This window comes from Pseudomonas sp. G5(2012), assembly GCF_000408945.1.
Lineage (GTDB): Bacteria > Pseudomonadota > Gammaproteobacteria > Pseudomonadales > Pseudomonadaceae > Aquipseudomonas > Aquipseudomonas umsongensis.
In genome coordinates this window covers 111,737-167,337 of the sequence record NZ_APIO01000034.1, presented here as the reverse complement: position 1 = coordinate 167,337, position 55,601 = coordinate 111,737, and the positions used below count along the sequence as shown (strand labels likewise).

Below are 55,601 nucleotides of genomic sequence, written 5' to 3'. Positions count from 1 at the left end.
TTCGTTGGGCAACACGCGGACAATCCCATCAATGGTGTTCAGTGGAATGGCGTATTGATCCTCCCCGCATTGCACCATCAGCGCCCGGTTGACCGACACAGTGAATGGCAGGCGAATGCGAAAATGCACACCCTGCCCTGGCACTGAGTCGATACTCATGGTGCCGCCCAGTTGCCGCACCTCTTCGTGCACAACGTCCATGCCGACCCCGCGCCCGGAGATCTGGGTGATTTTCTCGGCGGTGGAAAACCCCGGCTGCAGGATGAATTGCAACACGTCGTGGTCGCTGATGACACTGTTCGGGTCGAGCAGGCCGCGTTTGATCGCCTTGCGCCGAACCGCCTCCAGTGGCACGCCGGCACCGTCATCGCGAATATCGAAAATGATGTCGCCACCTTCGCGCAACAGATCCAGGGTGATCCGCCCTTGCGCCGGCTTGCCCGCCGCTAACCGCACAGTGGCTGATTCCAGGCCGTGGTCGACGGCATTGCGCAGCATATGCTCCAGTGGCGCCGCCATGCGTTCGAGCACATTGCGATCCATCTCGCCTTCGGCGTTGCCGACGATGAACTCGACGTCCTTGCCCAACTCACTGGCAACCTGGCGAACAATGCGCTTCAAGCGCGGCAGCATCCGCTCGAACGGCACCATGCGCGTGCGCATCAGGCCTTCCTGCAATTCGGTGTTGATGCGGCCCTGCTGTTGCAACAGGTTTTGCGCATCCTGGTTGCGGCGGTCGAGGGTTTCCTTGAGATCAAGCAAGTCGGAGGCGGATTCGAACAGCGCTCGCGACAGTTGTTGAAGTTGCGAGTGGCGATCCATTTCCAGCGGGTCGAACTCTTCGTAGCCCAGGCGCTCGGCATCGACTTGCTGACGACTGAGAATCCTGCCCTGGGTTTCGGTATCGAGCCTGCGCAACTGGTCGCGCATGCGCTCGATGGTGGTTTCCATCTCGTTCAGGGCGACCTGCGCGTCGTTGACCTGCTGTTCGATGCGACCGCGAAAGATCGAGGTTTCAGCGGCCAGGTTGACCAGGTCGTCGAGCAGTTCCGCCGAGACCTTGACCATATCCGCCCCGGCATCGGACTGCAGCGGAGGTGCCTCGGTTTTTGCCGGAACGGTGAGTGGCGCCGGGGCTTCAGGCAGCACCGGGTGACTGAAGTTCTGGATGGCATCGATCAGCCGGTCGGCCGGCGGCAATGGCTCACCGGCGCGCGCCGCGTCGAGCATCTGCGCCAGCCGGTCATGGCTGCGCTGCAGCAGCTCGAACAAAGCCGACGTGGGTTGCAGCATGCCGGTGGATAAACCTTCGTAGAGAAACTCCAGCTCGTGGGCCAAATCGCCAATGGGAGCGATTTCCACCATGCGCGCACCGCCCTTGAGGGTATGCAGGTCGCGCAGCAGGGTTTCCATTTCCTGCCGGTTCGACGGCTCGGCCTGCCAGCGCAGCAGTGCCGCCCCGGAGCTTTCGATGATGTCGAAGCCTTCTTCAAGAAAGATGTCCAGCAACTCGCTGTCATGGTGGGCCGAGTCGACGCCAGCGGCAGCTTCGATTACATCGGCATTGTTTGCGTGGCTTTGCCTGAACGCGCGAATCGCTTCGATCAGTTCCCCGGGATCGCCCAGGGCCTGATGGTCTTGCAACTGCTCAAGCAACTGCGCCAGATGGTCATGGCTCAGTTGCAGCAATTGCGTCAACACTTCGCTGTGGCTGTAACGGCGGTCCGCCAGGCCCTCATAGAGGTTTTCCAGTTCCTGTGCCAGGTCTGCGACCGGTTCGACCTCGGCCATCCGCGCGCCACCCTTGAGGGTGTGCAAGTCGCGCTGCAACGAGGACAGCGGCGCGGGGTTATGCGGGTCACTGACCCAGCGTTGCAAGGAATGGTTGGCGCTTTCGAGGATATCCTCGGCTTCCTCAAGGAAGATCGAAACGATGTCGTCGTCCAGTTCGGCTGCGCGGTCTCCTGTAGGAGCGAGCCTGCTCGCGATGGGCTCATAGGCGCCGCGTTTATCCAATGAAAGCGCGTCATCGTTAGCGTCCATCGCGAGCGTGCTCGCTCCTACAGGGGGGAGCGTGCGCTCGAGTTCGGCGGTGGCGGCGCCCAGCTCGCGGATGCTCAAGGTGCGACTGCCGTCACTGCGGATCAGGCCCATGGCCGAAGGGTCCAGGCTCTGATCGAGCAAGCCGTGCAAGGCCCGAATCCTTTCCGGGCGCGGGCTGACTTCCTGGCCGGCAGCCAGCTCATCAAGCATGTTGATCAGCGCTTCGTGGGCACTTTGTGCTTCATGGAAAAATTCCTCGCTAACCGCCAGGCTGCTCTCTTCCACAGCACCGTAGAGGTCGAGCAAGGCTTCGCAGAGCTCATCCACCGGATGCAGGTCGGCCAGGTGCGCGCCTTCGCCGAGGGTGGTCAATTCGTCCAGCAGTGCACTGAGCTCCTGGCGTTCGCCTGGATGCTGCTGCCAGCGCCGCAACAGGCTTTCGGCGTCGAGCAGGATGTCCATGCCCTGGGCCAGGAAGTTGTTGATCAACTGCGGGTCGCGCTTGATCCTCAGGCCGGCACTGGGCGTGCTCAAGTGACTTTGCAGGCGTTCGGCGAGCAGCGCCCTGGCGCGTTCGATCAGGGTCCCGGAGCCGGGGATTTCAGCCAACGGGTCGGTCTTGAGCTGACGCAAGCCAAGACGGAACAGACCTTCGGCCTCCAGCAGCACCTCGACTTCGTCCAGGTCGAGCGCGATCAGATGAGCCTTGTACTCCCGGGCCAGTTGGTCGAGCGTCGTCGCCAGCTCGGCAATCGGCACCACCCCGGCCATCGACGCACTGCCCTTGAGGGTGTGCAAAGCACGCTGCAGCTCATCGCTGGCCTGCAGCGGCAGGCGTTCGGCGGCCTGGTCGAGAAAGCGGTTGAGGCTGCTCAAATGGGTTTCGGCTTCCTTGCGGAAGATTTCCAGCAATAGCGGGTCGAGGGCCGCGACGTCCTGGGTATCCTCGTCCGCTGCCAGGGTATCGCCCTTGGCCAGGGCGTGGGCACGGGCCGCCAACTGGTCGACATCATTGCGCTGACGCTGGGCATCGGTGGCATATTCGGCCACCAGCTCCGGCAGCAGATCGAGCACATCGTCGAGCAGTTGCTGCACGCTGGCGCCAGGCTCCACGCTGTGTTCCAGCACGCGGTTAAGCAGGTTTTCCACCGCCCAGGCCAATTCGCCAAGCACCAGGGCTCGCACCATCCGGCCACTGCCCTTGAGGGTATGAAAGGCACGGCGCAATTCACTCAGGGCCAAGCGGTTGGTGGGATCCGCCGACCAGCGTGGCAAATGCTCGCGAAGGATCTCCAGCACTTCATCCGTTTCTTCGAGGAATACTTCGCGCAACTCCTCATCCACCGGCTCTTCGCCTGAAGGTGGCGGCAGCAGGCTATCCGGGGTGTCGAGCGCGGGCGGGTTGAGGGCCGAAACCGGGCTGGCCAGCACATCAGCCAGGGCCTGGGCGATGGCCGGGGCATCCCGCTCCTGCTGTTGCCGCAGGGACTGCGCTTCGCCGGGGCTCAGGACATCCGCAAGCACTGGCACCTGTCGTTCGCTGGGGAAAAACCCGAGTGAGGCCAGGCTACTTTGCGCCACGTCGAGCAGACCCTCACCGGGTGCTTCGGGGTCGTCGTTGAGGCGTTCAAGGTAATACTCGATGCTGGTGATCACGTCGGCCAGGCTGTCCAGCGCCTGCCAGCCGGGCTGATCCGGCTCTAGCAGCAGGTGTTCATGAATGTAGTGATTGCAGGTTTCGATCAGGCCCGCCGCCCGGGTCAACGGGATCATCGCCAGCGCACCCCGAACCTGGGTCAGCAGGTCCGGCAGCTCCTGCAGGTGCTGTCGGTCCCAATCGGCATCGATGTAGTCGACGATCATGTCCTTGGCTTGCTGCAGACAGATGCGCGCTTCCTTGATGACGATCTGGTGGATCTGCGTCAGGTCGGTGGTGGGCAGCCGACTGTCTTCCTGGCTTTCAGGCTCTACGGTGCCGACCATGCCAGCCAGCGTCGCTTCGACGTAAAGCAAGGCCCCGGCCACGTCCATGAGGATCGCATCATCGGGTACGCGCTGGCCTTGGGCCAGGCTCAGCACCACGGCCAGTTGATCGATGATGACCTTGCGGGGTTGGCCGAAACCCAGCACCGCCAGGGTGTCAGCGATTTGCCGCAGGGGTGCCAGCAGGCTGTCGAGGTCCGAAGTGTGTTGCCGGTCGCTGCGCACGAACAGGTCCAGGCGCTCCTTGACCCGCACCAGCTCTTCGCACAATGCCGCCAATACCGAGCGCATGGCATCACGATCAGGACCGGCCAGGCGGGCGCGTTCTTCGTCGACCATCGCGCTGTCAGGCAATGCATCGTCCAGTGCGTAGCGATCTTTCATGGTCAGCATCTGCCCGGTGGGATGTTCGGCCTTGGCAATGTAGAACAGCAAACTCTTCAGCAACTCGGGTGGCGGCGGCTGATTGATGCCCTGCATGCCCTGTTCGAGCAGACGCTTGAGCTCTTTGTCGGCCTCCTTGAACAGGCTGCGCAAGGCCGGACTGTTGGTAATGACGCCGGCGCGCATGCCTTCGACCAGCGCTGAAGCGACCTGCCACAGTGGGCTCAGGGGCGCTGAATCGCACAAGCCTTCCAGACGCGTAAAGACCTTGGCCAGGTACTCCAGGTGCGTGTCGTCATCCTGCTCGCGCAGCAACCCGACCAGGGCCATCTGCAACATTTGCCGCAACTTGCGCAGTACATTCGGCAGGTCCGCCGGCTCCAGCCGCGCCAGGGACGCTTGATCCAGGGCAGGCAGGTCTGGCAACTGCGGGCTGAACAGGCTGGTTTCCGACAACAGGCTTTCGCCGCGGGCGCTGCGCAGGTCGTTGATCAGCGGCAACACGACCAAAGGCAGATCGCGGCGGGCACCTTGCACGCGATCCAGATAGATCGGCAACTGCCCCAGCGCTTGCAGCATTAGGTGCAGCGCCTCGTCACGATGATGGACGCGATTGTGTTGCAAGGCGGTGACCAGTTGCTCCATTTCTTCGGCGAGCAAGGCCGCGCCGTAGAATTCGACCATCTGCAGACTGCCGTGAACCTGATGGATGCACGCCAGGCATTCGCTCAGGGCGTGCGTCGCCTGCGGGTCATCAAGCTGGGTTTCGATCGCGTGATGAGCCTGCTTCAGCGTTTCGGCAATTTCGCCTTTGACCCATTCGAGGGCCACATAGTCGTGCCGATCACCCATAACCACTCCAATCCCCACTTCTATCAAGATAGCCATGCCCGGGGGCGGTTCAAGCTTTGTCCGCGACCTGCGCCTGGGTGGCCGGCAAGGTGAAGCCAGACACCGAACGCCGCAACTGGCTGGCCATTTTTGCCAGGTTGCCGATGCTCTCGGCGGTGGCGGTAGAGCCGGACGAGGTCTGCGAAGTGATCTGCTGGATCACGTTCATCGTCAGGGAAATCTGACCGGCAGACGACGTTTGTTGTTGCGCCGCGTTGGAAATACTCTGGATCAGCGCCGCCAGGGTCTTGGACACCCCTTCGATTTCTTCCAGGGCCACACCGGCATCCTGCGCCAGACGCGCGCCGCGCACCACTTCGGTGGTGGTCTGCTCCATGGAAATGACCGCTTCGTTGGTGTCGGCCTGGATCGCCCGCACCAGGGTCTCTATCTGCCGCGTTGCGGCCGAAGAACGCTCCGCCAGGCGCTGCACCTCGTCGGCGACCACTGCGAAACCACGCCCGGCATCACCGGCCATGGACGCCTGGATCGCCGCGTTGAGGGCGAGGATGTTGGTCTGGTCGGCAATGTCATCGATCAAGCTGACGATATCGCCGATTTCCTGGGAGGACTCGCCAAGGCGCTTGATTCGCTTGGCGGTGTCCTGAATCTGTTCGCGGATATTGTCCATGCCATGGATGGTGTTGTGCACCACTTCGTTGCCCTTGTTGGCGATTTCCACCGAACGCTCGGCCACCGCCGAGGATTCCGCGGCGTTGGCCGACACCTGATCGATGGACTCAGCCATGTCGTTGATCGCGGTGGAGGCTTCGGAAATCTGTTGGGCCTGATGTTCCGAGGCCTGCGCCAGGTGCATTGCGGTAGCCTGGGTTTCCTGCACGGCGGCTGCAACCTGGCCCGCCGTCAGGTTGATCGTTGCCACCAGATCGCGCAGTTGGTCCACGGAATAGTTGATCGAGTCGGCGATGGTCCCGGTGAAGTCTTCGGTTACCGTGGCGGTCACGGTCAGGTCGCCGTCGGCCAAGTCTTCGATTTCGTCGAGCAGGCGCATGATCGCGTTCTGGTTGCGCTCGTTTTTTTCAGCGGTCTCGCGCAGCTGGCGATTGGTTTCGCGCACCATCACCAGGCCGATGAGGATGATCGACATCAGCGCCCCCAGGCCCAGGACATAACCGCCGATGGTGTCGGTGTCACGCCCTCCGGCGAGGTTTTCAAAGCCGCTGGCCAAATGGGAAGCTTCGTCGAGCAGGGTTTGCGAAAGGCTGAAAATATTGGTGGCCGACTCACGAACCTTGAACAGCTCCGGTGAGGTTTCGAGGATTTCGTCCACTGAGCCTGAGACGAATTCGAACAGCTCTGATATCTCGATCAGCCGCGCGCGCGCGTCACGGTCCTCGACCTGGCTGACCCGCAGAGATGCGTTGCCCTGGAGCATGCCGTTGAGCACCTGGCCGAACCGCGCCGCATCACGGCCGAACGCATCGGCGGCCTGCTGTGAGTTTTCGTCGCCGGACAACACGGTATTGACCGCCCCTAAAATACGCTCGGCCAACAGTGATTGACGCTGCGCCATCGCCACCTGAGCCGCCGGGGCGCCACGTTGCAGCAGGGTTTCCACCACCTTTTCGTATTCAACCTGCAACTGCGGCACGGTTTCGGCCAGGGTCGCGGCGACTTGATGCAGCGACAGCACCGTCTGTTCACTGGACAGGATCGCATCGGTGTTTTTCAGCAGGCGCTCCCAGTCCAGTTGCACGGCGCGCATTTCCGGGCGCACGCTGGGCGGTGCCGGTGGCAGGCCGGTGGCGGGGTCGCCTTTCTTCAGATAGCTCCAGCGCCGGGCGAAATCGTTGCGCGCATCGCTGAGCAACTTGAATGCCGCAGCCTTGCCGGCCGCGGCTTCGGTAGCATTCTTGGCGATGCGCTGGGACAACACGCGCAGCTCACCGGCGTGACCGATGTACTGTTTGTCGTAGGTGGCCTGGGTGTTGAGGTACGCGAAGTTGGCGAACAACAACATGATGAAGATGATCAGGGCGATGAACAGCGCGATGATCTGCGATCGACTGCGCGACGCCTCCATTGGCTTGCCTGTTTTTGCTTTTATCATCGGTCTTCGCCTGTTAACCCACTTCTGGGCCTGACAGAATCCCCTGTGGGAGCGGGCTTGCTCGCGAAAGCGCCAGTCCATTCAACATTGATATTGACTGATCTACCGCTTTCGCGAGCAAGCCCGCTCCCACATTTAGAACTGTGTCGTTCCATTTAAATGGCAACATTCATGAACCCCTGCGACCGCGCCAGCGTAAAGAGGCTCAACACCTGCCAGCTCTGCTCGCGCTGAAACCGGCCGGTGATGAACGGTGCGATCGGGCCGCCCGGTGCGTCTATTGGCTGCAGACTGTCGCGGGCAAAGTGCTGCAAGCCGAAGACTTCATCGACCAGCAACCCGGCAAACACCTCGTCATGTTCCACCACCAATACGCGCCGCTGCTTGCGCGTCGCCGAGATTTCCAGGCCAAAAAAACCGCACAAATCAATGATCGGCAACAAACGCCCGCGCAGATTGGCCACGCCCTTTACCCAGGACTTGACCCCCGGCACCAGCGTAAAACGCGGTTCGTGCAACACTTCACCGATTTCGCCCATGGGCGCGACGTACCACTGTTCGCCCAAGCGAAAACCGATGCCGCTCCAGCTGTCCTGGCGGGCGGGCTGGGACGGCAAGTCCGCCGCCAGCAAGCGACAACGCCGGTCGATCTGCAATAGCAGTTCGAAGGCGGTCAGTGATTCGCTCATGGCCCTGTGATCAACCGGCCAGCACGTTGTTCAAGGTCTTGATCAGGGTATCTTCGTCAACCGGCTTGGTCAGGTAGTCCTTGGCCCCTTGGCGCGTACCCCAGACCTTGTCGGTTTCCTGATCCTTGGTGGTGATGATAATCACCGGGATGTGCCCGGTTTCCGGGTCTTTGGTCAACTGGCGAGTCGCCTGGAAGCCATTGAGTCCGGGCATGACGATGTCCATCAGCACTGCGTCGGGTTTTTCCTGGCGGGCCAGCGCCACGCCGTCTGCGCCGTTTTCGGCTTTCAATACTTCATGACCGTGCTTCTCCAGCATGCCGGTCAATTTGTACATTTCGGTCGGCGAATCATCGACGATCAGGATACGTGCCATGGTCTTCCCCATTCTTGTCGGCGCAGGGCCCAATGGCCGAGCGTCACTGTAGGTGTCTTACTGCGGCAAAACAGCGGCAAAGCCCGGAACATGGGCCTGGATCGCGCTCAGCAGCTCTTCCTTGCTGAAAGGCTTGGTCAAAAACTGGTCGGAGCCGACAATGCGCCCCTTGGCCTTGTCGAACAGCCCGTCCTTGGACGACAGCATAATCACTGGCGTGCACTTGAATGCACTGTTGTTCTTGATTAACGCGCAGGTCTGATAGCCATCCAGGCGCGGCATCATGATGTCGACAAAGATGATGCCGGGGTGGTGATCGACGATCTTGGCCAACGCATCGAACCCGTCGATGGCCGTGATGACCTCACAACCCACATTCTTGAGCAGTGTTTCGGCGGTGCGGCGAATCGTCTTCGAATCGTCGATCACCATGACCTTCAAGGCGCTGGGTTGCTGTTCCATAGTTGCTCTACCGTCGCCTTTAGGAATCTATTTGTCCATCTGCGGGGCGTCGAGGACTCGAAACCCTTGATGTTCAAGGGCCGGCACGACATGGCAGCCTTTTTAGCACAGTCTCCAAATCCAATCTATCGGCCGGCCCCGGCAGTGGTTTTTCCTTGACCGGGAACACACTCAGCGCCACTCTGACGCCACTTTTATACGGTCCTTTGTAGGAGCGAGCATGCCCGCGATGGTCGTCAACGATGACGCGTACTGGCTGGATGAGCGCGGCGTTCTGAAGTCCATCGCGAGCATGCTCGCTCCTACAAGGTCGCCATAGCCCCCCAATTTCGAGGAATAACCCATGAGCGTTCGTGTCGGGATTGTCATGGATCCTATCGCCAGCATCTCCTATAAAAAGGATAGCTCGCTGGCCATGCTGCTGGCCGCACAGAAACGCGGCTGGGAACTGTTCTACATGGAGCAGCGCGACCTGTACCAGGCCGAAGGCCAGGCACGGGCGCGGATGCGCCCGCTGAAAGTGTTCGCCAACCCGGAAAAATGGTTCGAGCTGGAAGCCGAGCAGGACAACCTGCTGAGCGACCTGGACGTGATCCTGATGCGCAAGGATCCGCCTTTCGACATGGAATTCGTCTATACCACCTATTTGCTGGAACAGGCCGAGAATGCTGGCGTACTGGTGGTCAACAAGCCGCAAAGCCTGCGTGACTGCAACGAAAAACTGTTCGCCACGCTGTTTCCGCAGTGCACGCCTCCGACCATCGTCAGCCGTCGCCCTGACGTATTGCGTGAATTCGCCGACCATCATGGCGATGTGATTCTCAAGCCACTCGACGGCATGGGCGGGTCCTCGATCTTCCGTCACACCGCCGGCCACCCGAACCTGTCGGTGATCCTCGAAACCCTGACCCTGCACGGCCAGCAGCAAATCATGATCCAGGGCTACCTGCCGGCCATCGTCGATGGCGACAAACGCATCCTGATGATCGACGGCGAGCCGGTGGACTACTGCCTGGCGCGCATTCCTGCTGCCGGCGAAACCCGTGGCAACCTTGCAGCCGGTGGCCGCGGCGAAGCCCGTCCATTGACCGAGAAGGATCGCTGGATTGCGGCGCAAGTCGGTCCGACCCTGCGCGAAAAAGGCCTGCTGTTCGTCGGCCTCGATGTGATCGGCGAGCACCTGACCGAAATCAACGTCACCAGCCCGACCTGCATTCGCGAAATCGACAATGCCTTCGGCACCGATATTGGCGGCATGTTAATGGATGCCATCGATCAGAAGCTCAAGGCCCGTTGATAAGCCAAACCAACATTGCGTTATCATGCGCGGCCTGTGAAAACGCGATGTTGGTTTCCTTGTCATGACCCTCCCGTCCGATCTGCCCCCCGAACTCGCCCACCACGGCGTGCGCCCGGCCGATCGCCTCGGTTTTACCCTGTTCCTGGCGGCGCTGATCCACCTGGCATTACTGCTGGGTGTCGGTTTCACAATGGTCGAGCCCAAGCAGATCAGCAAAACCCTGGAAATCACCCTCGCCACCTTCAAAAGCGAAAAGAAACCGGAAAAGGCTGACTTCCTCGCCCAGGAAAACCAGCAAGGCAGCGGCACCCTGGACAAGAAGGCCATCCCCAAGACCACCGAGATCGCGCCTTTCCAGGACAACAAGGTACAAAAAGTCACGCCACCGCCCGCCGCCAAGCCAGAACAGAAGGATGCCCCGCCCAAGGCAGCCGTGACCACCGTCGCACCCAAGCCAAAGAAAGCCCCGACAAAAACGGAGGAGCCCAAGCCCGTCACCAAACCTGTGGTGGCGGCACCGACATTCGACAGCGAACAGCTGTCCAGCGACATCGCCAGCCTCGAAGCCGAACTGGCCCAAGAACAACAGTTGTACGCCAAGCGCCCGCGCATCCACCGCCTGAGCGCCGCCTCGACCATGCGCGACAAGGGCGCCTGGTATAAAGACGAGTGGCGTAAAAAAGTCGAGCGCATCGGCAACCTCAATTACCCTGACGAAGCCCGGCGCAAGCAGATCTACGGCAACTTGCGCCTGATGGTCTCGATCAACCGCGATGGCTCGCTGTATGAGGTGCTGGTACTGGAGTCGTCCGGACAACCGCTGCTGGACCAGGCGGCCCAGCGCATCGTGCGCCTGGCAGCGCCGTTCGCCCCCTTTACCGGGGACCTGTCGGACATCGATCGCCTGGAAATCATCCGCACGTGGAAATTTGCACGCGGCGACCGCCTCTCCAGTAACTGACCAGCACCCCTTGTAGGAGCGAGCATGTCGAATCGTCGCACCGTCGCGATGGTCGTCAACGATAACGCGGGAAACCTGATACCCCGAGGGGTTTTCAGGTTTTTCGCGAGCATGCTCGCTCCTACAGGGAATCGTGTCAGATTTGCATCCCCAGCTTGTCAGTTCGTCCCTCCAACGCCACACTAGCGTTCATGAAAAACGTCAGCCCCAGCTACCTCAAGCATCACTTCCTGATCGCCATGCCTCACATGGTCGACCCGAACTTTGCGCACACCTTGACCTACATCGTCGAGCACACGGCCAATGGTGCCATGGGGCTGGTGGTCAACCGTCCGCAGGACCTCAACCTGGCCGATATCCTCGAGCAATTGCGTCCGGACATCGAGCCGCCCGCGCTCTGCCAGCACGTGCCGATCTTCATCGGCGGTCCGGTACAGACCGATCGTGGTTTTGTCCTGCACCCCAAGGGCCAGAGTTTTCAAGCGACCGTTGATCTGGAAGGCGAGCTGTCCCTGTCCACCTCCCAGGACGTGCTGTTCGCCATTGCCGATGGCGTCGGCCCGGCGAAAAGCGTTATCACGCTGGGTTATGCCGGATGGGAAGCCGGGCAACTGGAGGCCGAACTGGCCCAGAACGCCTGGCTGACTTGCCCGTACGACGCCGACATCCTGTTCAACACCAGCAGCGAGCTGCGCCTGGAAGCGGCAGCCAAGCACCTGGGCGTCAATCTCAGCCTGCTCACCAGCCAGGCGGGGCACGCCTGATGGCCCTGCGGTTGATTCTGGGATTCGACTACGGCACCAAGCAGATCGGCGTTGCGGTTGGCCAGGTCATTACCGGCCAGGCCCGCGAGCTGTGCACCTTGAAGGCACAAAATGGTATTCCCGACTGGGATCAGGTAGAAGCGCTGATCAAGGAGTGGAAACCCGACGCCGTGGTGGTCGGCCTGCCGCTGAACATGGACGGCACACCCAGCGACATGTGCGCCCGCGCGGAAAAATTCGCCCGACGCCTGAACGGTCGCTTCAACCTGCCCTTCTATACCCACGATGAACGCCTGACCACCTTCGAAGCCAAGGGCGAACGCCTGGCCCGGGGCGGACAGAAAGGCAGCTACCGCGATAACCCGGTGGATGCCATCGCCGCCGCCCTGCTGCTGCAAGGCTGGCTCGACGAGAACAGCGCATTGTTCCAATCCTAATCCTGAAGAGCCGTCACCCGTCTCTTTTAGCTACAACCCGAGCCACCTCCCGCAACGATCCGGCTCGGGCCCAAGAAGGAGCAACCATGAGCCTGCCCAATCCCGCCGAACTGATCAGCCAGATGGCGACTGATCTCAAGGCACACCTGGAACACCGTGGCATCAGCGAACCGCGCTACATCGGCATTCGTACCGGTGGCGTGTGGGTTGCCCAGGCCCTGCTCAAGGAGCTGGGCAGCGCCGAACCGCTTGGCACACTGGACGTGTCCTTCTACCGCGACGACTTCAGCCAGAACGGCCTGCACCCGCAAGTGCGGCCGTCGGCCCTGCCGTTTGAGATCGAAGGCCAACACCTGGTGCTGATCGACGACGTGTTGATGAGCGGGCGGACCATCCGCGCCGCCCTGAACGAACTGTTTGACTACGGCCGCCCGGCCAGCGTGACCCTGGTATGCCTGCTGGACCTGGATGCCGGTGAACTGCCGATCCGCCCCAACGTACTGGGCGCGACCTTGTCCCTGGCAGCCCACGAGCGGGTGAAACTGTCGGGGCCGGAACTCAAGCTCGAACTGCAAGACCTCGCCCTTTAATTCGCCCTATTGAGAGTCCCCCTCGCGATGACGCCTCTAGATACCAAGCGCCCGCTGCAGCTCAATGATCAGGGCCAGCTGCGCCACTTCCTCTCGCTCGACGGTTTGCGCCGCGAGCTGCTGACGGAAATCCTCGACACCGCCGACTCGTTCCTCGAAGTTGGCGCCCGGGCAGTGAAGAAAGTCCCGTTGCTGCGCGGCAAGACCGTGTGCAACGTATTCTTCGAAAACTCCACCCGCACCCGCACCACCTTCGAACTGGCGGCCCAGCGGCTGTCGGCGGACGTGATCACCCTGAACGTGTCGACATCGTCGGCAAGCAAGGGCGAAACCCTGCTCGACACGCTGCGCAACCTGGAGGCCATGGCCGCCGACATGTTCGTCGTGCGCCACGGTGATTCCGGCGCTGCACACTTCATCGCCGAACATGTTTGCCCACAGGTGGCGATCATCAACGGCGGCGACGGCCGTCACGCTCACCCGACCCAGGGCATGCTCGACATGCTCACCATCCGCCGGCACAAGGGCGGCTTCGAAAACCTTTCGGTGGCCATCGTCGGCGACATCCTGCACTCGCGGGTTGCACGCTCGAACATGCTGGCCCTGAAAACCCTGGGTTGCCCGGACATCCGCGTGATTGCGCCGAAGACCCTGCTGCCGATCGGCATCGAGCAATACGGCGTGAAGGTCTACACCGACATGACCGAAGGCCTCAAAGACGTCGACGTGGTGATCATGCTGCGCCTGCAGCGTGAGCGTATGACCGGCGGCCTGCTGCCGAGCGAGGGCGAGTTCTACCGCCTGTTCGGCCTGACCACCGCGCGCCTGGCTGGCGCCAAACCCGATGCCATCGTCATGCACCCGGGGCCGATCAACCGAGGGGTGGAAATCGAATCGGCGGTAGCCGACGGTCCACACTCGGTGATCCTCAACCAAGTGACCTACGGCATCGCGATTCGCATGGCCGTCCTGTCCATGGCCATGAGCGGTCAGACTGCGCAACGCCAATTCGAGCAGGAGAACGTTCAGTGAAGCTCAGCATTCTCGGGGCCCGCGTCATCGATCCGGCCAGCGGCCTGGATCAAGTCACCGATATCCACATTGAAGCCTGCAAGATCGTCGCCATTGGCGCCGCCCCAGCCGGTTTTGTCGCTGTCGACACCCTCGATGCCAAAGGCCTGGTGGCCGCCCCTGGCCTGGTCGACCTCAATGTCGCCCTGCGTGAACCGGGCTACAGCCGCAAAGGTTCGATTACCAGCGAAACCCGCGCCGCCGCTGCCGGTGGCGTGACCAGCCTGTGCTGCCCGCCAAAGACCAAACCGGTGCTGGACACCTCGGCCGTGGCCGAGCTGATCCTCGACCGCGCCCGCGAAGCCGGTAACGCTAAAGTGTTCCCGATCGGCGCACTGAGCAAAGGCCTGGACGGCGAACAGCTTGCAGAGCTGGTTGCCTTGCGCGATGCCGGCTGCGTGGCCTTCGGCAACGGCCTGGAGAGCTTCCGCAACACCCGCACCTTGTGCCGGGCACTGGATTACGCGGCCACCTTCGATCTCACGGTGATCTTCAACTCCCAGGACCACGACCTGGCGGAAGGCGGCCTGGCTCATGAAGGACCGACCGCGAGCTTCCTCGGCCTGCCGGGCATTCCGGAAACCGCTGAAACCGTGGCCCTCGCCAGGGACTTGCTGCTGGTCGAACAGACGGGCGTGCGTGCGCATTTCAGCCAGCTGACCAGCGCACGTGGTGTAGCGCTGATCGCCCAAGCCCAGCAACGCGGCCTGAAGGTCACGGCGGATGTCGCCCTGTACCAGTTGATACTGACCGACGAAGCGCTGATCGATTTCAGCAGCCTCTATCACGTGCAGCCGCCGCTGCGCACCCGCGCCGACCGTGAGGGTTTGCGCGCAGCCGTGAAGTCCGGCGTGGTCTCGGCCATTTCCAGCCATCACCAACCCCACGAACGGGACGCCAAACTGGCACCGTTCGGGGCTACCGAGCCCGGCATCAGCAGTGTTGAACTGCTGCTGCCGCTGGCGATGACACTGGTGGAAGACGGCTTGCTCGACCTGCCGACGCTGCTGGCGCGACTCAGTGCCGGCCCTGCGGAGGCCTTGCGCCTGCCAGCGGGCAAGCTGGCGGTGGGCGGCGCAGCGGATATCGTGCTATTCGACCCTGCAGCCTCGACCGTGGCCGGGGAGACCTGGCTGTCCAAAGGCGAGAACTGCCCATTCATTGGCCACAGCCTCCCGGGTGTGGTGCGCTACACCCTGGTGGATGGCCGGATCAGCCACCAGGCTTAAAACCGCGTCGCCTGCATTCGCGAGCAGGCTCGCTCCCACAAGGACCGCATCAATCCTGTGGGAGCGAGCCTGCTCGCGAAGACTTACTGGAAGGCGCCTCTGTTCTGCGCGTTGCGAATGGACACCTGGTCATTCAGCGTCCAGAAGTCATACAACACCCCCAGAAAGAACAACCCACCCGTCACCAGGTACAGCAACCCGCTGATCCACTTCCCCTGATACATCCGGTGCACGCCGAACACCCCAAGAAACGTCAGCAGAATCCACGCCACGTTGTATTCAATCGGTCCAGCAGTAAATCGCAGGTCTGCTTCACGGTCCATGGCCGGAATCAGGAACAGGTCGATCAACCAGCCAATCCCCAGCAAACCGAAGGTGAAGAACCAGATCGTCCCGGTCACCGGCTTGCCGTAATAAAAGCGATGGGCACCGGTAAATCCAAAAATCCACAGCAGGTAACCAATCACCTTGCTGTGCGTGTCCTGATGCGGGACGGGGGGTTGATAGGTGTTCATGGATGACCTCGATTCACGCGATAGATAAATATTCTTTAAATCTTTGTGACTTTTTTACGAGCAGCCGACGTATGGCAAATGCTACCGTCACTCTCGCCAAACCCTTATAGCACCTGACTTCTGTCGGACAATCGCGTCAATTTACCGCTTATTTGGTTCCGTTAGACCCCGATGGAATCGACCAACGGCCTCAGAATGCCAAAAAAAGCTGTTATAAAGTTGCGCGCTAACACATACGAGCCCTGCCTAATGCGTCCATTTTTCAAGACATGGCTAACCATTTGCCTATTATTGCCACTGGCCGCCCACGCCACCAATCGTGAGCAACGTCTTCCGAACGTTAATGGTTACACCCCAAAATCCCATGCGGCTGCTCCTTCGAGCAAAAGCAAGAAATCGGTAAAGCTGGCTCCACAGCTGGCCAGCAAGAGCAGCCTGGTGCCGCCAATGGCGACCCGGGAAAGCAGCAACGTGCTGAGCCGCGCCGTTAACGTCCTGGGTACACCGTACCGTTGGGGCGGCAGCAGCCCGAGCAAAGGCTTCGACTGCAGCGGCCTGGTGAAATACGCGTTCAACGACGCCACGTTTGACCTGCCACGCACCTCCAATGCCATGGCCAGCGGCCACGGCGAGAAAGTCGATCGCAACGACTTGAAGCCCGGCGACCTGATTTTCTTCAACATCAAGAGTCGTCGAGTCAATCACGTTGCCATCTATTTGGGCAACGACCGCTTCATCCACGCGCCACGCCGTGGCAAGTCGGTGAGCATCGACACCCTGAAGAAACCGTACTGGGAAAAACACTACGTCGTGGCCAAGCGGGTTCTGCCGAAAGACCAGAAAGCGTTGCAGGTTGTTCAGCGCTAACCTGAAGCAAGATCAAAAGATCGCAGCCTGCGGCAGCTCCTACACAGGGACTCGCGTTTCCCTGTAGGAGCTGCCGCAGGCTGCGATCTTTTGCTTTAAACGCCATCAGAAATTATCCGGCGACCGCGCCTTCTCCCGCGCCTGCTCGCGACTGACCAAGCCCTTGGTCACCAGGTCCCTCAGGCCCATATCCAGCGTCTGCATCCCCAGCGACCCGCCCGCCTGAATCGACGAATACATCTGTGCCACCTTGTCTTCACGGATCAGGTTACGGATTGCCGATGTCCCGAGCATGATCTCGTGGGCTGCGACCCGCCCTCCCCCGATCTTCTTGACCAGGGTCTGGGACACCACCGCCAGCAATGACTCGGAAAGCATCGAACGCACCATCGACTTCTCGTCCCCGGGGAACACGTCGATGATCCGGTCGATGGTTTTCGCCGCCGAGGTCGTGTGCAGCGTGCCGAACACCAAATGGCCAGTCTCGGCGGCGGTCAATGCCAGGCGGATGGTTTCCAGGTCACGCATTTCCCCCACCAGGATCACGTCCGGGTCTTCGCGCAGGGCCGAACGCAAGGCGGTGGCGAAACTGCGGGTATCACGATGAACTTCACGCTGATTGATCAGGCATTTGCGCGATTCGTGAACGAACTCGATAGGGTCTTCGATAGTGAGGATGTGGTGATGGCGGTGGTTGTTCAGATAATCGATCATCGCTGCCAAGGTGGTGGACTTGCCGGACCCCGTCGGGCCTGTCACCAGGACCAGGCCACGCGGCGCGTCGGTCATCTTGCGGAACACCTCGCCCATGCCCAGCTCTTCCATACTCTGGACCCTGGACGGGATCGTGCGGAAAACCGCTCCAGCGCCTCGACTCTGATTGAAGGCATTGACCCGGAATCGCGCGACGCCGGGCACCTCAAAGGAAAAGTCGGTTTCCAGGTGCTTCTCAAAGGCCACCCGCTGGGTGTCGTTCATGATGTCGTAGATCAGTGCCTGCACCTCCTTGTGCTCCAGGGCCGGCAAGTTGATGCGCCGCACATCGCCATCGACACGGATCATTGGCGGCAGGCCTGCCGACAAATGCAGGTCGGATGCGCCTTGTTTGGCGCTGAACGCCAGCAACTCAGTGATATCCATAGCACCCCTCAATTCCAGTAGAATGCCGCCAACCTCAGACCGCTGGCGCCTCTTGAATGTCCACGATAGCAGACAACATTGAACGGGTTGGTTCACGTATTCGTGCCGCCGCCCTCGCCGCCCACCGCGATGAAAACAGCGTCCAGTTGCTGGCCGTCAGCAAGACCAAACCCGCCCAGGCGCTGCGTGAAGCCTATGCCGCGGGCCTGCGCGATTTTGGCGAGAACTACCTGCAGGAGGCATTGGGCAAGCAGGCGGAACTGACCGACCTGCCCTTGATCTGGCACTTCATCGGCCCCATTCAATCGAACAAGACTCGCGCAATCGCCGAGCACTTCGCCTGGGTGCATTCCGTGGATCGCCTGAAAATTGCGCAACGCCTGTCCGAACAACGCCCCGCCGATCTGCCGCCCTTGAACATCTGCATCCAGGTCAACGTCAGCGGTGAAGCCAGCAAGTCCGGCTGCACACCGGAGGACCTGCCGGCCTTGGCCAATGCCATCAGCGCCTTGCCGCGCCTGAAGTTGCGCGGGCTGATGGCAATTCCCGAACCGACCGAAGATCGTGCTGCCCAGGATGCCGCTTTTGCTGCCGTGCAAAGCTTGCAGGCCAGCCTGAACTTGCCACTCGACACACTTTCCATGGGGATGAGCCACGACCTTGAGTCAGCTATCGCCCAAGGTGCCACTTGGGTCCGTGTCGGTACGGCCCTGTTTGGCGCCAGAGATTACGGTCAACCTTGACCCCCTTCATAAGGACCTGACATGAGCAAGACACGTATTGCCTTTATCGGTGCCGGCAACATGGCCGCCAGCCTGATCGGCGGCCTGCGGGCCAAAGGCCTGGAAGCGGCGCAGATCCGCGCCAGCGATCCGGGAGAAGAAACCCGAGCCCGCGTGAGCGCCGAACACGGCATCGAAGTATTCGCCGACAATGCCCAGGCCATCGAGGGCGCCGATGTGGTCGTGCTGGCGGTCAAGCCCCAGGCGATGAAGGCTGTCTGTGAAGCCCTTCGCCCAAGCCTGAAACCCGGGCAACTGGTGGTATCGATTGCCGCCGGCATCACCTGCGCCAGCATGAACAACTGGCTCGGCGCCCAGCCGATCGTGCGCTGCATGCCCAACACGCCGGCGCTGCTGCGTCAGGGCGTGAGCGGCCTGTTCGCCACCAATCAGGTGACCGCCGAACAGCGCCAGCAAGCTCAAGAGCTGCTATCGGCGGTTGGTGTTGCCCTGTGGCTGGACGAGGAACAACAGCTGGATGCGGTCACCGCCGTTTCCGGCTCGGGCCCTGCGTACTTTTTCCTGCTGATCGAAGCCATGACCGCCGCCGGCGTGAAACTCGGCCTGCCGGCAGACATCGCCGCGCAACTGACCCTGCAAACCGCCTTGGGCGCCGCCCACATGGCGGTGTCCAGCGACGTAGACGCCGCCGAGCTGCGTCGCCGCGTCACTTCGCCTGCCGGCACGACCGAAGCCGCGATCAAATCGTTCCAGGCCAATGGCTTCGAAGCACTGGTCGAAAAAGCCCTGGGCGCCGCCGCGCATCGTTCGGCCGAGATGGCTGAGCAACTCGGTCGCTAATCAGCACTTAATAAGGAATCAACAATGCTCGGACTCAATGACGCTGCCATTTTTGTGATCCAGACCTTGGGCAGCCTGTATCTTTTGATCGTGTTGCTGCGTTTCATCCTGCAATTGGTGCGGGCGAACTTCTACAACCCGCTCTGCCAATTCGCCGTCAAGGCCACGCAACCCCTGCTAAAGCCGCTGCGCCGGGTTATCCCGAGCATGTTCGGGCTGGACATGTCCTCGCTGGTGCTGGCCCTGATCGTGCAAATGGTGCTGTTCGCGGTCATCCTGCTGCTCAGTGGTTACTCGGTCGATGTACTGTTCCTGGCCCCCTGGGCGCTGATCGGCATCTTCGCGCTGTTTTTGAAGATCCTGTTCTGGGCAATGATCATCAGCGTGATTCTGTCCTGGGTCGCTCCGGGAAGCCACAATCCAGGCGCAGAACTGGTCCAGCAGATCACTGAACCGGTGCTCGCGCCGTTCCGCCGGATCATTCCGAACCTGGGCGGCCTCGACATCTCGCCGATCTTCGCCTTCATCGCACTGCAGTTGCTGCAGAGCTGGCTGATTCCGCGCCTGGCTTACTACGCGCTGATGCCAAAAGAACTGTTTGGCCTGATCTGATCCTGCTGCACGACGGTGATCGTTCCCACGCTCTGCGTGGGAATGCCTCAACGGACGCTCCGCGTCCGGCTCTGGATGTGACGCGGAGCGTCACGGGCTGCATTCCCACGCAGAGCGTGGGAACGATCATCTCGGCTAGTCGCTTGCTGCTATGGGCAGCGGTCTTTAGACTTACGCCTCATTTCAACGAGAGCAGGGTCGATGCCAGCTGCCTTTCCCCCCGATTCTGTTGGTCTGGTGACGCCGCAAGTGGCGCACTTCAGCGAACCCCTGGCGTTGGCCTGCGGCCGTTCGCTCGCGGCCTATGACCTGGTCTACGAGACCTACGGCACCCTGAACGCCACGGCGAGCAACGCCGTGCTGATCTGCCACGCCTTGTCCGGCCACCACCATGCCGCCGGCTATCACAGCCCCGACGACCGTAAACCCGGTTGGTGGGACAGCTGCATCGGCCCCGGCAAGCCCATCGACACCAACAAGTTCTTCGTGGTCAGCCTGAACAACCTCGGCGGCTGCAATGGCTCCACCGGCCCGAGCAGCATCAACCCGGAGACAGGCAAGCCGTTCGGTGCCGATTTCCCGGTGCTAACCGTTGAAGATTGGGTGCACAGCCAGGCACGCCTGGCGGACCGGCTGGGCATCGCGCAATTCGCCGCTGTGATCGGCGGCAGCCTCGGCGGCATGCAGGCGATGCAATGGAGCATCACCTACCCTGATCGCATCCGCCACTGCCTGGCCATCGCCTCGGCACCCAAGCTGTCGGCGCAAAATATCGCCTTCAACGAAGTAGCACGCCAGGCAATCCTCACCGATCCGGAGTTCCACGGCGGTTCGTTCCAGGAACGAGGCGTGATCCCCAAGCGCGGGCTGATGCTGGCGCGCATGGTTGGGCACATCACCTACCTGTCCGACGACTCCATGGGCGAGAAATTCGGGCGCGGCCTGAAAAGCGAGAAGCTCAACTACGATTTCCACAGCGTCGAGTTCCAGGTGGAAAGCTACCTGCGCTATCAGGGTGAGGAGTTTTCCGGGCGTTTCGACGCCAACACCTACCTGTTGATGACCAAGGCCCTGGACTACTTCGATCCGGCGGCCAACTTCGACGATGACCTGGCGAAAACCTTCGCCAACGCCACCGCCAAGTTTTGCGTGATGTCGTTCACCACCGACTGGCGTTTTTCCCCTGCCCGCTCGCGGGAACTGGTGGACGCACTGATGGCCGCACGCAAGGATGTCTGCTACCTGGAAATCGACGCGCCGCAAGGTCACGACGCCTTCCTGATTCCGATTCCGCGCTACTTGCAGGCGTTCGGCAATTACATGAACCGCATTACGTTGTGAGATAGCCATGAGAGCTGATCTGGAAATCATCCAGGAATGGATCCCCGCGGGCAGCCGCGTGCTCGACCTCGGTTGCGGCAACGGCGAACTGCTGACCTGGCTGCGCGACAACAAACAGGTCACCGGCTATGGCCTGGAAAACGACGCGGATAACATTGCCGAGTGCGTGGCCAAGGGCATCAACGTTATCGAGCAGGACCTGGACAAGGGCCTGGGCAACTTCGCCAGCAACAGCTTCGACATCGTGGTCATGACCCAGGCGCTGCAAGCGGTGCACTACCCGGACAAGATCCTCGACGAAATGCTGCGCGTCGGTCGCCAGTGCATCATCACGTTCCCGAATTTTGGTCACTGGCGCTGCCGCTGGTACTTGGCGAGCAAGGGCCGGATGCCGGTTTCCGAGTTCCTGCCCTACACCTGGTACAACACGCCGAACATCCACTTCTGCACCTTCGCCGACTTTGAAGCCTTGTGTCTCGAACGTGAAGCCAAGGTCATTGATCGGCTGGCAGTGGATCAACAGCATCGGCACGGGTGGGCCAGTAAGCTTTGGCCTAATCTGTTAGGTGAGATCGGTATATACCGCGTCAGCAGCCCGGGGCTTGCAGACCACAAGGTTGCAGTCTGAATCACCACATTTCGAGGAGAACGATCATGGGTCGTCTAGCGCTGCTTCTTCTTACTGCTTGCCTGAGCTTCACGGCCATGGCCGCCGATGCGATCAAAGGTGATCGTCAGGAAAAATTCGGCGACGTGACAGTGCACTACAACACCTTCAACTCCACGTTCCTGACGCCGGACATCGCCAAGGCCGCGGAGCTAACCCGTAGCAAGAATCAGGGCGTGATCAACATTTCCGTGCTCAAGGACGGCAAGCCGCAGATGGCCCAAGTCAGCGGCACGGTCAAGGATCTGACCAGCCAAAGCGTGCCACTGAATTTCAGGCAGATTACCGAGCAAGGCGCGATCTACTACATCGCCCAATACCCGGTCCCGCAGCAGGAAACCCGCACCTTTGAGATCAAGGTGCAGACCGGTGACAAAATCAACACCATCAATTTCAACCAAGAGCTCTTCCCCGGCGAATGATCAACTTCACGCAACTCGTACTGGCCAGCCATAACGCCGGCAAACTCAAGGAACTCCAGGCCATGCTCGGCGAATCGGTGCAGCTGCGCTCGATCGGCGAGTTCAGCAGCGTGGAGCCTGAAGAAACCGGTCTGTCGTTCGTTGAGAACGCCATCCTCAAGGCCCGCAATGCCGCGCGCATTTCCGGCCTGCCGGCCCTGGCGGACGATTCCGGGCTGGCGGTGGATTTCCTTGGCGGTGCGCCAGGCATCTACTCGGCGCGTTATGCCGATGGCAAGGGCGATGCGGCGAACAACGCCAAGCTGCTCGATGTGTTGAAAGACGTGCCTGAAGCTGAACGTGGCGCGCAATTCGTCTGCGTGCTGGCGCTGGTACGGCATGCCGACGATCCGCTGCCGATTCTCTGCGAAGGCCTGTGGCACGGACGCATCCTGACCCAGGCCAGCGGCGAGCACGGTTTCGGCTACGACCCTTTGTTCTGGGTGCCGGAGCGTGATTGCTCCAGCGCCGAGCTCAATCCGGGCGACAAGAACCAGATCAGCCACCGCGCCCGTGCAATGGATCTGCTGCGCCAGCGACTGGGCTTGAAATGACCCGTGAATCCTCCGCGTCGTCGCTAATCTTCGGCGGCGCCGCGCAATCGCCTCGGGCCGTCCTGCCTGTGCTGCCGCCCCTGGCGCTGTACATCCACATCCCGTGGTGCGTACGTAAGTGCCCTTATTGCGACTTCAACTCCCACACCGCCAGCCCCGTGCTCCCGGAAGAAGAGTATGTCGACGCATTACTGGCTGACCTCGATCAGGACCTGCACGCTGTCTACGGCCGTGAGCTGAGCTCGATCTTTTTCGGTGGCGGCACGCCCAGCCTGTTCAGTGCCCAGGCCTTAGGTCGCCTGCTCAAAGGCGTGGAACAACGCATTGCCTTTGCCAGCGACATCGAGATCACTCTGGAAGCCAATCCAGGGACCTTCGAACAAGAGAAGTTCATCGCCTACCGAGCGCTGGGCATCAATCGGCTGTCGATTGGCATCCAGAGTTTCCAGCAAGAAAAACTCAATGCCTTGGGTCGTATCCACAACGGTGATGAGGCCGTACGCGCCGCCGGCATGGCTCGTCAAGCGGGGTTCGATAACTTCAACCTTGACTTGATGCATGGCTTGCCCGATCAATCGCTGGAAGACGCCCTGAGCGACTTGCGCCAAGCCATCGCCCTGAAGCCGACCCACCTCTCCTGGTATCAGCTGACCCTGGAGCCGAACACCGTATTCTGGAACCAGCCCCCGACGCTGCCGGAAGACGACACCCTATGGGATATCCAGGAAGCCGGGCAGGCGCTGTTGGCTGAACACGGTTACGCGCAGTATGAAGTCTCGGCTTATGCCCAGCCGGGTCGCCCGGCTCGGCATAACCTCAATTACTGGAGCTTTGGCGACTTCATCGGCATCGGTGCCGGTGCCCACGGCAAGCTCAGCCATCCGGACGGACGCATTATCCGCACCTGGAAGACCCGCCTGCCGAAGGACTACCTGAACCCGAAAAAGCGCTTCCAGGCTGGCGAAAAAGCGTTGAGCAATGAAGAAATGCCGTTTGAGTTCCTGATGAACGCCCTGCGCCTGACCGCAGGTGTCGAGGCGCGGCTTTATCCGGAACGCACTGGAATGACCCTGGAAAGCCTCACCGAAAGCCGTCGCGAAGCCGAACAAAGCGGCCTGTTGCAGGTCGAACCGTCACGTCTGGCGGCTACCGAGCGCGGACAACTCTTCCTCAACGACTTGCTGCAGAAATTTCTGACATAAGGAAATCGAATGGATTTGGTACTCGACCTGCTCGCCACCGCGTCTCGCTGGAGCCGCAGCAATCTCTCGGAAATCGCCCTCGCCCTGGTAGGTTGCCTGCTGGTGCTGTTCGGTGCGGATTTCAAAGGCTGGGTCGAGCAACGCCTGGGCAGCATCGCCGGCGCCTTGCGCGTACCACTGATGTCGTTGCTATGCATGGTGGGTAGCGGTGCGGCGCTGATCTACGCCACGCCGTGGATCGTCAAGGGCTTGAGCCAATTCAACAATTACAGCCTGGCGCCGGTGTTGCTGGTGGTGCTGGTGCTTATCGGCGTAGTCGCCGACCGCCGCTGACTCCCTGGTCATTGATCGTTCCCACGCTCTGCGTGGGAATGCCTCAACGGACGCTCCGCGTTCGGCTTTAGAGGGGACGCAGAGCGTCCCGGGCTGCATTCCCACGCAGAGCGTGGGAACGATCAGTACAGACTCAGTCGATCAGGACTGCTTTTCGAACTTCAGATCCCACACGCCATGCCCAAGACGTTCGCCACGGCGTTCGAACTTGGTGATTGGGCGCTCGGCCGGGCGTGGCACGCACTTGCCGTCTTCGGCGAGGTTGCGGTAACCCGGTGCGACGTTCATCACTTCCAGCATGTACTCGGCGTACGGTTCCCAGTCGGTGGCCATGTGCAGGATACCGCCGACCTTCAACTTGCTACGCACCAGTTCGGCGAAGGACGCCTGGACGATACGACGCTTGTGGTGACGGCTCTTGTGCCATGGGTCCGGGAAAAACAGCATCAGGCGATCAAGGCTGTTATCGGCCACGCAGCGGTTGAGCACTTCGATGGCATCGCAATCGTAGACCCGCAGGTTGGTCAAACCCTGGGTCAATACGCCATTGAGTAGCGCGCCAACACCTGGACGGTGAACCTCGACGCCGATGAAATCCTGCTCCGGCGAAGCCGCGGCCATTTCCAGCAGCGAATGTCCCATGCCGAAGCCGATCTCCAGCGAACGCGGTGCCGAGCGACCGAACACCTGGTCGAAGTCCACCGGCGCGTCGGCCAGGGGCAGCACGAACAGCGGCGCACCCTGCTCCAGGCCACGTTGCTGGCCTTCGGTCATGCGCCCGGCGCGCATCACGAAACTCTTGATGCGGCGGTGTTGGCGCTCGTCGCCTTCTTCCGTCTGGATTGGCGTGTCGTTCGATTCAGTCATCAAAGGCTCTTACTTGATCAGACCATCCAGCGGCGAAGAGGCGCTGGCATAGAGTTTTTTCGGCATGCGGCCGGCGAGGTAGGCCAGGCGGCCTGCGACGATCGCGTGTTTCATGGCTTCCGCCATCATGATCGGCTGCTGGGCGTGAGCGATGGCCGAGTTCATCAGCACCGCATCGCAGCCCAGTTCCATGGCGATAGTGGCGTCGGAAGCGGTACCGACACCGGCATCCACCAGCACCGGGATTTTTGCTTCTTCGAGGATGATCTGCAGGTTGTACGGGTTGCAGATCCCCAGGCCAGAACCGATCAGGCCGGCAAGCGGCATCACCGCGATGCAGCCGATTTCCGCCAGTTGACGGGCGATGATCGGGTCGTCGCTGGTGTAGACCATCACGTCGAAGCCTTCCTTGACCAGCGTTTCGGCGGCCTTGAGGGTTTCGATCACGTTGGGGAACAGGGTTTTCTGGTCGGCCAGCACTTCCAGCTTGACCAGATTGTGGCCGTCGAGCAGCTCACGGGCCAGACGGCAGGTGCGCACGGCTTCGATGGCGTCGTAGCAACCGGCGGTGTTTGGCAGGAAGGTATAGCGATCCGGCGACAGCACTTCGAGCAGGTTCGGCTCGCCTTCAATCTGGCCCAGGTTGGTGCGGCGCACGGCGAAGGTGACGATCTCGGCACCCGAGGCCTCGATGGCCTGACGGGTTTCTTCCATGTCACGGTACTTGCCGGTACCCACCAGCAAACGCGACTGGTAAGTACGACCGGCCAGAACAAAAGGCTTGTCGCTGCGAACGATGCTCATGGGGAATCCTCTTTAAGGGTGAGGGTCTTGCAGAATTCTGTGCCCTTGCAGGCCGGGCGACTAGCCGCCGCCGATGGCGTGCACGACTTCGACATTGTCACCGTCGTTGAGCGTGGTATCGGCATGCTGGCTGCGCGGGACGATATCCAGATTGAGTTCGACCGCCACCCGGCGTCCGGTCAGGTCCAGACGGGTCAGCAGGGCCGCAACGGTTTCACCGTCGGGCAGTTCAAAGGATTCGCCGTTCAACTGAATGCGCATGTCGAATGCCGCCATCATTTTTTGGGGCTGGCATTCTAGCCCGATCATGACCTAAAGGTCAGCAACAAGCGTCAAGCGGTCAACGGCAAGCGCCAGGCGGCAAGGCCCAGGCAAAGCCAGCCGATCAGGAACGCCAGGCCACCGAACGGGGTGATGATGCCCAGCTTGCTGACTCCCGTCAGCGTCAGCACGTACAGGCTGCCGGAGAACAGCACAATGCCGATGGCAAAGGATGCGCCGGCCCAGGTAACGAGGCGACCCGGGATCTGCGTAGCCAGCAACGCCACGCCCAGCAATGCCAGGGTGTGCACCAGTTGATAGGTGACGCCGGTATGGAAAATTGCCAGGTATTCGGCGCTCAGGCGGTTTTTCAGGCCGTGGGCGGCAAACGCCCCGAGACCGACACCGGTGAAGCCGAAAAAAGCGGCCAGCATCAAAAAGCCACGCAGCATGAAGAACTCCAGTCAGTCTCGATCCACAGGGTCTGTATAATGGCCCGCTCAACGGGTTCGGCCAAGCCATCTCTATGCTGCGTATCTATTTCCGTCGTTTCGCCAAGGCCGTGCTCTGGTTCATGGGTGCCAGTGTAGTGTTGGTGCTGATTTTCCGCGTGGTGCCGCCGCCCGGGACAATGCTGATGGTCGAGCGCAAGATCGAATCCTGGTTCGATGGCGAGCCCATCGACCTGCAACGTACCTGGAAACCTTGGGATGAAATCTCCGACGACCTTAAAGTCGCGGTGATTGCCGGTGAGGACCAGAAATTTCCCGAGCATTGGGGCTTTGACTTCGGCGCGATCCAGAAAGCACTGGCCCACAACGAGCTCGGCGGCACCATCCGGGGTGCCAGCACCCTGAGCCAGCAGGTGTCGAAAAACCTGTTCCTGTGGTCCGGCCGCAGTTGGCTGCGCAAAGGCCTGGAAGCCTGGTTTACCGGGTTGATCGAAGTGTTCTGGCCCAAGCAGCGGATTCTTGAGGTGTACCTCAACAGCGTCGAGTGGGATGACGGGGTGTTTGGGGCAGAGGCGGCGGCCAGGCACCACTTTGGCATCAGCGCAAAAGGTCTCAGTCGCCAGCAATCGAGCTTGCTGGCGGCCGTATTACCGAATCCGCGAGTATGGAGTGCCAGCCATCCAACCGCTTACGTGGCACGGCGTGCGGGCTGGATTCGGCGGCAGATGAGTCAGTTGGGTGGAGACAGCTACCTGGTGGGGCTCAATGATTCGCGTCGGGCACCTTGGGAACAATAGACGATCACGATTTTTTCGGACACTGATGCCCCCCACTGTGGGAGCGAGCCTGCTCGCGAAAGCGATTGATCATTCAAATTTGTGCTGGCTGACTTGACGCTTTCGCGAGCAGGCTCGCTCCCACATTGGTTTGGCAGTGCGGTAGATTCATTGGCAGCACCAACAAAAACGCCCCGATCAATGACCGGGGCGTTTTTTATTGCCTTTCGCGCGGGTTACGCGGCGATGGACAGTTTGAGCTTGTTCATCGCGCTCTTCTCGAGCTGGCGAATACGCTCGGCCGACACGTTGTACTTCTGTGCCAGGTCGTGCAGCGTGGACTTTTCTTCTGCCAGCCAGCGCTGGTAGAGGATGTCGCGGCTGCGGTCGTCCAGCACTTCGAGCGCTTCGTGCAGGTTGTGGTTGGAATTGTCGCTCCAGTCGGCATCTTCCAGCTGACGGGCCGGGTCGTACCGGTGGTCTTCCAGATAGTTGGCCGGTGACTGGAAGGCACTGTCGTCATCGGCTTCGGCCGCCGGGTCGAAGGCCATGTCGTGACCGGTCAGGCGACTTTCCATCTCGCGCACTTCCCGCGGCTCCACCCCGAGGCTTTCCGCCACACGGTGGACTTCCTCGTTGTTCAGCCACGCCAGGCGTTTTTTCTGGCTGCGCAGGTTGAAGAACAGCTTGCGCTGGGCCTTGGTGGTCGCGACTTTCACGATCCGCCAGTTACGCAGGATGAATTCGTGGATCTCCGCCTTGATCCAGTGCACGGCAAAGGACACCAGGCGCACACCCATTTCCGGGTTGAAGCGCTTCACGGCCTTCATCAGGCCGACGTTACCTTCCTGAATCAGGTCAGCCTGGGCCAGGCCGTAGCCGGAATAGCTACGGGCGATATGTACGACAAAACGCAGGTGGGCGAGCACCATCTGCCGAGCCGCCTCAAGATCCTGCTCATAATAGAGACTCTCGGCCAGTTCACGCTCCTGCTCCGGCGTCAGCAATGGAATGCTGTTGACGGTGTGCACATAGGCCTCCAGGTTCGCACCCGGGACCAGAGCATATGCAGGCTGCAAAGAATTGGTCATACGAAAAAACCTCCCACTTACATACTCGTGCCATTGGCACTGCGAAAATTGACCGGAAACCGAAAGACAAGTTCCCTTAAAAACTGCAAGGTCAATACGCGCAAAAAAGATTCTACTTCGGCGCCAGCTCCCTGAGATGACGTGCGACTGCAATCCATGCACCGATATAACCCAACAGCACCGCGCCAAGCAAGAGAGACAGACCGTCGGCAACCGGTACGCCGGCCAGTGCGAAATCACTGCCGTACAACCCGGCCAAGCCGACCACCGCATCGTTCAGCCAGTTCAGGCCGAACGCCAATACGCCCCAGGAAAGAATCCCCGCACCGAAACCATACAGCGCTCCCATGTATAGAAAGGGTCTGCGCACATAGCTGTCAGTGCCGCCTACGAGTTTAATCACTTCTATCTCTGTGCGGCGGTTTTCAATATGAAGACGAATGGTATTGCCTATCACCAAAAGTAATGCAGAAACCAGAAGCACGGTCAGACCGAAGACAAATCGGTCGCCCAGCTTGAGGATGGCTGCTAGACGCTCGACCCAGACTAGATCAAGCTGCGCCTGTTGTACCTTCGGCAGTTCGGAAAGTTTTTGTCTTAATGCTTCAAGAGCTGGCTTGTCGACCTCGGTCGGCGTTACCAATACCACGCCAGGCAGCGGGTTTTCTGGCAGTTCCTTGAGCGCCTCGCCCAGTCCCGACTGCTGCTGGAACTCTTCCAGCGCCTGGTCCCGACCAACGTATTCGGCATCGGCCACCCCAGGGATACCCTTGATCTGTTCGCGCAGCGCCTCGCCATCCGTCGCGCTGGCCTCGAGTTGCAGGTACAGGGAGATCTGCGCCGCGCGTTGCCAGGAACCACCAAGGCGCTCAACGTTACTTAGCAAAAGTGACAGGCCCATGGGCAAACTCAAGGCAACCGCCATCACCATGCAGGTGAAAAAGCTGCCGATGGGCTGCTTGCCCAGGCGACGCAAGCTGTCGAGCAGGCTGGCGCGATGACTTTCGATCCAGGCGCGCAACAGCGTGGCGAAATCCGGGCCATCATCGTCGTCGTGTTTTTTCTTCTGCGGTTGCGGGTCGGCGGCCTTGGGGGCCACGCGCTCGGAAACCTTTGGACTGCGAGTAGCGCTCATTCGCCGGCCTCCCCATCGCCGATCAATCGGCCGCGTTGCAGCGTCAGCATGCGATGGCGCATGCGCGCAATCAGGGCCAGGTCGTGGCTGGCGATCAGCACGCTGGTGCCCAGGCGGTTGATGTCTTCGAACACACCCATGATTTCCGCCGCCAGACGCGGGTCGAGGTTGCCGGTCGGTTCGTCCGCCAGCAGCAGGGCCGGGCGATGGACGATCGCACGGGCGATGCCGACGCGCTGTTGCTGACCGGTGGACAAGTCGCCGGGATACAGGTCGGTCTTGTCCGACAGCGCCACGCGTTCCAGGGCCGAGTCCACGCGCTTGGCGATTTCGGCCTTGGACAAACCGAGGATCTGCAACGGCAGCGCGACGTTATTGAACACCGTGCGATCGAATAGCAGTTGGTGGTTCTGGAACACCACGCCGATCTGCCGACGCAGGAATGGAATCTGTGCGTTGCTGATGGTGCTCAGGTCTTGCCCAGCCAGCAGCAGCTTGCCGCTGGTCGGACGCTCCATGGCCAGCAACAGTCGCAGCAAGGTGCTCTTGCCGGCACCGGAATGGCCCGTTACAAACAAAAATTCGCCCCGACGGACTCGAAAGCTCAGCTCATGCAAGCCGACGTGACCGTTCGGGTAGCGTTTACCGACCTGTTCGAAACGAATCATGAACGCTCCCGTTCGGCAAACAGTGCCTGGACAAAGGGTTCAGCTTCAAAAGTGCGCAAATCGTCGATGCCCTCACCGACGCCGATGTAGCGGATCGGCAGGCCAAACTGCTTGGCCAGGGCGAAAATCACCCCGCCCTTGGCGGTCCCGTCGAGCTTGGTCAGCGCCAGGCCGGTCAGTTCGACGGTCTGGTTGAATTGCTTGGCCTGGTTGATGGCGTTCTGCCCCGTGCCGGCATCGAGCACCAGCAACACCTCGTGCGGCGCGTCGGCATCGAGCTTGCCGATCACCCGGCGAACCTTTTTCAGCTCTTCCATCAGGTTGTCTTTGGTGTGCAGGCGACCGGCGGTGTCGGCGATCAGCACATCGATGCCACGGGCCTTGGCGGCCTGGACGGCGTCGAAGATCACCGAAGCCGAATCGGCCCCGGTGTGCTGGGCGATGACTGGAATCTTGTTGCGCTCGCCCCAGACCTGCAATTGCTCGACCGCGGCAGCGCGGAAGGTGTCGCCGGCGGCCAGCATGACTTTCTTGCCTTCCAGCTGCAGTTTCTTCGCCAGCTTGCCGATCGTGGTGGTCTTACCGGCGCCGTTGACGCCCACCACCAGGATCACGAAAGGCTTGTTCTGCGAGGTGATTTTCAGCGGTTGCTCGACGGGCTTGAGCATGGCCGCCAGCTCGGCTTGCAGGGATTTGTACAGCGCATCGGCATCGGCCAGTTCCTTGCGCGCGACCTTCTGGGTCAGGCGCTGGATGATCACTGACGTAGCCTCGACACCAACGTCGGCGGTCAGCAGGCGGGTTTCGAGGTCATCGAGCAGTTCGTCATCGATGGCTTTCCTGCCCAGGAACAGGCTGGCCATGCCTTCGCCGATGCTGGCACTGGTCTTGGACAGGCCTTGCTTGAGGCGGGCGAAGAAACCGGCTTTGGTTTCTTCGGTGCGTACCGGCTCGACTGGAACTTCGATAGGGGCAGCGACAACAGGAGCAATAACAGGTGCAGGTGCAGGTGCAGGTGCAGGTGCAGGTGCAGGTGCAGGTGCAGGTGCAGGTGCAGGTGCAGGCTCTGGCGCCTGGACAATCGGTGCAACCGGCGGGACAAATGCAGCGACCGCGGGTGGCGGTGCAGCCTCGACGACGGGCGCAACGACCGGCTCGACCACGGGTGCCTGAACCGGCTCAGGCGCAGAAACCGCCTGCGCCGGAATCGGTGGTGTCACGTGCGGCGCCAAGTCATCTTCGACCAGCGCCACCGGCTCTTCCGCCACTGGCAAGGTCAACCAGGGCTCGGTGACCGGGGTCAGCGGCAATTCGGCGACGACTTCAGTCGCTGTTTCGACAAGCGGTTGCAGCACCGGCTCGGCGATCGGCGACACAACCGGCGCAGGTTCGGCGTTTATTACCGGCGCGGGCGTTGGCTCAGGTAGTGGTTGTGGCTGTTCGACGACGGGTTCCTGCGGCTTTTTGCGCAGCCATCCGAACAGGCTTTTCTTTTCACCAGCCGCAGCTGGGGTCTTCTTGTCGTCGTTGGAACCAAACATGGAGGACGGCTATCTCACGGTAGCGACGCGCCAACGGGCGCCCCGGCAAATGAATATTCGATGCAGAACAGACTGCGATTGACCCAGCTTGTTCATGCGCAACATTTTGTCGAGGTGCAAAAGGCACCCTGCAAAAACGATTTCACTAAGGACTGATGGCGGAAAATCGGCGAAAAAGCAGAGTTTAGTTGATAAACCACAGCTTACTGCCGCAAACCCAAACAACCTGATCAAACGTAAAGGCCTGATAGGCGTGGCCGCCAGTAAAACGGATCAGTATCCTAGCACCCTCTCGCCCGCTGAAGCTAAGAACAAGCGGGCAGCCCCAAAGGTTTAAAAACGAATGAATGCCCTAGCCCGCCGCGCTGCAGGCCTGCTGCTCAGCACACTTTGCCTGCCCCTTTCGGCCCTTGCGGCCGACCCGCAACCGACCCACGAATTCACCCTCGACAACGGCTTGAAGGTCGTCGTGCGCGAAGACCATCGCGCCCCGGTGGTGGTTTCCCAAGTCTGGTACAAGGTTGGCTCCAGCTACGAGACGCCCGGCCAGACCGGCCTGTCCCATGCCCTGGAACACATGATGTTCAAGGGCAGCGAAAAAGTCGGCCCTGGCGAAGCGTCGCTGATCCTGCGCGACCTCGGCGCCGAAGAAAACGCCTTCACCAGCGACGATTTCACGGCCTATTACCAGGTCCTGGCCCGCGACCGCCTGGGCGTAGCCTTCGAACTGGAGGCCGATCGCATGGCCAGCCTGCGCCTGCCGCCCGACGAGTTCGCTCGCGAGATCGAAGTCATCAAGGAAGAGCGGCGCCTGCGCACAGACGACAAACCCATGTCCAAGGCTTACGAGCGCTTCAAGGCCATGGCATACCCGGCCAGCGGCTATCACACGCCGACCATTGGCTGGATGGCAGACCTGGACCGCATGAAAGTCGAAGAGCTGCGTCATTGGTACCAATCCTGGTACGTGCCCAACAACGCCACGCTGGTGGTGGTCGGCGACGTGACGCCGGACGAGGTCAAGACCCTGGCCCAGCGCTACTTCGGTCCGATCGCCCGGCGTGAGGTGCCGTCGGCGAAGATTCCGCTGGAACTGGCCGAGCCCGGTGAACGCAAGATCACCCTGCATGTGAAGACCCAATTGCCCAGCCTGATGCTGGCCTTCAACGTGCCAAGCATCGCCACCACTGACGACAAGCGCCTGGTCAACGCCCTGCGGCTGATCTCGGCCCTGCTCGACGGCGGCTACAGCGGACGCATTCCGACTCAATTGGAGCGTGGCGAAGAATTGGTGTCCGGCGGCTCGTCGAGTTACGACGCCTACACCCGCGGCGACAGCCTGTTTACCCTGTCGGCAACGCCCAATAGCCAGAAGAACAAGACCATCGCCCAGGCCGAAGCCGGCTTGTGGAAGCTGCTTGAACAACTGAAAACCACCGCGCCGACCGCCGAAGAACTGGAACGCGTAAGGGCGCAGGTCATCGCCGGGTTGGTCTACGAGCGCGACTCGATCACCAGCCAGGCCACCGCCATCGGCCAGCTGGAAACCGTCGGCCTGTCGTGGAAACTGATGGACACCGAACTCGCCGAACTGGAAAGCGTGACACCGCAAGATATCCAGGACGCCGCCAAGCTGTATTTCACCCGCGAACGTCTCAGCGTCGCCCATGTTCTGCCGGAGGAGACGACTCATGAGTGAGCCTAAAAAACCGCGCTTGGCCCTGCTTGGCTTGATCGCTGTCGCCCTGATCGGGTCGGCCGCGTTCTATTTTTCCAAGACCGACCCGTCCAATGCCAGCGAAGCGCTGGACAAGGCCAAGGCCAGCCAGAAGCTGCAGTCGTTGACCGAACTCAACGGCAAGGCCCCGAGCCACCGTAAGCTCGATGTGCAGACCTGGAACACTGCAGAAGGCGCCAAGGTGTTATTCGTCGAAGCCCGTGAGCTGCCGATGTTCGACATGCGCCTGATCTTTGCCGCCGGCAGCAGCCAGGACGGTGACGCTCCGGGCCTGGCGCTACTGACCAACGCCATGCTTAATGAAGGCGTGGCTGGCAAGGATGTCAGCGCCATTGCCCAGGGCTTCGAAGGCCTGGGGGCCGATTTCGGCAACGGTGCCTACAAAGACATGGCGGTTGCCTCGCTGCGTAGTCTCAGCGCCGCGGACAAACGTGAACCGGCCTTGAAGCTGTTCGCCGAAGTGGTCGGCAAACCGACCTTCCCCGCCGACTCGTTTACCCGCATCAAGAACCAGATGCTCGCCGGTTTCGAATACCAGAAACAGAACCCCGGCAAACTCGCCAGCCTCGAGTTGATGAACCGTTTGTACGGTAATCACCCTTACGCGCACGCCAGCGATGGCACGGCGCATACCGTTCCGGCCGTCACCCTTGCGCAACTGCGCGCGTTCCACCAGAAAGCCTATGCCGCAGGCAACGTGGTGATCGCGCTGGTCGGCGACCTGTCCCGCGCCGAAGCCGAAGCCATTGCCGCGCAGGTATCGGCCGCCCTGCCCAAAGGTCCGGCCCTGCCGAAGATCGAGCAACCCGCCGAACCCAAGGCCAGCATCGGCCATATCGAGTTCCCGTCCAAGCAAACCAACCTGATGCTCGCGCAACTGGGCATCGACCGCGACGATCCGGATTACGCGGCACTGTCCATGGGCAACCAGATCCTCGGTGGTGGCGGTTTTGGTACTCGACTGATGAGCGAAGTGCGCGAAAAGCGTGGCCTGGCGTATGGTGTGTACTCAGGTTTCAGCCCGATGCAGGCACGCGGCCCGTTCATGATCAACCTGCAGACCCGCGCCGAAATGAGCGAAGGCACCCTGAAACTGGTGCAGGATGTACTCGCCGACTACCTCAAGACCGGCCCGACCGAAAAAGAGCTCGACGACGCCAAGCGCGAACTGGCTGGCAGCTTCCCGCTGTCCACCGCCAGCAACGCCGATATCGTCGGCCAGTTGGGCGCGATTGGCTTCTATGGCTTGCCACTCAGTCATCTGGAAGACTTCATGCAGCAGTCGCAGAACCTGACCGTCGAGCAGGTCAAGACAGCAATGAACAAACACCTGAGTACGGACAAGCTGGTCATCGTCAGCGCTGGCCCAACCGTGCCGCAAAAGCCGTTGCCGGCCCCTACTGATAAACCCGCCGAGCAACCGCTCGGGGTTCCGGAGCATTAATGGCCACTTCTCGCCCGAAAAAACCTGTCCACAACGTGCATAACGGTGTGAACCAGCTGCGCATCATCGGCGGCGAATGGCGCAGCCGCAAACTGAGCTTCCCCGACGCTCCAGGCCTGCGCCCGACGCCGGACCGGGTGCGTGAAACCCTGTTCAACTGGCTCGCACCCTACGTCCCGGGCGCCAAGGTGCTCGATCCGTTCACCGGCAGCGGCGCGCTGTTTCTCGAAGCATTGTCCCGTGGCGCAGCCATGGGCCAGGCACTGGATGCCAGCAGCCTTGCGGTGTCCAGCCTCAAGGAGCACCTGGGCACGCTGCGTTGCACCACCGGCCAGGTCCAGACCGCCGATGCCCTGCGTTATCTGGAAACCCAGCCAGCGATTGCCTACGACCTGGTGTTCCTTGACCCGCCGTTCAACCAGAACTTGCTGCCCGCCGTTTGCACGCTGCTAGAAGAGCGCCAGTGGCTGGCCGAAGATGCCTGGGTGTACACCGAAAGCGAAAGCGCACCCTCGACCCTCGGCCTGCCTGAGAACTGGCGCCTGCACCGGGAGCAGAAGTCCGGACGTGTCTACTACTCGTTGTGGCAACGCAGCGCCTGAATCCCTGTGACATGACCGCCCCGCAATTACCCTGAATACGCGCTACATAGTTACCGCCAGACGACCCTCCAGATAATCCACAGTGGTTTGTGCAAATACCTGCAAACCACTGAGGATGTACACGGATGAACATCTCCTGCAGCACATGTCTGTTGCTCTTTATCGGGTGGCTGCCGCTCTTGGCTGTCGCCGCATCACCCCCTTTGACTCAAGCTTTCACCCTGGACAATGGACTTAAGGTTGTCGTGCGTGAAGATCATCGATCTGCAGCCGTCACCGCCCAACTCTGGCTGAAAGTCGGTTCAAGCTACGAAACGCCTGGCCAGTCCGGCCTGTCCCACGCCCTCGAGCACATGGTCTACAAAGGCAGCAGCAAAGCCTGCGCCGGAGAGTTTCCCGCAATACTGGAGAAACTCGGGGCCAACGAAAACGCATTTACCGGTAAGGACTACACCGTCTATTACCAGACACTTGCCCCCGGTAGGCTGGCTGTTGCGTTCGAAATCATGGCCGACCTGATGAGTACGGCCAGGTTGCGTGAGCAAGATTTCACCACGGAGCTGGAGGTTATAAAGCAGGAGCGTCGCAATAGTATCGAAGACCATGTTTCAGCCCTGAGCTTCGAACGCCTGGAAAGCCTCGCCTACCTGAGCAGCGCCTATCGCACCCCGGTCATAGGCTGGATGCACGACCTGCAGCGGCTGGAGGCCCTTCAACTGCAGCAGTGGTACCAGGCCTGGTACGCACCCAACAATGCGACGCTGGTGGTCGTTGGCAATGTCACCCCTGACGGAGTCAAGGCGTTGGCACAGAAATACTTCGATCACCTGGATCGACGCACGACGCCGGTTGCCGTCGTACCTGTCGAATTGTCCACACCCGGCGAAAGGTCGTTGACCCTGTACGCCCCGATATCGGCTCCGCAGCTCATCATGAGTTTCAACATTCCTGGCCTGGCCACTGCGCAAGAGCGCGGGACCGCTCATGCCCTGCGCCTGCTCGAAATCCTGTTGGCAGGTTCCAACAGTGCACGAATCAAACAGCAACTGCAGTTTGGCGAAGCGATATTTTCCGAGGTCCAGTCAGGGTACGACGCCTTCACTCGCGGCGATTCGTTGCTGACCATCAGCACTCAACTCAACCTCGACAAGGTCACGAGTCCAGACCAGGCACTTGCGCGCCTGTGGCAAACGATTGATGAACTGAAAGGCAAGGCACCGGAAAAGGCCGAACTGGATCGGGCCAAAACCATCCTGATCGCCAACACGGTTTATGCACAAGATGATCTGGAAGGCCAAGCCAGTACACTCGGCCTGCTGGAAAGTATTGGCCTCGACTGGCAGTTGGCGGATCAGGACACGGATGAGCTGAACAAGATCACTCCCCTGGATATTCAAAACGCTGCAATCACTTACCTGACACGCGAACGGATGAGCATCGCCCGGATCCTGCCGGAGAAGAACAATGGATAAGTTCACACCCTTCATGAAAGGCATATGGCTAATACTGTCTGGCATGCTGATGAGCGGGCAGGCGCTTACGGCTGTTGCCACCACAATGACCGCACCACAAAAAGTCATGTTGCAATCACTGAATGAGCCTCAGGCCCAATCGGTTGCGCGGTCGCTACCGATCAAGGGATACAAGACCCTTTCCGGAACCAAGGTCCTGTTCATTCGCACCCCCGGCCTGCCCATGTTCGACGTGCATGTCAGCTTTGCCGCCGGCAGCGCTCACACCCCCCATCAACCTGGCCTGGCAGCCCTGACCTACAGCCTTTTGAATGAAGGCGTGGATGGCAAGGACCTCAATGCCATTCTGGAAAGCTTCGACCAACTGGGAGCCAGACTGGGCATGGGTATCACTCAGGATCGGGCCAACTTTTCCTTGCGCAGCTTGAGCGATGAAGCCCAACGTGTTCCTGCCTTGGCGCTGTTTGCCCAGATGCTTGGCAAACCTTCATTGCCGGAACAGTCCCTGCCTGTGGCGAAGTCCCAGCTACTGCACTTCCTCGACACTGAGGACCAGTCCCATGCTTACCAGGCCAATAAAGCCCTACAGGGATTGCTGTCCCCCGGACACGGTTATGTACAGTCCGTGTATGGGACCAGGGACGGTCTTGCCGCCATCACCCACAATCAGGTCCAGGACTTCCACCGCCACGGGTACGCAGCAGGCAACGCGATGATAACGCTGGTCGGCGACCTTACGGAGGACGAAGCCCAGCGCATTGGCGCACAGATTTCCAGTGCATTACCCCTGGGACCCACCGTTGCCACGATCAAAGCCCCGGACAGTCCCGCCTCTCCAGGTTTTCTGCAGCTGCAAAGGCCAACGAACCAGGCTTACGTGCGCCTTGCCCAGCCAGGCGTCCTGCGCGCCAGTCCAGACTATGTTGCATTGCAGATGGCGAGCCAGATTTTCACAAATCGGCTGATGCATGAACTTCGTGAGCTTCGTGGTCTCACTTATGACGTTCAAGCCGGGCTTTCTACCCTTCAGGCGCAAGGCATCATGACAATCGAGCTGCAGACCAGACCGGAAGTCGCCGATGGGGTAATGACAAAAATCAAGGAGATGTCTCGTGACTTCCTGATCCACGGCCCCACCCAGGAAGAACTCGATGACACCAAAACGCGACTGGCCGGCAGCGCGCCATTGAACAGCACCACCAATACACAGATCGTGGGGCAGCTGCGCGACATCGCTGTCAACGACTTACCATTGAGCCTCGACTTTTCCACTGAAAAAGCCTTGGCATTGGACCTCGCATCGGTCAAGAACGCACTTATCCGACATCTCGACAGCGAGCAATGGAGCACAGTCATCCTGGGGCCCAAGGCCGACCAGCAACCGCTACCAGCCCCTATGGAAAGTGCGGCCAATGGCATCTGTCGCGAAACCGACGAGATTGTGGCAAGTTAGATTTCCCATGACGACGCGGTCGCGGCGCAAGCCGGCCGCGTCATTGTGCGGTTTCACGAAGACCTTTAACGAGAACGGATGTGCAACCCCGCCACACGATCACTGAACCGCCCGCCTTCAGACCAGCCTTCGGCCTCGGCAATCCGCACTTGCAGACCTTGTGGGGGCCGCTGTGGCGCAAAACCACCCACCTGCAACGCGAGCGTGAACGCCTGTGGCTCGAGGATGGCGACTTCCTCGATCTTGACTGGCATGGCCCGCACACTGTCGATGCGCCTCTGGTCCTGGTGTTGCACGGACTGACCGGTTCGTCGAATTCACCTTATGTTGCCGGCATACAGAAAGCGCTGGGCGACCAGGGCTGGGCCAGTGTCGCGCTGAACTGGCGCGGCTGCTCCGGCGAACCCAATCTGTTGCCGCGCAGCTATCATTCCGGCGCCAGTGAAGACCTGGCCGAAACCATCAGGCACCTGCGGGCAAAGCGTCCACTCGCACCGTTGTACGCCGTCGGTTATTCCCTGGGCGGCAATGTGCTGCTCAAGCATCTGGGCGAAACCGGCAGTGCCAGCGGCGTGCTCGGCGCGGTGGCGGTGTCGGTGCCGTTTCGCCTGGACCAGTGCGCCGACCGCATCGGCCAGGGTTTCTCCAAGGTCTATCAGGCGCATTTCATGCGCGAGATGCTGGCCTACATCAAGAACAAGCAACGCCAGTTTCAGCATGACGGGCGCGAGGAGGGTCTCGCGGCACTCGCTGCGCTGGGCTCGCTGGAAAACATGCGCACGTTCTGGGATTTCGATGGCCGGGTGACCGCGCCCCTCAATGGTTTCGCGGATGCCCAGGACTACTATCGTCGCGCATCGAGCCGCTACTTCCTCGGCGAAATCTGTACACCCACCCTGATCATTCAGGCTGCCGATGACCCCTTCGTTTTTCCCCACAGCCTGCCGCAGGCTGACGAGTTGTCAGCCTGCACGCAATTCGAATTGCAGGCCCGGGGCGGGCATGTCGGATTTGTCGATGGCTCGTTCCGCCAACCAGGGTACTACCTGGAGCGGCGCATTCCGCAGTGGCTGACTACCGTGGGACGCGGCTAGGCCATGGGCAACACCCAGGGCGAGTCCATCCACTTCTGGCAAACGGCGCCGTTGGCCGGGATCGAGCTGTTGTCGGCACGCTACATCGATCACCGTTTCGCCCCCCATGTGCATGATGGCTATGTGATCGGCATGATCATGGCCGGCGCCCAGCGTTACCGCTATCGCGGTGCCGAACACCTGGCAGGCAGTGGCACACTGGTGCTGATCAACCCTGATGAACTGCACACAGGCCACAAGGGTACGGAAGACGGCTGGTTGTACCGGGCGTTTTATCCCGACAGCGAGCAGATTCTTTCACTGTTGGCCGAGCTGGAACTGCCGACCCATCACCTGCCGGCATTCGGCGCCACGCTGTATCGCGACCAGGACCTGGTCAACGGCTTTTGTCAGTTACATCGCTTGCTGGAAAGCCCCGCCACAGCCCTGCAGCAGCAGACTGCCTGGCGGGAGCTGATGCTGTCACTGCTGCAACGTCACGCAGCGGTTCCCGTTGCCGGCAAACCGGGCAAGGAGCACCGGGCAGTGACTTTGGCCAAGGAGCTGCTGCAGGCACAACTGGCGGCGCCGCCTTCGCTGGAAGAACTGGCGGCGACGGTGAACTTGTCGCCTTTCCACTTCGCACGGGTGTTCCGCCGCGCCACCGGCATGCCGCCACACACATGGCTGATGCAGCAACGCATCGCTCGGGCGCGGGCGTTGCTGCAGGGTGGTTGTTTGCCGCTGGACGTCGCGACACAGCTGGGGTTTGCCGACCAGAGTCATCTGAGCCGGCAGTTCAAGCAGGTGTATGGGGTTGGACCTGGAGCGTATCGCAGCGCGCGCCTTTATTAACGCTCAAGAAAACCCGTTACCCCTGTGGGAGCGAGCCTGCTCGCGAAAGCGGTGTGTCAATCAACTTATCAGTCGGCGGATATTTCGCTTTCGCGAGCAGGCTCGCTCCCACAGGGGGTAGGGCTTATTCGCCGATGGCAACGCCCCGCGCAGGATCATTGATCCACTCACTCCACGACCCGGCATACAACGACCCCAACGGATAACCCGCCAGGCACAGGGCGAACAGGTTATGGCACGCCGTCACACCGGAACCGCAATACGCCACCAGATCGGCCGGCGAGCGCTCGCCGAGTTTTGCGGCAAACCGCTGCTTGAGCTGATCGGCTGGCAGGAAACGCCCGTCGCTGCCCAAGTTGTCGGTGAAGGCCGCACATTGCGCACCAGGAATGTGGCCGGCAATCGGGTCGATCGGTTCAACCTCGCCCTTGAAGCGTGGCAGGGCACGGGCATCGAGCAAGGTCAGCGCGGGTTGGGCCAGGCGCTCCTGCAACTGCTCGGCACTGAGGATCAGCGCGTTGTCCGGCACTCCGGTAAATGTGCCGCGGCTACTCGACGGTGGGTCCAGGCTCAGGGGCAAGCCCGCCGCGTGCCAGGCCTTAAGCCCGCCGTCGAGGATAAACACGCCGTCACGCTTGCCCAACCAGGCCAGCAACCACCAGGCCCGCGCTGCAAAGGCACCCGGACCGTCGTCGTACAAAACCACTTCGCTGTCGGCGTTGATGCCCCACGCCTGCAGGCGTTCGATCAAGTCCGCCGGCTCGGGTAATGGATGGCGCCCGGTCACCCCCTTGACCACTTTGCCACTCAGGTCGCGCTCAAGATCGGCAAAAGACGAGCCGGCGATGTGCCCTTGTGCGTAGCTGCGCTGGCCGTAATCCGGGTCTTCGAGAGCAAAACGACAATCAAGAATCACCAACCCCGGCTGATCCTTTTTCAGGTCCAGTGCTTGCGGGCTGATCAGTTGCGCAATGGGCATAACGGGCTCCTGTGATGGGCTGTTTTCGATCCTGCTGCATTCGTTATTTCATACTTCTTCCAATGCCTGGGCCAACGGCACGTAGAACTCTTCAAACAGCGCATCGACCGCGTCGCGAGCCTGATCCGTGACGAAACCCGCCTCCAGCACCAAGACCTGGTACACGCCGCGCTTGATGGCTTGTTCGCTGAGGTGGCTGGAGTTTTCCCGCGTGGTGCACAAAAAACGCACCCAGGAGGTGAGGATGATCCAGGCATTGATCGTCAGGGACTCGATCTGCACCCGATCCATCTTCAGGATGCCGGCGGCAACAAAACCTTCGTAGATGGCGGCGCCCTGAATCACGCAGCGCTGGGAAAAGCGCCGGTAGCGGGCCGCCAGTTCCGGGTCACTGTCGAGCAAGTGCTCCAGGTCCCGGTGCAGGAACCGGTAGCGCCACATGGCTGACAACAGCTCCTTGAGGTAGAAACGCTTGTCTTCCACCGTGGCGGCGCGCCCCTGTGGCGGACGCAGGAAGCTGTCTACCAGACTCTCATACTCACCGAACAGCACGGCGATGATCGCCTGCTTGTTAGGAAAGTGGTAGTACAGGTTGCCCGGAGAAATCTCCATGTGGGCGGCGATGTGGTTGGTGCTGATGCTGCGCTCGCCCTGCTGGTTGAACAGCTCCAGGCTGTTCTGCACGATGCGCTCGCTGGTTTTTATCCTTGGGGCCATGGCTTGAGCTTAAATTCAGAGTGCGATGAGGGGCATCTTACGGCCTATCCGCGAGCGATAAAACAAAGCGGTGCCGAGGATGGTATTTGACTTTTTAGAGTATAGACTCTAGAAATGCTCTCACTACAACAAATCCGGAGCCGACCATGACTGCTGACATTTCCTACCTGCAAAATCTCCAGCAGCCCCTGCAAGAGCTTCAGACCCTGTTCGACGCACAGCGCGCGGCCTATGCTGCCAACCCGATGCCGCCCGCGGCCCAGCGCCAGCAATGGCTCAAGGCGCTACGTGATTTGCTGGACAACGAACGCCAGGCCTTGATCGATGCGATCAGCCAGGATTTCAGCAACCGCAGTGCCGATGAAACCTTGCTCGCCGAACTGATGCCCAGCCTGCACGGCATTCACCACGCCCGCCGCCACCTCAAGGGCTGGATGCGCGCGTCGCGGCGCAAAGTCGGTATCGCGTTTCAGCCGGCGTCGGCGAAGGTGGTCTACCAGCCACTGGGCGTGGTCGGGGTCATCGTGCCGTGGAACTATCCGTTGTACCTGGCCATCGGGCCTTTGGTCGGCGCGTTATCGGCAGGTAACCGGGTGATGCTCAAACTCAGCGAATCGACCCCGGCCACCGGTTTGCTGATCAAGGCGTTGTTCGCTCGAATCTTCCCCGAAGACCTGGTTTGCGTGGTGCTGGGCGAAGCCGATATCGGCGTGGCGTTTTCACGCCTGCCCTTCGATCACCTGCTGTTCACCGGCGCCACCAGCATTGGCAAACACGTGATGCGCGCGGCGGCGGAAAACCTGACGCCGGTCACCCTGGAACTGGGCGGCAAGTCCCCGGCCATTGTTTCCCATGACGTACCGCTCAAGGATGCCGCTGAACGCATCGCTTTCGGCAAGACCCTCAATGCCGGCCAGACCTGCGTGGCCCCGGATTACGTGCTGGTGCCGGAAGATCGTGTCGGCGCGTTCGTGGAGGCCTATCGACAGGCGGTTCGCGGTTTTTATCCGACCCTCGCCGACAACCCGGACTACACCGCGATCATCAATGACCGACAACTGGCGCGACTCAAGGGCTATGTCAGCGATGCCACCAGCAAGGGTGCCCTGCTGATTCCAGTGTTCGAGCAAGGCCAAGGCCGTCGCATGGCGCATAGCCTGCTGCTTAACGTCAACGACGAGATGACGGTGATGCAGGACGAAATCTTCGGCCCGCTGTTGCCGATCGTTCCCTACAAGCATCTGGACCAGGCCTTCGCCTATATCAACCAGCGGCCTCGCCCACTGGCGCTGTACTACTTTGGCTACGACAAGCGCGAGCAAAACCGTGTGCTGAACGAGACCCACTCCGGAGGCGTCTGCCTCAACGACACCCTGCTGCACGTGGCCCAGGATGATATGCCGTTCGGCGGTATCGGTCCTTCGGGCATGGGCCATTACCACGGGCACGAAGGCTTCCTGACCTTCAGCAAGGCCAAGGGTGTGCTGGTCAAGCAGCGCTTCAACGCGGCGAAGCTGATCTATCCGCCCTATGGCAAAGCCATTCAGAAACTGATCCAGAAGCTGTTTATTCGCTAACGATAGCTACCGCCGGGTAATAACAATAATGCACCCAAGCCTGTCCGAAACACCCGCGCTGTCACGGCGTGGCCTGCTCAAATTCAGCCTCGGCGCCAGCGCCTTTCTTGCCACTGCCGGGTTGGGGGCCAGCCTCAGCGGCTGCTCATCGAGCGCGCCTGCCAGTGGCTTCACAGCACTGCGCAGTAGCGACCTGCTGTTTTTGCGTGCCCTTGTCCCGGTGATGCTCGACGGTGCAGTCACGGCCGCGAACATGCCGGAGGCTGTCGAGGGCACCCTGAAAAGCCTCGATTACAACCTCGACCACCTGTCTCCGGAAATGCTCAAGCTCACTCGACAATTGTTCGATGTGCTGGGCATGGCCGTGACCCGCGGGCCGCTGACCGGGATCTGGGGTAGCTGGGAAAACGCCAGTGCCGAGGATATCCGGCGCTTCCTCGATCGCTGGGAAAACAGCTCGTTGAGCCTGCTGCGCATGGGTCACAGTTCATTGCTGCAACTGGTGATGATGGCCTGGTATGGGCGCAAGGAGTCATGGGCGCATTGCGGGTATCCGGGGCCACCAGCGGTTTGAGACCGCGTCGACGCTTTCGCGAGCAGGCTCGCTCCCACAGAGATCGCGTACCCATGTGGGAGCGAGCCTGCTCGCGAAGGCGCCAGCTGCTTCACCACTTCATCCAACAATAAAAAGAGAACCCGAAGATGCCCGTACCCGACCCGTTCCGCGAAGGCATGGCCCGTGGCTGGAAAACCCATGATGGCTCGCAACTGACCCAGGACCTGACCCTCGAAGCGGATGTGGCGATCATCGGCAGCGGTGCCGGTGGAGGGACCACGGCCGAAATCCTCAGTGCGGCCGGCTACAAAGTGCTGCTGATCGAGGAAGGCCCACTCAAGACCAGCAGCGACTTCAAGTTGCTCGAAGACCAGGCCTACGCCAGCCTCTACCAGGAAGGCATCGGTCGCATGAGCAAGGATGGCGCAATCACCATCCTCCAGGGCCGGGCGGTGGGCGGCACCACGCTGATCAACTGGACCTCCAGCTTCCGCACGCCAGAGCCAACCCTGGAACACTGGGCCAAGGAACACAACGTGAAGGGCCACTCCCCTGCTGAAATGGCGCCCTGGTTCGAAAAAATGGAACAGCGCCTGGGCGTCGCCCCGTGGATGGTCCCGCCCAACGCGAACAACGAAGTGATCCGCAAGGGCTGCGAAAAGCTCGGTTACAACTGGCATGTGATCCCGCGCAATGTGCGCGGCTGCTGGAACCTCGGCTACTGCGGCATGGGCTGCCCGACCAACGCCAAGCAATCGATGATGGTCACGACCATTCCGGCCACCCTGGAAAACGGCGGCGAGCTGCTTTATCTGGCCCGCGCGGAAAAACTCATCATCAGTGGCGAGACCGTCACCGGACTGCACTGCGTAGCGATGGACGAGCGCTGTGTCGAGCCCACCGGACGCAGTATCAGGGTCAAGGCCAAGCATTACGTATTGGCCGGCGGCGGAATCAACAGCCCGGCGCTGCTGCTGCGCTCCGACGCGCCCGACCCGCACAAGCGGCTGGGCACACGCACCTTTCTGCATCTGGTGAACATGTCCGCCGGCTTGTTCGACGAAGTCATCAACCCGTTCTATGGCGCGCCACAGTCGATCTATTCCGACCATTTCCAATGGCAGGATGGCACCACCGGCAAGATTGGCTACAAACTGGAGGTTCCGCCGCTGCACCCGGCGCTGGCCGCCACCCTGCTGGGTGGCTTCGGCCAGGAAAATGCCCGGCACATGGCTGACCTGCCGCACACTCACGCCATGCTGGCGTTGCTGCGCGACGGATTCCACCCGGACAGTCCCGGTGGCAGCGTACAACTGCGCGGTGACGCTACACCAGTGCTCGACTACCAGGTTTCACCCTACGTCTGGGACGGCTTGCGCCGGGCCTTCCACAGCATGGCCGAGATCCAGTTCGCCGGGGGCGCCAAGGCCGTGATGCCCATGCACGCCGATGCTCGCTACGTTAAAACCTTGGGCGAAGCGCGCACGCTGATCGACGGGCTCAATCTGGCGTTGTATCGCACGCGCTTGGGCAGCGCCCATGTGATGGGCGGATGCAGCATGGGCGAAGACCCGAAAAATGCGGTCACCGATAGCCTTGGCCGGCATCATCAACTGGGTAATTTGTCGATCCATGATGGTTCGCTCTTCCCCACCAGCATTGGCGCAAACCCGCAGTTGTCGGTCTATGGGCTGACGGCGCAACTGGCGACTTCCTTGGCTGAACGTTTAAAAAACCCGTGAAAAAGACGATTATTTCCATCGTCTATAGTGCTTTCTTACCCAACAGGCGACTTGGCCGACCGGTTAGGCTGCGATACCATCCGAATCCCCAACGCACTCCCGCCAGGACGACGCGATGAACCGAGTGTTGTACCCAGGTACCTTCGACCCTATTACCAAGGGCCATGGCGATCTGGTCGAACGCGCCTCGCGCCTGTTCGATCACGTGATCATTGCTGTCGCCGCCAGCCCGAAGAAAAACCCGCTGTTTCCCCTGGAACAGCGTGTGGAGCTGGCCCGCGAAGTCACCAAACATCTGCCGAACGTTGAAGTGGTCGGTTTCTCGACGCTACTGGCGCATTTTGCCAAAGAGACGAACGCCAATGTGTTCCTGCGTGGCTTGCGCGCAGTGTCGGACTTCGAATACGAATTCCAGCTGGCCAACATGAACCGCCAGTTGGCCCCGGATGTGGAAAGCCTGTTCCTTACCCCATCCGAGCGTTATTCGTTCATTTCCTCGACGCTGGTTCGTGAAATCGCAGCCTTGGGCGGTGATATCACCAAGTTCGTACACCCGATAGTGGCGGACGCCCTCACACAGCGCTTCAAGAAATAATCCTGATCCGTAGGAGCCGGCTTGCTGACAACGCGGTGCACCTGATGCACCGCCTTCGCCAGCAAGCCGGCTCCTGCAGTACGTCGTAGTTGCGTGCACCGCAGACGCCAATGCGGCACAATTAGCGCATTGATTTATTGCGCCCGGGCCTGCCGCCCCGGCTGGAGTTAGCATGTCCCTGATCATCACCGACGATTGCATCAACTGCGACGTCTGCGAACCCGAGTGCCCCAACGCCGCCATTTCCCAAGGCGAAGAAATCTATGTGATCGACCCGAACCTGTGCACTCAGTGTGTCGGCCACTACGACGAACCGCAGTGCCAGCAGGTCTGCCCGGTGGATTGCATTCCTCTGGACGAAGCCCATCCAGAGACTGAAGAGCAGTTGATGGAGAAGTACCGCAAGATTACCGGGAAGGCTTGAAAGATCGCAGCCTTCGGCAGCTCCTACAGAGATCGCATTCCCCTGTAGGAGCTGCCGAAGGCTGCGATCTTTTGCTTTTCAGGTCTGACACCGCGGGCAGAACACACTGGCGCGCTGCCCGAGCTTCACTTCCCGCAGGCCCGTGCCACAGACTTTGCAGTGCTCACCGCCGCGACCGTACACGAACAACTCCTGCTGGAAGTAGCCCGGCTGCCCGTCCCCGCCGATAAAGTCGCGCAATGTGGTGCCCCCGCGCTCGATGGCAGCCGCCAGGATGCGCTTGATCTCGATCGCCAGTTTCAAGTACCGCGCCCGGGAAATACTCTTGGCTTCGCGACGCGGGTCGATACCGGCGGCGAACAGCGCTTCGGTCGCATAGATATTGCCAACGCCGACCACCACCGCGTTGTCCATGATGAACGGCTTGACCGCCATCGATCGCCCGCGGGACTGCTGGAACAGCCGCTCGCCATCGAACAGGTCGGTCAATGGCTCCGGCCCCAGGCGAATCAGCAGCTCATGATTGAGCGGATCGAGGCTCCACAGCATCGCACCGAACCGTCGCGGGTCGGTGTAGCGCAAGGCCAGGCCCGATTCCAGCTCGATATCCACATGCTCATGCTTGGCCGCCGGCAGGCCGGCTTCGACCAGGCGCAAATTCCCCGACATCCCCAAATGGCTGATCAAGGTACCGACCTCGGCATTGATCAAAAGGTATTTGGCGCGCCGCTCCACCAGTACGATGCGCTGGCCGGACAAGCGCACATCGAGGTCTTCGGGGATTGGCCAGCGCAGACGGCGATCGCGCACGATCACCCGACTGACACGCTGGCCTTCCAGGTGCGGCGCAATCCCGCGGCGGGTGGTTTCGACTTCTGGGAGTTCAGGCATGGTGCTCTCGGATCAGGCGCTCGGTGAGAAGAGGTTCGCCGTTCAGCGGTGAGTGCCGAGGTCGCGAATCGTTTGCTTGAGGGTTTCGAAATCGTAATCCGATAGGCCCACGTAATCGAGCACCAAATGCCCGATGCTGTTCCACTCGTGGTCTTCGGGCTGGCTGCCCAGCACCCGGTAGGACGCACAAATGTGCTCGGCCATTTTCAGGATCGCCAACAGGTTTTTCAGGGCGCTGTTGCGCGACGACTCGTCGCTGAATATCGCCAGGGCATTGTGATGATTGGCGATCGCGGCAGACACGTGATCAGGCAGGCGCCAGGATTTGGCCGTGTAGTACCCGACCACTGCATGGTTGGTGTTGAACGCCTGGTTCTCGGTGTCCACCACCCGGCATTCGGGGCCGGCGTTGGCATAGGCCTGTTCCAGCACGCTCATATAGTTTGGGAACCGCTGCAGCATCAACGGCACGCCGCAGTCGTGGAACAGTCCCAGGGCATAGGCTTCATCGCCGGCCTGGGCGCCAATGCGCTTGGCCAGGGTCAGGCAGGTCATCGCCACGTCCTGGGCAGTATCCCAGAACCGGTTCAAGGTAACGATGGTGTCATCGTTCATCTCGCCCTTGATCGACTGAGCATTGATCAAGTTGATGATCGAGCGACTGCCCAGCAGATTCACCGCGCGCTGGATCGAGGCAATCTTGTTGCTCAGGCCGTAATACGGCGAGTTGACGATTTTCAGCAGGGAGCCAGAGAGGCCCGGGTCCTGGGAAATCAGCTTCGCGATCACATCCAGATCCGGGTCGGGCATGTACTGCTCCATCTGCAGATCCACCATGATCTGCGGTTGGGCCGGCACACTGATGCCTTGCAAGGATTGCTGGATTTGTTCGGCGGTAAGCTCTTGGGACATAGGTACACACTCTGGGTCAGGCGCGGATTCTAACTTTTCTGGATTGGATCCGACACCTGGGCCAGTGCGCCGATTGCAGTTTCATCTGGTCCAGGCCTGACTCACCGCATGTCCACCCACCGCGCCGTGGGCTTGCGCAACACGGTATACTCCCGCTCTTTTTTCCGGAGCGACGTCATGTCCCTGCCTAGCCTGCGCCTCAAAGCCAACGCCGACCGTCGCCTGCGCAACGGCCACTTGTGGGTCTACAGCAACGAAATCGATGTAGCCGCTACACCTTTGCACGGTTTCAAGGCCGGCGACCAGGCGATCCTCGAAGCCGCTGGCGGCAAGCCACTGGGCATCGTCGCCATGAGCCCGAACAACCTGATCTGTGCGCGCCTGCTGTCGCGCGACATCAAGTTGCCACTCGACAAGTCACTGCTGGTGCATCGCCTGAATGTGGCCCTGTCGCTGCGCGATCGCCTGTTCGACAAGCCGTTCTATCGCCTGGTCTACGGTGATTCCGACCTGCTGCCAGGCCTGGTGGTCGACCGTTTCGGCGACATCCTGGTGGTGCAGATCGCCTCGGCGACCATGGAAGCCCATAAAGACGACGTGATCGCAGCGCTGACCCAAGTGCTCAAGCCAAGCGGCATCCTGTTCAAGAACGACTCCGCCGCCCGTGATGCCGAAGGCCTCAACCGCTATGTCGAAACCGTGTTCGGCCTGGTGCCGGAATGGGTTGCGCTGGAAGAGAACGGGGTGAAATTCGAAGCGCCGGTTATCCAGGGCCAGAAAACCGGTTGGTTCTACGACCACCGCATGAACCGCGCACGCCTGGCGCCATACGCCAAGGGCAAGCGCGTGCTCGACCTGTACAGCTACATTGGCGGCTGGGGCGTTCAAGCGGCTGCATTCGGCGCCAGTGAAGTGTTCTGCGTCGACGCCTCGGCCTTCGCCCTCGACGGTGTCGAGCGCAACGCCGCGCTGAATGGCTTCGCCGAGAAAATGACCTGCATCGAAGGCGACGTGTTCGAAGCCCTGAAAGAGCTCAAGGCCAGCGAAGAGCGCTTCGATGTGATCGTGGCCGACCCGCCTGCCTTCATCAAACGCAAGAAAGACATGAAGAACGGCGAAGGCGCCTACCGCCGCCTGAACGAACAAGCCATGCGCCTGCTCACCAAGGACGGCATCCTGTTCAGCGCCTCCTGCTCGATGCACCTGCCGGAAGACGACCTGCAGAACATCCTGCTGACCAGCGCCCGCCACCTGGATCGTAATATCCAGATGCTGGAGCGTGGCGGCCAAGGCCCGGATCATCCGGTGCACCCGGCCATCCCGGAAACCCGCTACATCAAGAGCATCACCTGCCGGTTGCTGCCAAACAGCTAACGCCATCTCCTGTAGGAGCGAGCACGCTCGCGATGGTCGTCAACGATAACGCGGGAAGCCTGGCGCCCCGCGGCGTTCTCGAGCTCATCGCGAGCAGGCTCGCTCCTACAGGTGCAGGACACATCCTGATCCACTGTCGAAACGACAACCGCTCACCCCTCGCCTACCGCTTTCTCTTCACATCATCGAAGAGGACAACGGAATGTCCGATACGACCAAAGCCCATCGATTACGCAAAGGCCGTCACCCACAATCCGGCCGCATCTATCACCTGAGCGCCGTCACCCATGAACGACAGCCTGTGTTCCAGGATTGGCGCACTGGCCGCTTGTTGGTGCACGAATTTAGAAGTGCCCAGGAAGCCGGCTATATCACGTTTATCGCCTGGGTAGTCATGCCGGATCACTTCCACTGGCTGGTTGAATTGCATAACGGTGATTTACCTAAACTGATGCAAACCACCAAATCCCGCTGCACACGACTCCTTAGTCAAAAGCGAGGCCATTGTGCCCCTGTATGGCAGAAGGGCTATTTCGGCCGAGCCCTGCGTCGCGAGGAAGATCTGAAAGCAGCAGCCCGATACATCATCGCCAACCCTTTGCGAGTTGGTCTTGTAACTCATATAGGCGACTACCCGCTATGGGACGCCATCTGGCTATGAAACACGCCTCCCTGTAGGAGCAGCCGGTCGACGCTCGATTGCTCGCGATGATCGTCAACGATAACGCTGGAAACCTGACACCCGGCTGCGCTCTCAGGTTTTTCGCGAGCATGCTCGCTCCTACAAGGGGCTGTCCGTGCGTCTTGTGGATGCTGCCTGCACGCGTGCAGGCATTCCCTCCAGCCGCCAGCCGTGTAGAATCGCGACATTCATCGCCAGTCATCCCCGGCGGGTTTATGAGCTCAAGCTGAAGCGCGCGGCGATCCCGCAAAGTTATCGGCAACTTCCGGACACCCGGCCATTTCTGAGTGTTCCAGACGTCAATAGAAGCTCACTTCCCTTTTGATACCTGATTAGCCGCCCGGAGTGCTTCATGCCTGATTACCGCTCGAAAACATCCACCCACGGCCGCAACATGGCCGGCGCCCGCGCACTGTGGCGCGCAACGGGGATGAAAGATGACGACTTCAAAAAGCCGATCATCGCCATTGCCAACTCATTTACCCAGTTCGTGCCGGGCCACGTGCACCTGAAAGATCTGGGGCAACTGGTCGCCCGCGAAATCGAACGCGCTGGCGGCGTGGCAAAAGAATTCAACACCATCGCCGTCGACGACGGCATCGCCATGGGCCACGACGGCATGCTGTATTCGTTGCCGAGCCGCGAGATCATCGCCGACTCCGTCGAGTACATGGTCAACGCCCACTGCGCTGACGCCATCGTCTGCATCTCGAACTGCGACAAGATCACCCCTGGCATGTTGATGGCCTCCCTGCGCCTGAACATCCCGGTGATCTTCGTGTCCGGCGGCCCGATGGAAGCCGGCAAGACCAAACTGGCCAGCCACGGTCTCGACCTGGTCGACGCCATGGTGATCGCCGCCGACTCCAGCGCTTCTGACGAGAAGGTTGCCGAGTACGAGCGTAGCGCCTGCCCTACCTGCGGTTCGTGCTCCGGCATGTTCACCGCCAACTCGATGAACTGCCTGGTCGAGGCCCTGGGCCTGGCATTGCCGGGCAACGGTTCGACCCTGGCCACCCACAGCGACCGCGAGCAGCTGTTCCTGCAGGCCGGCCGCACCATCGTCGAGCTGTGCAAGCGTTACTACGGCGAGAACGATGAGTCGGTGTTGCCGCGCAACATCGCCAACTTCCAGGCGTTCGAAAACGCCATGACGCTGGACATCGCCATGGGCGGTTCCACCAACACCATCCTGCACTTGCTGGCCGCCGCCCAGGAAGCCGAGATCGATTTCGACCTGCGCGACATCGACCGCCTGTCCCGTCACGTGCCGCAACTGTGCAAGGTCGCGCCGAACATCCAGAAGTACCACATGGAAGACGTGCACCGTGCGGGCGGGATCTTCAGCATCCTCGGCTCGCTGGCCCGTGGCGGCCTGCTGCACACCCAGCTGCCGACCGTGCACAGCCGCAGCATGGAAGAAGCCATCGCCAAGTGGGACATCACCCAGACCAACGACGAAGCCGTGCATCACTTCTTCAAGGCGGGTCCTGCGGGCATCCCGACGCAAACCGCGTTCAGCCAATCGACCCGTTGGGACACCCTGGACGACGACCGTGAAAACGGCTGCATCCGCAGCGTCGAGCACGCCTACTCGCAAGAAGGCGGCCTGGCCGTGCTGTACGGCAACATCGCCCTGGACGGCTGCGTGGTGAAAACCGCTGGCGTCGACGAGTCGATCCACGTGTTCGAAGGCAACGCGAAGATCTTCGAAAGCCAGGACAGTGCCGTACGCGGCATCCTCGCTGACGAAGTGAAGGAAGGCGACATCGTCATCATTCGCTACGAAGGCCCGAAAGGCGGCCCGGGCATGCAGGAAATGCTCTACCCGACGTCGTACCTGAAATCCAAAGGCCTGGGCAAAGCCTGCGCCCTGCTCACCGACGGCCGTTTCTCCGGCGGCACCTCGGGCCTGTCCATCGGCCACGCATCGCCTGAAGCGGCTGCCGGCGGCGCGATCGGCCTGGTGCAGGACGGCGACAAAGTGCTGATCGACATTCCAAACCGCTCGATCAACCTGTTGGTCAGCGATGAAGAACTGGCCGCGCGCCGCGTCGAGCAGGACAAGAAAGGCTGGAAACCGGTTGAAGTGCGTCCACGTAAAGTGACCACGGCGTTGAAGGCTTATGCCCTGCTGGCGACCAGTGCCGACAAGGGTGCTGTGCGTAACAAGGCGATGCTTGATGGGCTGTAAGGCTTAAGCGTTGAACGAAAAATACCCCGCCATGTGCGGGGTATTTTTTTTGCTCGAATTTAAATCGATTACGTCCGTCCTGATAATCTCTAATCTGCCAATGCAATACCCACGTTTAACCGAAAACAAAAAAATCGTCATTTACAGAAGCAGCGAATCCGCGCTATTTGCCACATGTAGTGAAGCGCCACTAGTGTGGGACCCAGAATTACCCAGTTGATCCATAGTTCGTCGTTGAAGTATTTGAAAAATTCCAGCAGCAGAGGAGACATAGCTAACAATCCCAAAATCAACATTACCGTTATAGCCAGCCTACGTCGTGACTCGGTAGTAGTGGGTCTGTTTAAAGCAGCCAAAACAAGTCCGCAAGTTCCTAGCCATGCTAACGTGCTGAGCAATACGTAAAAAACTTGACCGGACCCCATTAAAATCAGGCTGAGCAGGGCCAATCCAAAGGCAGGCAGAGCACCTCCAACGATATAAATAGTTGTCCGGAGAATGGTGGCCCCGACTGTGATGTGGTAGCGCTTCATGCGAAATGTGTCCTTGTCAGATCGAAAGGACGAAAGCTAGAAGAGTCGAAGTGGAGGAAGAATCAGACGCTTCTTTGATTGATGTAGGGCATTTCTGAAATGGGGCAGGATGTGGTCGTCGGTATGCTGGAGATAATGCGAGGGAATGCCCCGCCAGGTGCGTAATGCCATTCACTTAGGACTATTTTCGGCGAGCTAGAAATCTGTGGCGAGGGGATTTATCCCCGTTCGGCTGCGAAGCAGTCGTAAATGCGAACGACTCGATCTGTTTGAACGGACGCTAAGGGCCGCTTCGCGGCCCAACGGGGATAAATCCCCTCGCCACAGTGCGGGGCATTTTTTTGCCCGCGTTATTGCTGTGGGTCGAGGTTATCCAGCGCCTGGTTTACTGCCAGTTCGCCCAACATGATGAGCTGGGTAATTCCCAGCATCGTGCTGCGTTGAGAGCCTTCCAGCAGGCCGGCGAAATCGCTGGCCATGACGTTGGCCGAGGCGAGGGATTCGCAGGCGTGGGCCAACAGGGTTTCGGTGTCGAGGCCGGGGGCGATCATGAATGTTCGGCTGGGTTTACGTGGGGTGGCGTTGATGCGGGCCGACAGGTTGTCGGTGTCCGGTGGATCTGGGGTAATTTTGAGCATTGATGAAACTCCTTACACCATAAGACAAGGAGCCATCACCCTCGCTACCAAACGAAGGGTGGCGGCCATGCGCAGGTTGGTAGACCGGGGTGTAAGGAAACCGGCGCGCCCGAAAGCGCCCTGTGCATGACCACCATAAAAAGCGGAGACGTGAGAACGTCTGCAAATCATGATGCTTTGCACCCTACACAGCCGGGCTACCAAACCCGATCACTGATGTTCAGCGACAGGTAGACGGTAGAGTCCAGGAGTAAGGCGCACAAGTCGGCGGATTCTGAAGTAGTCGTAGTCCGTTACGCAAGAACGTGCAGGTTGCGACTGTAGGAAGAAGTTGATCGAACAGAGGCTTTCATTGTTTGCGCTGGCCTCTTCGCGAGCAAGCCCGCTCCCACAGGGGATCTGCGTCGTTCACAGATTCAATGTGGGAGCGGGCTTGCTCGCGAAGGCAGCGACTCGGTCTTACTGGATTTCTGCAGGTGTGACGACCACCCAATTTTTGTCCGCCGTCACCGGCAGCCCTTCCTTGGCCTGGGCCGCGGCGTTCTTGGCCATCATGCCCTGGATCTGGGTCATGTACTTGTCCTTGCGGTTGACCCACAGGTGGATGCCGCCTTTGGCCACGTCAACGCCGTGGAACAGCATGTAGCCGTCGCTGGTCGGGGTATCGCCACCGACCAGTACCGGTTTTTTCCACTCATCGATGTAGGTCAGGATCGCTGCGTGCTTGCCGGCCATCCAGGTCGCCGGGGTCCACAGGTATGGCGTCAGTTCCAGGCCGAGGTTGGCCTTCTCGTCATATTTGCCAGCGGTGATCTGCTTGCGCGCAGTGGTCAGTTCGCCGGTCTTCTGGTCCTTGAGCAGCATCGACACGCCGATCACGTTCTGCGGTTTGACGTTGTAGCCGTACTTCGGATCGGCCGCGACCATGCGCACCAGCTCTTCCGAGGCGGCGGTCATCACATAGACCTCGATACCGTTCTCCATCAGCTTGTTGTAGAGCTCTTGCTGGCCGGTGAAGATTTTCGGTGG

The 55,601-nt window shown here is 60.6% G+C and carries 55 protein-coding genes (2 of these 55 running past the window's edge); 33 read left to right on the top strand and 22 right to left on the bottom strand.

The genetic code is table 11. The features are described 5' to 3' along the window. The 5 genes from PG5_RS12015 to pilG all read right to left on the bottom strand — a co-directional run. On the bottom strand, nucleotides 1–5,262 hold the 5' portion of the coding sequence (locus PG5_RS12015) for an Hpt domain-containing protein (RefSeq protein ID WP_020797389.1). It extends 750 nt beyond the left edge of the window; the window shows 5,262 of its 6,012 coding nt (coding positions 1–5,262); the start codon lies at nucleotides 5,260–5,262; its stop codon lies off the left edge, out of view. Between the two features lie 49 nt (nucleotides 5,263–5,311). Beyond that, nucleotides 5,312–7,372, bottom strand: coding sequence for a methyl-accepting chemotaxis protein (locus tag PG5_RS12010; RefSeq protein WP_020797388.1), 2,061 nt, complete (start codon nucleotides 7,370–7,372; stop codon nucleotides 5,312–5,314). 155 nt (nucleotides 7,373–7,527) lie between these two features. Then, nucleotides 7,528–8,061: a chemotaxis protein CheW gene (locus PG5_RS12005; RefSeq protein ID WP_020797387.1), complete on the bottom strand. Its 534-nt coding sequence runs from the start codon at nucleotides 8,059–8,061 to the stop codon at nucleotides 7,528–7,530. Between the two features lie 10 nt (nucleotides 8,062–8,071). Then, nucleotides 8,072–8,437, bottom strand: coding sequence for a twitching motility response regulator PilH (gene pilH, locus PG5_RS12000; protein ID WP_007897961.1), 366 nt, complete (start codon nucleotides 8,435–8,437; stop codon nucleotides 8,072–8,074). Nucleotides 8,438–8,494: 57 nt separating this feature from the next. Next, a complete protein-coding gene (gene pilG, locus PG5_RS11995) occupies nucleotides 8,495–8,899 on the bottom strand; it encodes a twitching motility response regulator PilG (protein ID WP_020797386.1) in 405 nt (134 codons plus the stop codon). A 343-nt stretch (nucleotides 8,900–9,242) separates the two neighbouring features. Here pilG and gshB point away from each other — a divergent pair, with 343 nt between their 5' ends. The 7 genes from gshB to PG5_RS11960 all read left to right on the top strand — a co-directional run bounded on the left by gshB (nucleotide 9,243) and on the right by PG5_RS11960 (nucleotide 15,251). Then, nucleotides 9,243–10,196, top strand: a complete 954-nt coding sequence (gene gshB, locus PG5_RS11990; RefSeq protein WP_020797384.1) for a glutathione synthase — start codon at nucleotides 9,243–9,245, stop codon at nucleotides 10,194–10,196. A 64-nt stretch (nucleotides 10,197–10,260) separates the two neighbouring features. Then, the gene (locus PG5_RS11985) at nucleotides 10,261–11,160 is read left to right on the top strand and encodes an energy transducer TonB (RefSeq protein ID WP_020797383.1); all 900 of its coding nucleotides are present in this window, start codon (nucleotides 10,261–10,263) and stop codon (nucleotides 11,158–11,160) included. 191 nt (nucleotides 11,161–11,351) lie between these two features. Then, nucleotides 11,352–11,924: a YqgE/AlgH family protein gene (locus PG5_RS11980; RefSeq protein ID WP_008063482.1), complete on the top strand. Its 573-nt coding sequence runs from the start codon at nucleotides 11,352–11,354 to the stop codon at nucleotides 11,922–11,924. Continuing rightward, entirely contained in the window at nucleotides 11,924–12,361 is a 438-nt protein-coding gene (gene ruvX / locus PG5_RS11975) for a Holliday junction resolvase RuvX (protein ID WP_020797382.1), read from the top strand. The genes PG5_RS11980 and ruvX overlap by 1 nt, the downstream gene beginning before the upstream one ends. 86 nt (nucleotides 12,362–12,447) lie before the next feature. Further along, complete coding sequence (gene pyrR, locus PG5_RS11970; protein WP_020797381.1) at nucleotides 12,448–12,951, top strand: bifunctional pyr operon transcriptional regulator/uracil phosphoribosyltransferase PyrR; 504 nt, start codon at nucleotides 12,448–12,450, stop codon at nucleotides 12,949–12,951. Nucleotides 12,952–12,978: 27 nt separating this feature from the next. After that, nucleotides 12,979–13,983, top strand: coding sequence for an aspartate carbamoyltransferase catalytic subunit (locus PG5_RS11965; protein WP_020797380.1), 1,005 nt, complete (start codon nucleotides 12,979–12,981; stop codon nucleotides 13,981–13,983). Beyond that, nucleotides 13,980–15,251 carry a dihydroorotase gene (locus tag PG5_RS11960; protein WP_020797379.1) on the top strand — a complete coding sequence of 424 codons (1,272 nt, stop codon included), beginning with the start codon at nucleotides 13,980–13,982 and terminating at the stop codon, nucleotides 15,249–15,251. The genes PG5_RS11965 and PG5_RS11960 overlap by 4 nt, the downstream gene beginning before the upstream one ends. An 83-nt stretch (nucleotides 15,252–15,334) precedes the next feature. Here PG5_RS11960 and PG5_RS11955 read toward each other — a convergent pair whose 3' ends face one another. Beyond that, the gene (locus PG5_RS11955) at nucleotides 15,335–15,766 is read right to left on the bottom strand and encodes a TM2 domain-containing protein (RefSeq protein ID WP_042955345.1); all 432 of its coding nucleotides are present in this window, start codon (nucleotides 15,764–15,766) and stop codon (nucleotides 15,335–15,337) included. 249 nt (nucleotides 15,767–16,015) lie between these two features. On the opposite strand from PG5_RS11955, the gene PG5_RS11950 reads away from it, so the two are divergent. Further along, entirely contained in the window at nucleotides 16,016–16,633 is a 618-nt protein-coding gene (locus PG5_RS11950; RefSeq protein WP_020797377.1) for a C40 family peptidase, read from the top strand. 105 nt (nucleotides 16,634–16,738) lie between these two features. On the opposite strand, the gene PG5_RS11945 is transcribed toward PG5_RS11950, so the two are convergent. Beyond that, nucleotides 16,739–17,773, bottom strand: coding sequence for a type IV pilus twitching motility protein PilT (locus tag PG5_RS11945; RefSeq protein ID WP_020797376.1), 1,035 nt, complete (start codon nucleotides 17,771–17,773; stop codon nucleotides 16,739–16,741). A gap of 56 nt (nucleotides 17,774–17,829) precedes the next feature. On the opposite strand from PG5_RS11945, the gene PG5_RS11940 reads away from it, so the two are divergent. The 9 genes from PG5_RS11940 to PG5_RS11900 all read left to right on the top strand — a co-directional run bounded on the left by PG5_RS11940 (nucleotide 17,830) and on the right by PG5_RS11900 (nucleotide 24,526). Next, nucleotides 17,830–18,516, top strand: coding sequence for a YggS family pyridoxal phosphate-dependent enzyme (locus PG5_RS11940; RefSeq protein ID WP_020797375.1), 687 nt, complete (start codon nucleotides 17,830–17,832; stop codon nucleotides 18,514–18,516). Between the two features lie 21 nt (nucleotides 18,517–18,537). Then, nucleotides 18,538–19,356 (top strand): pyrroline-5-carboxylate reductase, encoded by an 819-nt coding sequence (gene proC, locus PG5_RS11935; protein ID WP_020797374.1) that lies wholly within the window; start codon nucleotides 18,538–18,540, stop codon nucleotides 19,354–19,356. 24 nt (nucleotides 19,357–19,380) lie between these two features. Then, nucleotides 19,381–19,968 carry a YggT family protein gene (locus PG5_RS11930; RefSeq protein ID WP_020797373.1) on the top strand — a complete coding sequence of 196 codons (588 nt, stop codon included), beginning with the start codon at nucleotides 19,381–19,383 and terminating at the stop codon, nucleotides 19,966–19,968. Nucleotides 19,969–20,169: 201 nt separating this feature from the next. Beyond that, nucleotides 20,170–21,309 (top strand): homoserine O-acetyltransferase, encoded by a 1,140-nt coding sequence (locus tag PG5_RS11925; RefSeq protein ID WP_020797372.1) that lies wholly within the window; start codon nucleotides 20,170–20,172, stop codon nucleotides 21,307–21,309. A gap of 7 nt (nucleotides 21,310–21,316) precedes the next feature. Further along, entirely contained in the window at nucleotides 21,317–21,937 is a 621-nt protein-coding gene (gene metW / locus PG5_RS11920) for a methionine biosynthesis protein MetW (RefSeq protein ID WP_008063505.1), read from the top strand. Between the two features lie 26 nt (nucleotides 21,938–21,963). Continuing rightward, a complete protein-coding gene (locus PG5_RS11915) occupies nucleotides 21,964–22,398 on the top strand; it encodes a DUF4426 domain-containing protein (RefSeq protein WP_020797371.1) in 435 nt (144 codons plus the stop codon). Continuing rightward, entirely contained in the window at nucleotides 22,395–22,991 is a 597-nt protein-coding gene (rdgB, locus tag PG5_RS11910; RefSeq protein WP_020797370.1) for an RdgB/HAM1 family non-canonical purine NTP pyrophosphatase, read from the top strand. Before PG5_RS11915 ends, rdgB begins: the two co-directional genes overlap by 4 nt. Next, the gene (gene hemW, locus PG5_RS11905; RefSeq protein ID WP_042955344.1) at nucleotides 22,988–24,193 is read left to right on the top strand and encodes a radical SAM family heme chaperone HemW; all 1,206 of its coding nucleotides are present in this window, start codon (nucleotides 22,988–22,990) and stop codon (nucleotides 24,191–24,193) included. Before rdgB ends, hemW begins: the two co-directional genes overlap by 4 nt. A 9-nt stretch (nucleotides 24,194–24,202) precedes the next feature. After that, nucleotides 24,203–24,526: a DUF3392 domain-containing protein gene (locus PG5_RS11900; protein ID WP_020797368.1), complete on the top strand. Its 324-nt coding sequence runs from the start codon at nucleotides 24,203–24,205 to the stop codon at nucleotides 24,524–24,526. Between the two features lie 141 nt (nucleotides 24,527–24,667). On the opposite strand, the gene trmB is transcribed toward PG5_RS11900, so the two are convergent. From trmB to PG5_RS11880, 4 genes are all read right to left on the bottom strand, one after another. Beyond that, nucleotides 24,668–25,393 carry a tRNA (guanosine(46)-N7)-methyltransferase TrmB gene (gene trmB / locus PG5_RS11895; RefSeq protein WP_020797367.1) on the bottom strand — a complete coding sequence of 242 codons (726 nt, stop codon included), beginning with the start codon at nucleotides 25,391–25,393 and terminating at the stop codon, nucleotides 24,668–24,670. Between the two features lie 9 nt (nucleotides 25,394–25,402). Then, nucleotides 25,403–26,197 carry a thiazole synthase gene (locus tag PG5_RS11890; RefSeq protein ID WP_020797366.1) on the bottom strand — a complete coding sequence of 265 codons (795 nt, stop codon included), beginning with the start codon at nucleotides 26,195–26,197 and terminating at the stop codon, nucleotides 25,403–25,405. A gap of 60 nt (nucleotides 26,198–26,257) precedes the next feature. Beyond that, a complete protein-coding gene (thiS, locus tag PG5_RS11885; protein WP_007953386.1) occupies nucleotides 26,258–26,458 on the bottom strand; it encodes a sulfur carrier protein ThiS in 201 nt (66 codons plus the stop codon). Nucleotides 26,459–26,529: 71 nt separating this feature from the next. Next, nucleotides 26,530–26,910, bottom strand: a complete 381-nt coding sequence (locus tag PG5_RS11880) for a DUF423 domain-containing protein (protein WP_020797364.1) — start codon at nucleotides 26,908–26,910, stop codon at nucleotides 26,530–26,532. 74 nt (nucleotides 26,911–26,984) lie between these two features. Here PG5_RS11880 and mtgA point away from each other — a divergent pair, with 74 nt between their 5' ends. After that, on the top strand, nucleotides 26,985–27,707 hold the full coding sequence (gene mtgA / locus PG5_RS11875; protein ID WP_020797363.1) for a monofunctional biosynthetic peptidoglycan transglycosylase: 723 nt from the start codon (nucleotides 26,985–26,987) through the stop codon (nucleotides 27,705–27,707). Between the two features lie 215 nt (nucleotides 27,708–27,922). Here mtgA and rpoH read toward each other — a convergent pair whose 3' ends face one another. The 4 genes from rpoH to ftsY all read right to left on the bottom strand — a co-directional run bounded on the left by rpoH (nucleotide 27,923) and on the right by ftsY (nucleotide 32,121). Further along, nucleotides 27,923–28,777 carry an RNA polymerase sigma factor RpoH gene (gene rpoH / locus PG5_RS11870; protein WP_008065085.1) on the bottom strand — a complete coding sequence of 285 codons (855 nt, stop codon included), beginning with the start codon at nucleotides 28,775–28,777 and terminating at the stop codon, nucleotides 27,923–27,925. A 112-nt stretch (nucleotides 28,778–28,889) separates the two neighbouring features. After that, the gene (gene ftsX / locus PG5_RS11865) at nucleotides 28,890–29,912 is read right to left on the bottom strand and encodes a permease-like cell division protein FtsX (protein WP_020797361.1); all 1,023 of its coding nucleotides are present in this window, start codon (nucleotides 29,910–29,912) and stop codon (nucleotides 28,890–28,892) included. Then, on the bottom strand, nucleotides 29,909–30,580 hold the full coding sequence (gene ftsE, locus PG5_RS11860; RefSeq protein WP_008065082.1) for a cell division ATP-binding protein FtsE: 672 nt from the start codon (nucleotides 30,578–30,580) through the stop codon (nucleotides 29,909–29,911). Before ftsE ends, ftsX begins: the two co-directional genes overlap by 4 nt. Continuing rightward, complete coding sequence (ftsY, locus tag PG5_RS11855) at nucleotides 30,577–32,121, bottom strand: signal recognition particle-docking protein FtsY (protein WP_020797360.1); 1,545 nt, start codon at nucleotides 32,119–32,121, stop codon at nucleotides 30,577–30,579. Before ftsY ends, ftsE begins: the two co-directional genes overlap by 4 nt. Nucleotides 32,122–32,464: 343 nt before the next feature. Between ftsY and PG5_RS11845 the strand changes: the two genes are divergently transcribed. From PG5_RS11845 to PG5_RS11815, 7 genes are all read left to right on the top strand, one after another. After that, a complete protein-coding gene (locus PG5_RS11845; protein ID WP_020797359.1) occupies nucleotides 32,465–33,820 on the top strand; it encodes a pitrilysin family protein in 1,356 nt (451 codons plus the stop codon). Beyond that, a complete protein-coding gene (locus PG5_RS11840) occupies nucleotides 33,813–35,303 on the top strand; it encodes a pitrilysin family protein (protein ID WP_020797358.1) in 1,491 nt (496 codons plus the stop codon). Before PG5_RS11845 ends, PG5_RS11840 begins: the two co-directional genes overlap by 8 nt. Further along, nucleotides 35,303–35,905 carry a 16S rRNA (guanine(966)-N(2))-methyltransferase RsmD gene (gene rsmD, locus PG5_RS11835; RefSeq protein ID WP_020797357.1) on the top strand — a complete coding sequence of 201 codons (603 nt, stop codon included), beginning with the start codon at nucleotides 35,303–35,305 and terminating at the stop codon, nucleotides 35,903–35,905. Before PG5_RS11840 ends, rsmD begins: the two co-directional genes overlap by 1 nt. A 125-nt stretch (nucleotides 35,906–36,030) precedes the next feature. Then, nucleotides 36,031–37,377 carry a pitrilysin family protein gene (locus PG5_RS11830; protein WP_020797356.1) on the top strand — a complete coding sequence of 449 codons (1,347 nt, stop codon included), beginning with the start codon at nucleotides 36,031–36,033 and terminating at the stop codon, nucleotides 37,375–37,377. After that, the gene (locus PG5_RS11825; protein WP_020797355.1) at nucleotides 37,370–38,830 is read left to right on the top strand and encodes a pitrilysin family protein; all 1,461 of its coding nucleotides are present in this window, start codon (nucleotides 37,370–37,372) and stop codon (nucleotides 38,828–38,830) included. The genes PG5_RS11830 and PG5_RS11825 overlap by 8 nt, the downstream gene beginning before the upstream one ends. A gap of 98 nt (nucleotides 38,831–38,928) precedes the next feature. Continuing rightward, nucleotides 38,929–39,924: a hydrolase gene (locus PG5_RS11820; RefSeq protein ID WP_033043051.1), complete on the top strand. Its 996-nt coding sequence runs from the start codon at nucleotides 38,929–38,931 to the stop codon at nucleotides 39,922–39,924. A gap of 3 nt (nucleotides 39,925–39,927) precedes the next feature. After that, nucleotides 39,928–40,758: an AraC family transcriptional regulator gene (locus PG5_RS11815; protein WP_020797353.1), complete on the top strand. Its 831-nt coding sequence runs from the start codon at nucleotides 39,928–39,930 to the stop codon at nucleotides 40,756–40,758. Nucleotides 40,759–40,882: 124 nt separating this feature from the next. Here PG5_RS11815 and PG5_RS11810 read toward each other — a convergent pair whose 3' ends face one another. Next, nucleotides 40,883–41,737: a sulfurtransferase gene (locus PG5_RS11810; RefSeq protein WP_020797352.1), complete on the bottom strand. Its 855-nt coding sequence runs from the start codon at nucleotides 41,735–41,737 to the stop codon at nucleotides 40,883–40,885. 48 nt (nucleotides 41,738–41,785) lie between these two features. Continuing rightward, entirely contained in the window at nucleotides 41,786–42,454 is a 669-nt protein-coding gene (locus tag PG5_RS11805; protein ID WP_020797351.1) for a TetR/AcrR family transcriptional regulator, read from the bottom strand. Between the two features lie 146 nt (nucleotides 42,455–42,600). On the opposite strand from PG5_RS11805, the gene PG5_RS11800 reads away from it, so the two are divergent. The 5 genes from PG5_RS11800 to PG5_RS11780 all read left to right on the top strand — a co-directional run bounded on the left by PG5_RS11800 (nucleotide 42,601) and on the right by PG5_RS11780 (nucleotide 47,348). After that, complete coding sequence (locus tag PG5_RS11800) at nucleotides 42,601–44,031, top strand: coniferyl aldehyde dehydrogenase (protein WP_020797350.1); 1,431 nt, start codon at nucleotides 42,601–42,603, stop codon at nucleotides 44,029–44,031. A gap of 28 nt (nucleotides 44,032–44,059) precedes the next feature. Then, complete coding sequence (locus PG5_RS11795) at nucleotides 44,060–44,605, top strand: hypothetical protein (protein WP_020797349.1); 546 nt, start codon at nucleotides 44,060–44,062, stop codon at nucleotides 44,603–44,605. A gap of 128 nt (nucleotides 44,606–44,733) precedes the next feature. Further along, nucleotides 44,734–46,329 (top strand): GMC family oxidoreductase, encoded by a 1,596-nt coding sequence (locus PG5_RS11790; protein ID WP_020797348.1) that lies wholly within the window; start codon nucleotides 44,734–44,736, stop codon nucleotides 46,327–46,329. 115 nt (nucleotides 46,330–46,444) lie between these two features. Further along, nucleotides 46,445–46,924 carry a pantetheine-phosphate adenylyltransferase gene (gene coaD, locus PG5_RS11785; protein ID WP_008065062.1) on the top strand — a complete coding sequence of 160 codons (480 nt, stop codon included), beginning with the start codon at nucleotides 46,445–46,447 and terminating at the stop codon, nucleotides 46,922–46,924. Between the two features lie 172 nt (nucleotides 46,925–47,096). Continuing rightward, nucleotides 47,097–47,348, top strand: coding sequence for a YfhL family 4Fe-4S dicluster ferredoxin (locus PG5_RS11780; protein ID WP_003195146.1), 252 nt, complete (start codon nucleotides 47,097–47,099; stop codon nucleotides 47,346–47,348). Nucleotides 47,349–47,426: 78 nt separating this feature from the next. Here PG5_RS11780 and mutM read toward each other — a convergent pair whose 3' ends face one another. Together mutM and PG5_RS11770 are read right to left on the bottom strand one after the other, a co-directional pair. Next, nucleotides 47,427–48,239, bottom strand: coding sequence for a bifunctional DNA-formamidopyrimidine glycosylase/DNA-(apurinic or apyrimidinic site) lyase (gene mutM, locus PG5_RS11775; protein ID WP_020797347.1), 813 nt, complete (start codon nucleotides 48,237–48,239; stop codon nucleotides 47,427–47,429). Between the two features lie 42 nt (nucleotides 48,240–48,281). Continuing rightward, entirely contained in the window at nucleotides 48,282–49,097 is an 816-nt protein-coding gene (locus PG5_RS11770; RefSeq protein WP_177326139.1) for an HDOD domain-containing protein, read from the bottom strand. Between the two features lie 231 nt (nucleotides 49,098–49,328). Here PG5_RS11770 and PG5_RS11765 point away from each other — a divergent pair, with 231 nt between their 5' ends. The 3 genes from PG5_RS11765 (at nucleotide 49,329) to ilvD (ending at nucleotide 53,401) form a co-directional block, all read left to right on the top strand. Continuing rightward, nucleotides 49,329–50,525: a class I SAM-dependent rRNA methyltransferase gene (locus PG5_RS11765; protein ID WP_008065056.1), complete on the top strand. Its 1,197-nt coding sequence runs from the start codon at nucleotides 49,329–49,331 to the stop codon at nucleotides 50,523–50,525. A 202-nt stretch (nucleotides 50,526–50,727) separates the two neighbouring features. Continuing rightward, complete coding sequence (locus PG5_RS33375) at nucleotides 50,728–51,186, top strand: transposase (protein WP_020797345.1); 459 nt, start codon at nucleotides 50,728–50,730, stop codon at nucleotides 51,184–51,186. A gap of 373 nt (nucleotides 51,187–51,559) precedes the next feature. Continuing rightward, nucleotides 51,560–53,401, top strand: a complete 1,842-nt coding sequence (gene ilvD / locus PG5_RS11755) for a dihydroxy-acid dehydratase (protein ID WP_020797344.1) — start codon at nucleotides 51,560–51,562, stop codon at nucleotides 53,399–53,401. A 137-nt stretch (nucleotides 53,402–53,538) separates the two neighbouring features. On the opposite strand, the gene PG5_RS11750 is transcribed toward ilvD, so the two are convergent. The 3 genes from PG5_RS11750 to PG5_RS11740 all read right to left on the bottom strand — a co-directional run. Next, a complete protein-coding gene (locus PG5_RS11750) occupies nucleotides 53,539–53,934 on the bottom strand; it encodes a hypothetical protein (RefSeq protein WP_033044265.1) in 396 nt (131 codons plus the stop codon). Between the two features lie 350 nt (nucleotides 53,935–54,284). Continuing rightward, nucleotides 54,285–54,572: a DUF6124 family protein gene (locus PG5_RS11745; RefSeq protein WP_020797343.1), complete on the bottom strand. Its 288-nt coding sequence runs from the start codon at nucleotides 54,570–54,572 to the stop codon at nucleotides 54,285–54,287. Nucleotides 54,573–55,031: 459 nt separating this feature from the next. Continuing rightward, nucleotides 55,032–55,601 carry the 3' portion of a haloacid dehalogenase-like hydrolase gene (locus tag PG5_RS11740; protein ID WP_020797342.1) on the bottom strand. 486 nt of this gene lie beyond the right edge of the window, so the window shows 570 of its 1,056 coding nt (coding positions 487–1,056); its start codon lies off the right edge, out of view; its stop codon occupies nucleotides 55,032–55,034.

What these genes read in the sequence shown, in the direction of transcription:
- PG5_RS12010 (WP_020797388.1), bottom strand. Translation starts at nt 7,372, where the DNA reads ATGATAAAAGCAAAAACAGGCAAGCCAATGGAGGCGTCGCGCAGTCGA.
- PG5_RS12005 (WP_020797387.1), bottom strand. Translation starts at nt 8,061, where the DNA reads ATGAGCGAATCACTGACCGCCTTCGAACTGCTATTGCAGATCGACCGG.
- pilH (WP_007897961.1), bottom strand. Translation starts at nt 8,437, where the DNA reads ATGGCACGTATCCTGATCGTCGATGATTCGCCGACCGAAATGTACAAA.
- pilG (WP_020797386.1), bottom strand. Translation starts at nt 8,899, where the DNA reads ATGGAACAGCAACCCAGCGCCTTGAAGGTCATGGTGATCGACGATTCG.
- gshB (WP_020797384.1), top strand. Translation starts at nt 9,243, where the DNA reads ATGAGCGTTCGTGTCGGGATTGTCATGGATCCTATCGCCAGCATCTCC.
- PG5_RS11985 (WP_020797383.1), top strand. Translation starts at nt 10,261, where the DNA reads ATGACCCTCCCGTCCGATCTGCCCCCCGAACTCGCCCACCACGGCGTG.
- PG5_RS11980 (WP_008063482.1), top strand. Translation starts at nt 11,352, where the DNA reads ATGAAAAACGTCAGCCCCAGCTACCTCAAGCATCACTTCCTGATCGCC.
- ruvX (WP_020797382.1), top strand. Translation starts at nt 11,924, where the DNA reads ATGGCCCTGCGGTTGATTCTGGGATTCGACTACGGCACCAAGCAGATC.
- pyrR (WP_020797381.1), top strand. Translation starts at nt 12,448, where the DNA reads ATGAGCCTGCCCAATCCCGCCGAACTGATCAGCCAGATGGCGACTGAT.
- PG5_RS11965 (WP_020797380.1), top strand. Translation starts at nt 12,979, where the DNA reads ATGACGCCTCTAGATACCAAGCGCCCGCTGCAGCTCAATGATCAGGGC.
- PG5_RS11955 (WP_042955345.1), bottom strand. Translation starts at nt 15,766, where the DNA reads ATGAACACCTATCAACCCCCCGTCCCGCATCAGGACACGCACAGCAAG.
- PG5_RS11950 (WP_020797377.1), top strand. Translation starts at nt 16,016, where the DNA reads ATGCGTCCATTTTTCAAGACATGGCTAACCATTTGCCTATTATTGCCA.
- PG5_RS11945 (WP_020797376.1), bottom strand. Translation starts at nt 17,773, where the DNA reads ATGGATATCACTGAGTTGCTGGCGTTCAGCGCCAAACAAGGCGCATCC.
- PG5_RS11940 (WP_020797375.1), top strand. Translation starts at nt 17,830, where the DNA reads ATGTCCACGATAGCAGACAACATTGAACGGGTTGGTTCACGTATTCGT.
- proC (WP_020797374.1), top strand. Translation starts at nt 18,538, where the DNA reads ATGAGCAAGACACGTATTGCCTTTATCGGTGCCGGCAACATGGCCGCC.
- PG5_RS11930 (WP_020797373.1), top strand. Translation starts at nt 19,381, where the DNA reads ATGCTCGGACTCAATGACGCTGCCATTTTTGTGATCCAGACCTTGGGC.
- PG5_RS11925 (WP_020797372.1), top strand. Translation starts at nt 20,170, where the DNA reads ATGCCAGCTGCCTTTCCCCCCGATTCTGTTGGTCTGGTGACGCCGCAA.
- metW (WP_008063505.1), top strand. Translation starts at nt 21,317, where the DNA reads ATGAGAGCTGATCTGGAAATCATCCAGGAATGGATCCCCGCGGGCAGC.
- PG5_RS11915 (WP_020797371.1), top strand. Translation starts at nt 21,964, where the DNA reads ATGGGTCGTCTAGCGCTGCTTCTTCTTACTGCTTGCCTGAGCTTCACG.
- rdgB (WP_020797370.1), top strand. Translation starts at nt 22,395, where the DNA reads ATGATCAACTTCACGCAACTCGTACTGGCCAGCCATAACGCCGGCAAA.
- hemW (WP_042955344.1), top strand. Translation starts at nt 22,988, where the DNA reads ATGACCCGTGAATCCTCCGCGTCGTCGCTAATCTTCGGCGGCGCCGCG.
- PG5_RS11900 (WP_020797368.1), top strand. Translation starts at nt 24,203, where the DNA reads ATGGATTTGGTACTCGACCTGCTCGCCACCGCGTCTCGCTGGAGCCGC.
- trmB (WP_020797367.1), bottom strand. Translation starts at nt 25,393, where the DNA reads ATGACTGAATCGAACGACACGCCAATCCAGACGGAAGAAGGCGACGAG.
- PG5_RS11890 (WP_020797366.1), bottom strand. Translation starts at nt 26,197, where the DNA reads ATGAGCATCGTTCGCAGCGACAAGCCTTTTGTTCTGGCCGGTCGTACT.
- thiS (WP_007953386.1), bottom strand. Translation starts at nt 26,458, where the DNA reads ATGCGCATTCAGTTGAACGGCGAATCCTTTGAACTGCCCGACGGTGAA.
- PG5_RS11880 (WP_020797364.1), bottom strand. Translation starts at nt 26,910, where the DNA reads ATGCTGCGTGGCTTTTTGATGCTGGCCGCTTTTTTCGGCTTCACCGGT.
- mtgA (WP_020797363.1), top strand. Translation starts at nt 26,985, where the DNA reads ATGCTGCGTATCTATTTCCGTCGTTTCGCCAAGGCCGTGCTCTGGTTC.
- rpoH (WP_008065085.1), bottom strand. Translation starts at nt 28,777, where the DNA reads ATGACCAATTCTTTGCAGCCTGCATATGCTCTGGTCCCGGGTGCGAAC.
- ftsX (WP_020797361.1), bottom strand. Translation starts at nt 29,912, where the DNA reads ATGAGCGCTACTCGCAGTCCAAAGGTTTCCGAGCGCGTGGCCCCCAAG.
- ftsE (WP_008065082.1), bottom strand. Translation starts at nt 30,580, where the DNA reads ATGATTCGTTTCGAACAGGTCGGTAAACGCTACCCGAACGGTCACGTC.
- ftsY (WP_020797360.1), bottom strand. Translation starts at nt 32,121, where the DNA reads ATGTTTGGTTCCAACGACGACAAGAAGACCCCAGCTGCGGCTGGTGAA.
- PG5_RS11845 (WP_020797359.1), top strand. Translation starts at nt 32,465, where the DNA reads ATGAATGCCCTAGCCCGCCGCGCTGCAGGCCTGCTGCTCAGCACACTT.
- PG5_RS11840 (WP_020797358.1), top strand. Translation starts at nt 33,813, where the DNA reads ATGAGTGAGCCTAAAAAACCGCGCTTGGCCCTGCTTGGCTTGATCGCT.
- rsmD (WP_020797357.1), top strand. Translation starts at nt 35,303, where the DNA reads ATGGCCACTTCTCGCCCGAAAAAACCTGTCCACAACGTGCATAACGGT.
- PG5_RS11830 (WP_020797356.1), top strand. Translation starts at nt 36,031, where the DNA reads ATGAACATCTCCTGCAGCACATGTCTGTTGCTCTTTATCGGGTGGCTG.
- PG5_RS11825 (WP_020797355.1), top strand. Translation starts at nt 37,370, where the DNA reads ATGGATAAGTTCACACCCTTCATGAAAGGCATATGGCTAATACTGTCT.
- PG5_RS11815 (WP_020797353.1), top strand. Translation starts at nt 39,928, where the DNA reads ATGGGCAACACCCAGGGCGAGTCCATCCACTTCTGGCAAACGGCGCCG.
- PG5_RS11810 (WP_020797352.1), bottom strand. Translation starts at nt 41,737, where the DNA reads ATGCCCATTGCGCAACTGATCAGCCCGCAAGCACTGGACCTGAAAAAG.
- PG5_RS11805 (WP_020797351.1), bottom strand. Translation starts at nt 42,454, where the DNA reads ATGGCCCCAAGGATAAAAACCAGCGAGCGCATCGTGCAGAACAGCCTG.
- PG5_RS11800 (WP_020797350.1), top strand. Translation starts at nt 42,601, where the DNA reads ATGACTGCTGACATTTCCTACCTGCAAAATCTCCAGCAGCCCCTGCAA.
- PG5_RS11795 (WP_020797349.1), top strand. Translation starts at nt 44,060, where the DNA reads ATGCACCCAAGCCTGTCCGAAACACCCGCGCTGTCACGGCGTGGCCTG.
- PG5_RS11790 (WP_020797348.1), top strand. Translation starts at nt 44,734, where the DNA reads ATGCCCGTACCCGACCCGTTCCGCGAAGGCATGGCCCGTGGCTGGAAA.
- coaD (WP_008065062.1), top strand. Translation starts at nt 46,445, where the DNA reads ATGAACCGAGTGTTGTACCCAGGTACCTTCGACCCTATTACCAAGGGC.
- PG5_RS11780 (WP_003195146.1), top strand. Translation starts at nt 47,097, where the DNA reads ATGTCCCTGATCATCACCGACGATTGCATCAACTGCGACGTCTGCGAA.
- mutM (WP_020797347.1), bottom strand. Translation starts at nt 48,239, where the DNA reads ATGCCTGAACTCCCAGAAGTCGAAACCACCCGCCGCGGGATTGCGCCG.
- PG5_RS11765 (WP_008065056.1), top strand. Translation starts at nt 49,329, where the DNA reads ATGTCCCTGCCTAGCCTGCGCCTCAAAGCCAACGCCGACCGTCGCCTG.
- PG5_RS33375 (WP_020797345.1), top strand. Translation starts at nt 50,728, where the DNA reads ATGTCCGATACGACCAAAGCCCATCGATTACGCAAAGGCCGTCACCCA.
- ilvD (WP_020797344.1), top strand. Translation starts at nt 51,560, where the DNA reads ATGCCTGATTACCGCTCGAAAACATCCACCCACGGCCGCAACATGGCC.
- PG5_RS11750 (WP_033044265.1), bottom strand. Translation starts at nt 53,934, where the DNA reads ATGAAGCGCTACCACATCACAGTCGGGGCCACCATTCTCCGGACAACT.
- PG5_RS11745 (WP_020797343.1), bottom strand. Translation starts at nt 54,572, where the DNA reads ATGCTCAAAATTACCCCAGATCCACCGGACACCGACAACCTGTCGGCC.